The sequence below is a fragment of the Bombilactobacillus sp. ESL1187 genome (genome assembly GCF_058107155.1).
In genome coordinates this window covers 230,687-288,357 of record NZ_JBYLTZ010000001.1, presented here as the reverse complement: position 1 = coordinate 288,357, position 57,671 = coordinate 230,687, and the positions used below count along the sequence as shown (strand labels likewise).

Genomic DNA, 57,671 nt, shown 5'->3' with positions numbered 1-57,671 from the left:
TGGTCCTAAAATTTTAACTTCGCAAGATCCTATTGGTGATCAAAAATATTTGTAAAAGGATAATAATTTGGCTTCTGATAAAGAAAAACAGTCCTTATTTGCTTCTGATTTAACGTGGTTTCAAAAATTGATTTATTTTTGTCAATTAGTGATGCAACGGATTAAAAGTGGCAATATTGGGCTTTCTTCCAAAGCAGTAGTTTATTACGGCTTACTGTCATTTTTTCCACTAATTTCATTGGTTGGTAGTGCGTTACCATTATTTCATTTGGATCCGCAAATGTTACTAGGATATGCCCAAAATTTAATGCCGACGCGTTTAATTAAATTTATTGATCCAATCTTAACTAAATTATTGACTCAAAAAAGTAACGGGCTACTGTCATTTGGTATTTTGGGAACACTCTGGTCTAGTTCAGGGGTGGTTAATATTTTGAAACGGAGTATTAATCAAGTTTATGGATTAGATAATCAAACTATTTATACAAAAAAATCATTGTTAAATTTTCTTATTCTAAGAAGTGTAGCGATTTTGGTAACCACTTCATTAATTGTGATTTTGTTAATACTGTTTTTGACAGTTTTAGTTGGGCAACAATTATTAAATTGGTTGCAATCCTATGTTTTATGGGGACCGAAGTTACTACAAGAATTTATTCATTGGAAATGGCCGGTAACCGGTTTGGTTTTAGTCGTCATCTTACTAGTCGCCTATATCTTTTTGCCGAATTCTCACGAAAAGATTAGTTATGTTTGGCCAGGAACGGTGTTTACAACAATAGGTTTTAGTTTATTATCACAAGGCTTTTCGTTATATATTAAATATTTTGGTAGTCGCTGGCATTCTTATGGCACGATTGGTACTTTTTTTATTCTAGTATTGTGGCTTAACTTTCTTGCGTATATCTTTTTGATCGGGGCTGCCATTAATGCCGCTGTGCTTCAAGCATTTCAAGGTCAGTTAGAACAATCTGGTGGTTTAAAACAGTTTTACCAACAACGAAAAAATCACCATAAATAGTTATTTTGTTGTATGATGAGAACATATTTTACCATGAGAGGAACAATTATCTATGGAAAAAGTTAGAAAAGCGGTTATTCCAGCAGCAGGATTAGGCACCCGATTCTTGCCCATTACTAAGGCAATGGCAAAAGAGATGTTGCCCATCGTGGATAAACCTACGATTCAATTTATTGTGGAAGAAGCCAAAGCTTCCGGAATTGAAGATATTTTAATTATTACTGGCAAGGGTAAACGCCCCATTGAAGATCATTTTGATTCAGCACCAGAATTAGAACAAAATTTGAAATCTAAGCATAAAGATGAACTATTGAAAGTGGTACAAGATACAACCAACATTGGTGTAAATTTGTATTTTACGCGTCAGTCATATCCTAATGGTTTAGGGGATGCGGTGAGCTTAGCCAAGTCTTTTGTAGGTGACGAACCGTTTGTTGTAATGCTTGGTGATGACTTAATGAAAGATCAAGTACCGTTGACCAAGCAATTGATTAATGATTATAATGAAACGCATGCTTCGACCTTAGCTGTCATGCAGGTTCCTCAAAAAGATGTTTCTAAGTACGGAGTGATTGATCCAGATGGCGAAGTTAAGCCAGGATTATATCGGGTTAATAATTTTGTAGAAAAGCCCGCTGTGGAAAATGCACCAAGCAATTTAGCAATTATTGGGCGTTATTTGTTGACGCCGGATATTTTTGCTATGCTGGATACGCAGGCTCCCGGTGCGGGCAACGAAATTCAACTAACAGATGCGATTGATCGCTTAAATAAAACCCAACGGGTGTTTGCACATGAATTTACAGGCGAACGATTTGATGTTGGTAATAAATTTGGTTATATGAAAACTAGTATTGAATATGGGTTGAATCATCCCGAAGTGAAAGATGAACTTCGCAAATATATTATTAATTTAGGCCAACAATTAGCAGCAGATAAAAAATAAAATATTATGATTTTTGGTCATGATATTTGGCTGTGCGTGCTTATTAGTAGCTGGTTTCTAGTGACAGCTGACTTGGTCAGTTTAAAGGGCAAGTTTATTACTCAATTGCTAAGCGGCTTTTGAGTGTAGTATTACTTGAGATAAATATGTTTATCACCAAATCTTAAACCAAAGATTTGGTGATATTTTTTTGAAAATTTCACGTAAACTAAGGCTTGAGCAGATTTGGTTTTAAGCAGAGTGATTAATTCCCAAACTTGATAAGAATGATTGTGAGATTGCAAATTTAATATTAAATAATGATTTTCATTAGTAAATTCTGATGATATACTAGAGATTCCCCAAGTTTTATGCTGATTATCTTCATAAAAAACTAGTAAATTAGTTTTCACATCCAGCAAAAGTTTTATTAAAGTTTGAGTGTCCATTGTGGCCTCCTTAATGATTATTCAATAAATTAACAGGAGTAAAAAGTTTGAATTTGAATGAGATTGTAATTACTGCTGCCTATCGGACGCCAACCGGTAAATTTCAAGGTAGTTTCAAAGATTTTACAGCAGTTCAATTGGCAACCCAATTATGTCAACAGATTTTAGTGAAAGAAAAGATCGCTCCCCAACTGATTCAGCAGGTGATTTTAGGTAGTGTTTTAACGGCGGGGAGCGGACAAAACATTGCGCGCCAAGTTCAGTTAAATGCTGGGTTAGATTTGACAGGGACGGCAATGACTGTTAATCAAGTCTGTGGTTCAGGGCTGAAAGCAGTTCGACTAGCGCAAAGCGCATTAATGTTAGATGATGCTCAAGTTGTTTTGGCTGGCGGTGTGGAAAGTATGTCGCAGGCACCAGCAGTGGCAGCGCGCTTGACTAAACAAGATTTTGCAACCGATGATTGGCAGGATACGTTGTTTAATGATGGTTTGACGGATGCTTTTAGTCAGCAACCGATGGGAATCACAGCAGAAAATTTAAATCGAAAATATCATTTAACGCGGCAGCAGTTAGATCAATTTGCACTACAGTCACAACAAAAAGCGGTGCAAGCGCAAGCTGCTGGTTGGTTTGATGAAGAAATTTTGCCGATTACGGGGTTGTCGGCCGATGAAACCGTGCGCCCGCAAACTACGTTATCGGCTTTACAACAATTATCCCCCGCATTTCAGGCTGAGGGGTTAGTGACAGCGGGGAATGCATCACCGCTAAGTGATGGTGCTAGCTTACTTGTCTTAACGACTACTAATGTGGCCTGTAGGAATCAATGGCAACTACTGGCTAAAATTACCGCTTATCAAGAAGTGGGGTACCAACCGCAATTAATGGGTTATGCCCCAGTAATTGCTATTCAAAAATTACTGGCGCAAAAACAGCAAACAGTTGCCGACATTGATTTGTTTGAAGTTAATGAAGCATTTAGTAGTCAAGCTTTGTTAGTGCAACAAGAATTACAAATTGCTGATAGTCAATATAATATTACTGGCGGTGCTTTGGCTTTGGGACATCCGTTAGGTTCTTCTGGCGCTCGTATTTTAACTACTTTAATTCACAATTTACAGCGAACTCACCAACATCGCGGGATCGCAGCCCTGTGTATTGGTGGTGGTCAAGCAATAGCATTAGAGGTGGAAAATTTGCAATGGTCAAATTCTATGAATTAACAACTAATCAGCGTTTACAGCAATTATATCAGACGGGAATTTTAACGACAGCAGATTTAGAATTATTACATTCTTATCCTAATTTGCCAACGGCTATCGCGACTAATTTAATTGAAAATCAAGTTGGAGTTTTTGGAGTGCCGCTAGGTTTGGCAGAAAATTTTGTGATTGATGGACAATCGTTACTGATTCCCATGGCCACGGAAGAACCATCAGTGATTGCGGCTGCCAGTAATGCCGCCAAGCGTTGTTTGGCAAAGGGTGGTTTTCAAACAACAGTCCAACGCGCGGGCTTAATTGGTCAGATTGTGTTTGAAGGACAATTAAAAACCCCACAGATTTTTTTGGATCAGCATTTAGCAATGATCCGCCAGGTTGCCCTGAGCGCACATCCAAGCCTAGAACAACATGGTGGAGGATTAAAACAAGTTAGCGTTCATGTGTCAGCCGACTTTGTGGAATTTCGGTTATTAATTGATCCCGGTGAAGCTATGGGCGCTAATATAGTCAATACTCTGGCTGAGGCAGTGGCCCAATATTTAGCCACACAACTGCCACAGTTAAGTTTGTTAATGGCCATCTTGTCTAATCAGGCCCCCCAACAATCAGTTACGGCAACAGCCGCTTTTGCCTTACCTGATTTGGCGACGAAACACGATACCGGTAAAGTCGTAGCTCAAAAAATTGTCGCTGCCACCCAGTTTGCCCAAGAATCTACTTTACGGGCTGCAACGCATAATAAGGGCATTATGAACGGTATTAACGCTGTAGTGTTAGCCACCGGTAATGATCCGCGCAGTATTAATGCGGCGAGTTATGCTGGATTATCCAAGCAGCAACCAACGTGGACTTCTTGGCAAATCCAAGATGAATTGTTAGTTGGTCGAATTACAATTTCGTTGCCCTTAGGTAGTTTAGGCGGTGCAATTTCGACCTTACCCATGGCCCAATTAAGTATGAAAATTTTGCAACAACCTTCTGCACGACAGTTAATGAGTATTGTTGCTAGTGTGGGGTTGGCTTCAAATTTAGCGGCACTCAGAGCTTTAGTCACACAAGGCATTCAAGCCGGACATATGAATTTACAATTTAAAAGTTTAGCGTTGATGGCCGGGGCTACAGCAACAGAGGTTGAACCAGTAGTTAAACAATTACGGTTAGCACCCACCAAGGCTAACTTACAAACAGCTCGCCAGATTTTACAACAATTACGTTTAGGAGAAAATTATGAAAGTCGGCATTGATAAGATTGATTTTTATACACCCAACCAATATTTAGATTTAAAAGATTTGGCTAGTGCCCGCAAAGTGGACCCCAATAAATACTTGATTGGGATTGGCCAACAAAAAATGGCTGTAGCACCATTAGATCAAGATATTGTCTCTATGGCGGCTAATGCGGCTGAGCCGTTATTGACGCTTCAAGACCAACAGCAATTGGGCTTAGTGATAGTAGGTACGGAAAGTGGCGTTGATCAATCGAAAGCTTCAGCCCTCTTTGTTCAAGAGGTGTTAGCTTTACCAACTAATTTACGTGCCTTAGAAATTAAAGAGGCTTGTTTTGGAGCTACTGCTGGTCTGCAATTAGCAGCCGATTTTGTGCGCTTACATCCGCATAAAAAAGCCTTAGTAATTGCTAGCGATATTGCTCGGTATGGTTTAAAAAGTGCCGGCGAAGTCACCCAGGGTGCTGGTGCGGTGGCCATGTTAGTGGGGTCTGATCCACAAATTTTAGCTTTAGAAGAGCAGTCATTTTATATGAGTCAAAGTACAGGGGATTTTTGGCGCCCGAATTATTCGACGGAAGCTTTTGCTCGGGGGAAATACTCCGAAGAAGTTTACATCGCGATGTTTACAGAGTTATGGCAACAATTTGTGACTAGTGATGTATTGGCAGTGTCTGATTTGGCAGCCTTGTTATTTCATATTCCCTTTTCCAAAATGGGACGCAAAGCTTTAAAAAGTTTGGCCTCTAAAATTTCAGAACCGGATTATCAGCGCTTAACCCGCCGTTTTGAGGCAAGCATTATGTATGGCCAACAAGTGGGCAATATTTATACGGGTTCTTTGTATCTGAGTTTACTGTCTTTATTAGAAAATGATACCAGCTTACATCCGGGAGAATCGATTGGTCTATATAGTTACGGTTCGGGCTCAGAAGCAGAACTCTTTTTTGGTATTTTACAGCCACATTTTCGCGCTGGTTTAAACATAGAGAAGCATCAACAATTGTTGCGCCAGCGGCAACAATTAACGATAGAACAATATGAACAACAATTTCAACACAGTTTAGTGACTGATGGCTCGACCCAAGTTTTAGCCAATTCGGATCCGCAGGCGGCCCATCGTTTAGCTAAAATTGTTAATCATGAACGAAAATATCAATAAAATAGTAGAAATCGGTTACAAAACAGACTATAATAAAGACGTGGTGAGATGAAACCTTACTGCAACTGCTATCAGGATGCAATGTGCATCTTTCGATAAGGTGATAGTTTTAAAATGGATCAGGTAAGAGTTTCGGCAATTAGTCGAAAACTTTACAAATTCATTCTAAAGATAAAATTGGTCAATGCGGATGTTCCTGTTTATCAGACATCAAACTTTCTTATTTATTACAAGTAGTCTTTTGGATGAATTAATAGGCAAGTTAAAAGTTTTTGTGTCAAAATGGATTGGGAGCAGTTGCTTGTCTCATCTAAAAAAAGCCGGGGAAATCTTTCCTTGGCTTTTTAATTATCTAGTTTTTAGTAGAAAGAGAAGATGTAAAAATGTTGACAGATATTGCCAAAGCACACACATTATACGAGACAGATGTTTATAATCAAGATGGAATTCAAGGCTATGCTTATGTACCGCATGAGATTAGTGTAGCGGTTAGTGATCCACAAAAAGGTGATGTTCCGGGAACTAATCCTGAACAGTTATTGGGCTTAGCACTAAGTACTTGTTTAAATGCAACCTTACAGGCTATTGAGTCTGAACAAGGATTAGAGCATCGTGCCAGTGTGAATGTGCACGTGAAAATGATTAAAGCAAATACCGGCTTAGAATTTTTGGTGCAAGCGCGTGTCAATATTCCGGGCGTTAGTCAAGTTCATGCCCAAGCAATGGTCGACCAAGCCGAAAAACGCTGTCCAGTTTCTAAGCTATTAAGTGGCAGTCCTAATTATTCTGTCAAATTACTGAATTAGCTTTAGCTTCAGTTGCTACTTTGAGAAATGTAAATTTGATGGCTACGCGGAAATTCGCGCTTAAAAGCCGTTTGCAGTTGGTGTTTTAATTGCCGGTCCGTTAAAGAATAAGTCACCGTCTGGTTGAGATAACCGTGCTCAGTGAGGGTAAGCTGTTGATTAGCAATTAAGATAGTTAAGAAGCGGTCTTTTTTGCGTGTTAAAAGTGTTAAATTTTGCGCTTGTTTAGTTTTGGTAATTTTTTTAATTAGGGTTGCAGCTTGTTTAATGGGAATACTTTTCATAAACTAACTCCCTTTAAGACTTGCTTCAAGTCGTGAGTAAAGGTGGCTTTTTGGAGTTGGCTCGTAATGAAAATCACCTGTACTTGTTTATCGTAGACTGTAAAAGCGATGCGGGCTGAACCAATGGTTCCTAAATTGAGGCGCAATTCGTAACAAGGATGACCAGCAATTTTTTGCTCTGTAGCTAATTTAATCTTAGTCATGCCTGTACTTAGTTCGCGACTCAGGACGTTGGCGATTTTTTGTGACACGATTTGTTTTTGACCAGCATGTTTTTTAAAGAATGGTTTACAGCCGTGCCGATCAAAAGTAATCTGAAGAGAAGTTACTGAATTTTGTGGCATCGAAACAGTCCTTTCTACAAAACTTAATGGCGTTGAAGAATGGTTAAACTTTCGACATGTGGGGTTTGCGGAAACATATCCAAAGGTTGAATCTTTTTAACATGGTAACTTTTAGTTAACAGACGTAAGTCACGCGCTAAGGTAGAAGGATTACAAGAAACATACAGCAGTTTTTGAGGTCCTTGTTTCACCAGCAATTGTACTAAACTATGTTCTAAACCAGTTCTGGGAGGATCAACAACCAGTCCAGTGGGCTGAATGCCTTGCTGTAACCATTGGGGGTATAATTCTGCTGTGGTTCCTAATTGATAATGCGCATTGGTTAAGTGGTTGACTTGGGCATTTAAATTGGCGTCGTGGACAGCTTCAGGGATTATTTCACTACCTACAACTTGTTGAACATAAGGTGCGATGCTCAGGCCAATTGTACCAACACCGGCGTAAGCGTCGACAATAATGTCATGGGCTTGAGGGTTAAGGGCTTTTAGAACCAGTTGGTACAACTTTTGTGTTTGTTCGTAATTTAATTGTAGAAAAGCACGGGGAGACAGCAAAAATTGTTGTTGATTAATCACTTCAGGCAGATATTCTTGACCCCAAAGTAGTTTGGTTTCTTCACCCCAAATTTCACTCGTAGTTTTCGGATTATAATTTTGAAAAATTCCTTGGACTTCGGGAATGTCTTGCTGAACTAATTGTAAAAATTGTTTTAATTTTGGAAACTTACGGGAGTGTGTAATTAAAGTTAATTGGACTTCTTGTTGAGCGTGTGATTGCCGCACGACCACCGTTTTAAAAATTCCAGCTTGTTTTTGTTCATCATAAATCGGTAAGTTCAATTGTTCAATAATAGGAACCAAGCGTTGCAACACACTGAGTGTTAATTTACTTTGCGTCGGCATTTGAAGTGAATCAACTACTTGATGTGTGTGGTTTTGATAGAGTCCACAAGTGACGTGTCCGTTCTGGACTTGTAATTGAAATTGGGCTTTGTTACGATAATGCCACGGGTTAGCCATGCCAATAGTTGACGCTAAGAAATAATGTTGGTAGCCGGCTGGTTTGAAGTGCTGTAAGGCTTGCTTTAAGATGGAACGTTTGAATTTTAATTGTGCTGAGTATTTCAGGTGGGCCAATTCTAAACCGCCAACCTGATTGTACAAAGCAGGTGGCTGTAAATTGCGCCAAGAGCTGGGCTTTTGATAAGATAGCAATTTACCGCGTAAAAAATGAGGCTGGATTTGGGTAATTTCACATTGGATTAGTTCATTGGGTAAAGCTTGAGGTACAAAAACTAACTTTTGTTGGTAATAGCCGATACCTTCGCCGTTAATGCCCATTTTTTTGATAATAATTGAAATGATTTGTCCTATTTGAACAGTTGCTTTTTGATCTTTCAAAATTAGTTTCCTTTAAATTAAATTGTGACCATGATGAAGTTATTAAAGCTAGTATAGCATAGGTGCAGAGGAGATAATAAGTCGTGAAAATTACCAAAATTACCGCACAAAAACGTCCGGGACGCTATAATATTTTTTTAGATGATCAGTTTGCCTTTGCTGTAGGTGAAAATGTCTTGATTAAGTTTCATTTAATCAAGGATCAAATGCTAACACCAGAACAGGTTGAGCAAATACAACAATCGGAACAAAAAGATTATGCGTATAATCAAGCTTTAAATTATTTAAGTTATCAATTACGCAGTACTGCCGAAGTTAAAACTTACTTAAAACGGCAAGATGTTGACACTCCAACGATTACCGCGATTATTACTAAACTAGAAAAAAATCAATACTTAGATGATTTACAATATGCGGAAAGTTTTGTCCGAACGGAATTTAAAACAACATTAGATGGTCCAAAGAAAATACAACATAAATTGCAACAAAAACACATTGATCCGACTTTAATTCAGCAAGCGTTAGAACTTTATACCACTGAACAACAAGTAATTAATGCTACGAAATTAGCACAAAAATGTTGGCATCAAAATCAACAACATCCGCATAAAAGGCGCTTACAAAAGGTCTTACAGCGTTTAATGGCTGCCGGATTTAGTAGTGAGATTAATCAATTAGTTCTGCAAGATTTACCCCAAATAAAAGATGAAGATCAAGAACAAGAATTACTCCAAAAGACGCTGCAAAAATTGTGGCCTCGTTATCAAGCAAAAGATCAAGGGCGCAATAAACTATATGCAGCTTTATTACGGCGGGGCTTTACAAGTGATCAAATTCGTCCCCAACTCGAAAACTTAAAATAGTTGTGGCATAAACGGCCTAGTTTGATATAATTTAATTGCGTGAGAAAGTGGAAAGCTGGTTCAACTATGCAAGTTCCAAGAGAAGGAGATTACATAGCAATCCAGAGCTATAAGCATAATGGTCATTTGCATCGTACTTGGCGTGATACAATGGTTTTGAAAACTAGTGAAAATGAATTGATTGGTTGTAATGACCGAACTTTAGTAACTGAAAGTGACCATCGGCGGTGGTTTACCCGTGAGCCAGCTTTAGTTTATTTTCACAAACATTATTGGTTTAATATTGTCACAATGTTACGAGAAAATGGTCCATCTTACTATTGTAATTTGGCAACGCCTTTTGTGTTAGACCGTGAGGCTTTGAAGTATGTGGATTATGATTTAGATGTTAAAGTATTTCCGGATGGTGAAAAACGCCTATTGGATGTGGATGAATATGCGGCTCATAAACGAATGTGGCGTTATTCTTCAGAAATTGATCAGATCTTAAAGGAAAGTACGGAAACTTTAATTGATTGGGTTGAAACTAAAAAAGGACCATTTTCGCCCGGGTATGTTGCCTTATGGTATCAAAGATATCAAGAATTATTGCATCGTGCTTGAGGAATTGACTATGTAAATTAAAAAAGCAGGTTTTCCTGCTTTTTTAATACGTTATTTTTGGGAAGAATCAATACTTAAGGTACTGTATTCTAGGTTGGAAGCTAGAATTAAAGAGAGAACTAAGAGGGCAATCAACCATCCCATCAAAGTACCCTGAATGCGATAAGGTTGAAAGAATACATGGATTAACTTAGCTGCGGTAATGGTTAAAATAAAATCAATAATAAAGTTGAGATAAAAATTGGTTAAACTGTAATCAATATTGAAAAAATTAATAATGGTGCGTAGTGAACGATTAGTTGTTTGATGGGTAATAATTTTGATGGGCCGATGAGCAATTGATTTAACCGCGACCATTAAAATTGCACCAATAATTGCACATATAATTAACCGCCACCAACTGTTATAATGATTAACAAGTGCATCATAACCAGTGCCGATTAAAGCGAGACATAAAAGATAAGGTATAATGAATAAGAAAGTGTAAATTACAAAAACTTTTTTATTAGACATAATGAGGTCCTTTCATTTCTTGATTCAAAGTTAATTTTAGCATTTGTTGTAAAAAAATGGTACGTCAACTACTCCAAAGTCAGAATTGGCGAGCAGAAAAAATGATGGTTAAAATTTAGATGAATATCGTGCTAGAAGGTAGACACTTTGATTTAATAATGACTAAATTTTTTAGTTAAGAACTAATTTTAGGCGTTAGTAACTGAGCTGTTCAGCATTTTTTGCCAGAACTTATTTTTAAAGGAGAACATGATATGTAAACTACAGCAATTAGTAGTCAAAATCATTAATAATAGTGTGAAAGTGCAATTTAAATATCCAATAAGGAGACGCTTGATCTTTGAAAGTAGTTTCTTTTAATGAGTATATTTTTCTTTGCTGTGAAATATAAATATTAATTAATGGAGAGTAATCAAATGAAGCAATCGGATTTAAAACAGGCGGTTAACCAAAGACGGACGTTTGCGATTATTTCGCATCCGGATGCTGGTAAGACCACAATTACGGAACAAATGTTATTATTTGGTGGAGTAATTCGGTCTGCCGGCACGGTTAAGGGTAAAAAAACTGGTAATTATGCAACATCAGATTGGATGGAAATTGAAAAGAAGCGGGGCATTTCAGTCACTAGTTCGGTGATGGAATTTGATTATCAGGGCAAGCATGTTAACATTTTGGACACGCCTGGTCATGAGGATTTTTCCGAAGATACTTATCGGACTTTGATGGCCGTTGATGCTGCGGTGATGGTGATTGATTCGGCTAAGGGGATCGAAGCACAGACCAAGAAATTATTTAAAGTGGTTAAACAACGGGGAATTCCCATTTTTACTTTTATGAATAAATTAGATCGGGATGGTCGTGAACCCTTGGATTTAATTGGCGAATTGGAAGACCTTTTAGATATTGAAGGTTGTGCGATGAATTGGCCGATGGGTAGCGGTAAAACCTTACAAGGATTATATGATTTGAGTAATAATCGGATTGAATTGTATCATCCCAAAAACGCTGATGAGCGCTTTTTACCGTTAGATGATCAAGGACATTTAAGTCCAGAGCAGCCGCTGACGACGGATAGTATTTATCAACAGACTTTAGAGGAAATTGGACTGATTAAGGAAGCTGGTAATGCTTTTGACCCCGGCAAGATTGCTCAAGGTCAACAAACCCCCGTTTTCTTTGGTTCTGCCTTGACCAACTTTGGGGTACAAACCTTTTTAGATCAATTCTTACAATTAGCACCAGCTCCTAGTGAACATCAATTAATTGATGATTCGACAATTGCCGCCGATGATCCGGAATTTTCCGGTTTTGTCTTTAAGATTCAAGCCAATATGAATCCTAAGCATCGTGATCGAATTGCGTTTGTCCGGATTGGTTCCGGAGAATTTGAAAAGGGAATGGATGTCACTTTAAATAGAACCCAGAAACAACTCCGTTTAAATAATGCGACTGAATTTATGTCAGATCAGCGTGAACAAGTAAAGAATGCAGTTGCGGGTGACATTGTTGGTTTATATGATACGGGCAATTTTCAAATTGGCGATACCATTTATGCTGGTAAACGAGCAGTGCAATACCCAGACTTACCACAATTTACGCCAGAGTTATTTATGGACGTCATTCCCAAAAATGTGATGAAACAAAAGTCCTTTCATAAAGGAATGCAACAGTTGGTACAAGAAGGGGCGGTGCAACTTTATCGCAATTACCAAACGGGCGATTATATTTTAGGTGCCGTCGGGCAATTACAATTCGAAGTCTTTAAATTTCGAATGCAAAATGAATATAACACAGAAGTGATTATGAAACCGATTGGTTCCCGGATTGCCCGCTGGATTAATCCCGACCAACTTGATCCGGCTATGTCTTCTAGTCGAAACATTTTAGTCAAAGATTTAGATGATCAACCTTTATTCTTATTTGAAAACCGTTTTGCTGAACAATGGTTTGAAAATAAGTATCCAGATGTGCAATTAACTGCGAAACTCTAATTGAGTCATTTTCGGGTGAAATTTGTAAAAGCATCATTGGCACATTTGTCAATGATGCTTTTTTATCATATAATACTATATGAAATATAACATTAAAGGAGATAGCGTGATGGCAATTCAAGTTCCCACGCGATTATTAGATGGTACGGTTTTATCATTTTTGCGTACCCAAGATTTGTATGGCTACGCTTTGACACAACAAGTACAGGGTATTTTAGATATTTCTGAATCGACGATTTATCCCGTCTTACGACGTTTAAAAAAGAATGGTTATTTGGAAACATATGATCAGCCCTATCAGGGACGTAACCGCCGCTACTATCATTTAACGGCGGCGGGGCAAGAGCTATTTGGTCAGATTCAAGCTGATTGGCAACAGTTTAGTCAACAAATTAATCAGGTGATGGGGGAAGCTCATGAATTCAATCGTGAAAAGTTATCTTGAGGAACTGAAGAACAACTTAACTGCTTTGCCAGTTGATGAAGCTCAAGATGTGATCTTGTTTTACCAAGAATTTATTTTAGATGCTGGTTTTAAAGAACGCTGGCAATTAGATGATGAATTGGGAACGCCCAAACAATTAGCCCATAAAATTTTAGCTGATTATTACTTAGCAGCGGATCCTTTGTTGCCAACAGTTACTGAGCCAGCGGCGCCAATTGCAGCTAAAAAGTCTTCGCGCCATAATTTGCATGTGATTTGGTGGATTGTCTTAGGAATGTTGGCTGCCCCCATTGGAATTCCTGCCATTTTACTTGTGGTGGGCGCCTTTTTAGCGATATTAGTGTTAATCGTTGCATTAGTGGTAATCTTTATTGCAGTTATGTTGGCTTGTTTATTCAGTAGTGTTTTCCTTCTGGTCAAAATTACACCGCTTCTAATGACCGCTCATTGGGCAGTGGGGTGCTTTTATCTCGGAATTGCGTTGATGATGTTAGCAATTTTAGTTGGCTTAGGACCGCTGTTAATCAAGTTGATGCGTTATTTGACTAATCGGGGCGTAGTTTTGATTCGTCATTTGGGACAAAAATTTTTGAAAACTAATTATTTTCAAAAAAAATCATTACACCGAGGAGATCAATCATGAAAAAATGGTATCAGACTAGTCTGGCAATCTTTTTATTAGGATTGGTTTTGTTAATTATTGGGGCCTCTAATAATGGTTTTCAGTCCTTAATTAGCCACTCACTAACTGCGAAAGTAACAGTTCTTAGTAATAACAAGAAAGTGCAAATTAAGCGAAAATTACCAGCATTTCAAGAGCTTGCGCTCAATAGTTCCGATACTGATGTACAAATTAAATTAGGTAAAGCTTACCAATTGCAGTTAATTGGTGCTTATAAACAGCCCGTTAAAATCAAACAAAGTGGTCAACAGCTGCAAGTCATTACGAAGCAACCGAACTTTAACTTTGTTAATATAGCCGGAACCAAGGCCCCAAAATTAGTGCTGACAGTGCCCGAGAAACATGATCTTCGGCAGTTGCGCTTGCAAACAACCGATTCCAACGTTCAAGTGCAGCAGTTAAAACTGCAACAGTTATTAGTGAAGCAACATGATAGTCACTTAACACTAAAAAACGTTCAAGCTCAGCAAGAAGCACAAACAAAATTGTGGGACTCCAATTTGCGAGTCCAAAATTGTGAACTACCAAGTTGGCGTTGCCAGCTAGCTAATAGTAGCGTGCAGGCCCAACATGTGCAAGCTAATTTACAAGGTCGATTACAGGACTCGCGAGTTAAAATGCAGGATTTACTTTTACAGGATAGTTCGCACTTACAGTTGGCTGATAGTCATCTAAATGTTCAATTGCGCCAACCAGCTATTAATTATCGCATCAAAGGACACGCCACGGTCTTAAAAATTGCTGGTCGGCAAATCCAAAATGACTGGGTTCACCATAGTACAGTTAATTTAGAACAACTAAATTTAAAAGCACAAGATAGTCACATAACATTAAATTAATATTGACTTAAAGTTAACTTTAAGTAATATGATGAAGCTAGGATTAAAAATAATCCTAGCTTTTTTGTTAAGTAAGTTAATTTTAGTTTTAGAGGTGATGGTATGAAGGATTTGTCGATAACTGCGGTTAGTCAAAAGTACAATATTACGCCGGCAACGTTGCGTTATTATGAACAAATTGGTTTGTTGCCGCCGATTCCTCGCAAGCCCAATGGTAATCGCTATTATCCGGAAATAATTCAAGATTTAATTGAAATGATCATTTGCTTGCGTAATTCAGGAGTGGCGGTAGAGCCATTAATTGAATATGTTCGTTTGATGCAACAGGGACCCAAGACTTTAAAACAACGTCAAACTTTGTTGGAACAACAGCGTGCCATACTGCAGCAAAAACAAGTCAGTCTTCACAAGTCCATTCAACGTTTGGATCATAAAATTAATTTATACGAAACAGGACAAGTGAAAGAGTATCCCATCTTTAGTCAGGAGGAATCATGAAAACAATAGTTTTATTATTTCATCCGCATTTAACAACTTCACGAGTGAACCGACAATTAAGTCAGGCTTTAACTGCGGATATTGTAGTACGTGATCTGTATCAATTATATCCTGATTTTCACATTGATATTAAAACTGAGCAACAATTGTTGACCGCCAATCAGCGTATTATTTTACAATTTCCGATGTATTGGTATAGTGCGCCTGCATTGTTGTAACAATGGGAATGTGACGTATTGCAAGGTGACTTTGGTGGTCAAGGCACCGCTTTGGCTGGCAAAGAATTGGTGATTGCGGTTTCTCCGGGAGCTAATAATTATGGCCGTGAGCAATTTGTGCAATATACCGTTAATGAATTATTGCGTCCGTTTCAAGCAACTTGTCATTTGTTCAAAATGCAATTCATGCAACCATTTGTGACGTTAGGAGCTTCTAGTTTGAGCGATGCACAGTTACAACAGCAAGCACAAAAATATAATCAGTATCTGCATACCAAACGGTTAGCGCCACTGGCCACTTTTGGTTAAATAAGAATAGGAGATTAATTATAATGCAATATCAAACAATTGGAAAGACCGATATTCAAGTTTCACCCTTGTGTGTAGGAGCCATGAGTTTTGGCAAAGCAGGAACCATGCATGATTGGACATTGGATGCTGCGGCGACGGAACAAGTGGTTAAACATGCTTTAGATTTAGGAGTCAATTTTTTTGACACAGCCAATGGCTACTCAAAAGGAACTAGTGAGGAGTATTTAGGTCAAGCACTCAAAAAGAATGTTGCGCGGGATCAAGTTGTTATTGCCTCGAAGGTTTATTTTAATCCCGGGCGGTTATCCAAAACAGCCATTCAACATGAAATTGATGGGACGTTAAAACGTCTAGGCACAGATTATGTCGATTTATATTTGGTACACCGGTTTGATTATCAGACTCCGATTGAAGAAACTATGGAAGCTTTAAATGAGTTAGTGACTGCGGGTAAGGTTCGAGCAATTGGTGCTTCTGCCATGTATGGTTATCAATTTCATAATATGCAGTTAGTGGCGCAACAACATGGTTGGGCACAATTTCAAGCTATGGAAAACCACTATAATCTGTTATATCGTGAAGACGAACACGAATTGATTCCAATTTGTCAACAATATGATGTATCCTTAATGCCATATAGTCCTTTGGCCGCCGGCCATTTGGCACGTTCCACATGGCAAGGTGATACTTTACGAGCCAAGACAGACCGGGTAGCAGTGGGGAAGTATGATCGGATGGAAGCCGAAGATGTCAAAATCGTGCAACGGGTGCATGAGTTAGCTGATAAATATCAGGTTACTATGGCACAAATTGCAATTGCTTGGCAATGGGCTAAAGGTGTGACGGCACCAATTATTGGAGCTACCAAAGCAAGGCATTTTGATAGCGCAGTCCAAGCTTTAGATGTTCAATTGACCCCAGAAGATGTGCAATATTTAGAAGAACCGTATGTTCCGCACCCAATTGTGGGCGCGATTGATCAAAATCCCCCTGAGGGCGTTGTGTTATTAGATGAAAAGAAATAATTGCATCTAAATAAGAAAGCTGTGATCAGATGAAAACAGTTGAGCTAGCTAATGGTGTGCAAATGCCGCAGGAAGGTTTTGGTGTATTTCAAGTTGCTAATAAGGACTGTGAGCAAGTTGTTTTAAAAGCTTTGAATACCGGTTACCGGTTATTAGACACCGCTAGTAGTTATCAAAATGAAATCGCAGTGGGGCGAGCATTGCAAAAAAGTTCCGTTCCGCGCCACGAGATCTTTTTGACCACTAAAGCCTATATTCCGGAGATGGGTTATCAGGCCACGCTAACGGCATTTGAAAAGTCTTGTCAAAAATTAGGCACAGATTATTTGGATTTATATTTAATTCATATGCCGCTAGCTGATTATTATGGTTCTTGGCGAGCAATGGAGCAGTTGTACCAACAAGGCCGTATCCGAGCAATTGGCGTATGCAATTTTTCAACAACTAATTTATTGGACTTAAGTTTTAATTTTGACATTCAACCAATGATTAATCAGATTGAAACGCATCCACTATTTCAGAGAACTGCAGAGCTTGATTTTATGAAGCAACAACGAATTCAACCCGAAGCGTGGGCACCTTTTGCGGAAGGTCGACAAGACATTTTTCACGAGCAATGTTTGCAAACAATTGCTTCACGGCATCACAAGTCAACAGCGCAAGTGATCTTGAGATGGAATATTCAACGAGGCGTAGTTATTATTCCTAAGTCGGTTCATGAAAAACGAATGCAAGAAAATTTAGATATTTGGGACTTTACATTAACTGATTCAGAAATGAAAGAGGTTACCAATATGGACTTGAAACATCCACAAATGTTAGATTTAAACCAAATTAGTGAAGTACGTCGAGTTTATGATTATTTAAATCATCCAGTTTTGACCAGTCTCTAAAAACTTTAATGTTTGAAATATAGAAATATGTAAAAAAAGCGAACCAATCTTTCAACTGATTCGCTTTTTTAGTAACTATAATTAAAGCTGCTTATTTTTTCGACTGCTCTTGATTGTCATCATCGGAAGAAGTCTTTGTCTTATTTTCAGCAGTTTTTTTAGTTTCACCGTTATTAGTTTCAATTTTAATGTTATCATTGTCTAACACTGCTTTAAGATGCTTTTCCTTAGGATGATCAAGATAATGGTCGGCCACACGATCTTCAATTTGTTCTTGAATGACCCGCCGTAAAGGACGAGCACCCAAGGCTGGATCGTAACCTAAATCCACAATCTTTTCTTTGGCAGGTTGGGTAACTTCAATATCTAAACCTTGATCAGCAATCATTTTGTTAGTGTCTTGAATCATTAAGTTGACAATCTTTAATAAGCTGTCCTTAGATAACGGATCAAACTCAATAATGCCGTCGAACCGATTTAAAAATTCAGGTTTAAAGTAATTGCCTAATTTGTCTAATACGGAATTAGTGGTGCCATTGGCCTCAGCACCAAAGCCAACGCTGGCTTCACTTTCACCTTGCCCAGCATTCGACGTCATAATAATGATGGTGTCTTTGAAGCTGACAGTACGTCCTTGAGAATCGGTCAAACGGCCGTCATCTAAGATCTGTAAAAACATATGCATAACATCCGGATGAGCTTTTTCAATTTCATCTAATAAAATTAAACTGTACGGATGCCGCCGGACTTGTTCAGTTAATTGGCCCGCTTCTTCATAACCGACATACCCTGGAGGGGAACCAATTAATTTAGAAACGCTGTGCTTTTCCATGTATTCCGACATGTCAAAGCGAATCATGGAATCTTCACTACCAAAGAGTTGGCGTGCTAATTGTTTAGCCAATTCGGTTTTACCAACGCCAGTCGGTCCTACAAAGAGGAAGGATCCAATTGGCCGTCCCGTTTTGTTAAAACCAACTCGATTACGGCGAATTGCCCGACTAACTTGTTCTACGGCTTTATCCTGACCAATGACATGAGCTTCAAGTTCAGGTGTTAAGTTGCGCAATTGTTCTTGTTCTTGCGCCTTTAATTCACCAACGGGGATATTAGTTTTTTCTTCCACGATACTTTCAATATCTTTTTCAGTTACCTTGGGTTCTTTTTCAGTATCGGTTTTATTATCACGAACATTTTCGAGCTTTTTGGTTTGATCGCGGTAAAAAGCAGCTTTTTCATAATCTTCTTGTTTTAAGGCTGTTTGCTTATTAGCCTCCGCCGCTTTGATTTTTTTCTCAATTTCTTTAGGATCAACAGGATTTAAAGTAAGATTTTTTCGTGAACCAGATTCATCTAATAAATCGATAGCTTTATCAGGTAGAAAACGATCTTGAATATAACGATCTGATAACACCGCTGCCGCTTTAATCGCTTCTGGGGTATATTTGACATGATGATAAGCTTCGTACTTTGGTTCAATACCTTTTAAAATTTTCAGAGTCTGTTCAACACTAGGTTCATTGACTTCGACTGGTTGTAAACGTCTGGCTAAAGCAGAGTCTTTTTCAATTTGCCGATATTCATTAAAAGTTGTCGCACCAACTAATTGCAATTCGCCACGTGCTAAGGCGGGCTTTAAGACATTACCAGCGTCCATACCACCTTCAGCATTACCAGCACCGACAATTTCGTGAATTTCATCAATAAAGAGAATAATGTTTTTGTTACTTTGCAATTCTTTAATCAATTCTTGCATGCGTTGTTCAAATTGCCCCCGCACGCCAGTTCCTTGAACTAAAGAAACGACATCCAAGCGAATGACACGTTTATCTTGTAATTTTTCCGGAACTTCGCCATCGACAATTTTTTGGGCTAATCCTTCTACAACGGCGGTTTTACCAACCCCAGCTTCACCGATTAAAACGGGATTATTTTTAGTACGCCGATTGAGAATTTCAATGACACGTTCAATTTCTTTATCACGACCAATCACCGGATCAATTTTCCCGTCCTTCGCTTGAGCAGTAAGATCGACCCCAAATTGGGCTAAAATACTATTTCCATTATTATTGTTACCGCCACTACGTTGGCTTTGTGCGGACATTTGTTGCTGACGACGCATTTCTTGTTGTGGATCTATGGCGCCAAATAGAGAACTAAGATCTCCAAAGCCAAATGGATCGTTATTCATATTTGAATTACCTCCCATCGCTTGTTGCTCACGCAACTTTTGATAACAACTTTGGCATAAATTTACTTCTGCGCGTTGTCCATTAACACTAGTGTAGAGATGGATAGTTGCTTCATTCTTATGACAGTTTTGGCAAAGCATTAACTACATTCCACCTTTCTGAAGAAGAATTTAGATCAATTTTCAAACCGTTGAATTGAATCGTGAAGTTCAAACCACAACTGTCTTCAAAAGAAAACACTTGTTAAGTGAAGTTGAGACATAAAGAAAATATTCATATTTAATATAAATATTTTTTCTTTATGGTGCTCTGAAAATCAGAATTTGGGGCTGAACTACATCGAACAATCAAGTAAAAGTTCATACTTCATGTTGGATGCAGTTGGTACTCAATTTCTGAATAACTTTGTCCCAACCGTACTTATTGAGTTTTACTTCAGGAGTGTTTGACGATTGAGTACTAATTATTAGTACAATGTGAATTATACAATTAGCACTCTCAACATGCAAGTGCTAAAAACAAAAAAATGAATTTTTTGTTTAAAAATACTTGACTTTACATGTTGAACACAGTATATAAGGAATGATTTAGTTATTAAAGTATTTTGCATTGTGAGGTAGAAAATGGATTACGAACAAGAAATTTTAGATTTAATTGCTGGCAAAATTGATCAAATAGAAGTTGATAGTGAACATTTTTTTGAATTTAATCAAGCGTGGCTAAATTGTCCTCAGCATAAACAAATTATTGGTTCTGCACATCGAAATGGGCGTGTCACATATAAATTTTCTGAAAACGGAAGCAATTAGTTATTAAGGCTGATGGCTTCGGAATTTTATTGGAAAAAACTTGCCTTGTATTTTGAATAATGGTAATGTAGTTTTGATGTTAAGTTAACCCTTTTCACTCAAAATGAAAATTAGGCTTAAAGAGAGGTTATTAAATATGGAAAAGAAAGATTTTCACGTAATTGCAGAAACCGGAATTCATGCACGTCCTGCAACAATGTTAGTACAAGCAGCTAGCAAGTTTAGCTCTGACATTAACTTAGAATATGATGGTAAGACAGTTAATTTGAAATCTATTATGGGTGTGATGTCTCTTGGTGTTGGTCAAGGCGCTGATGTAACGATTACCGCTGATGGTGATGATGCTGCTGAAGCAATCACTGCTATTTCCGAAACCATGACTAAAGAAGGACTTTCAGACTAATGACGAAGACTTTAAAGGGAATTGCTGCCAGTGATGGTTTTGCGAATGCACCGGCTTATTTATTGGTGCAACCTGATTTATCCTTTAAAAAGCAGACAGTGACTGATACAACAGCTGAAGCAGAACGCTTGCAAGCTGCGATCAAGCAATCTGATGCTGAATTGACAACAATTAGAGATGCTGCTAAAGAGGCTTTGGGTGAAGAAGAAGCTCAAGTTTTTGATGCTCACAAAATGATTTTAGCTGATCCCGAATTTACGGGTGCAGTTGCTCAACAAATTAAAGACGATAAAGTTAATGCTGAACAAGCTTTGAGTGATGTTTCTAACAAATTTATCGCCATGTTTGAAGCGATGACTGATAATAAGTACATGCAAGAACGGGCGGCTGATGTACGCGATGTTTCGAAGCGCGTTATGAGTCATTTATTAGGGGTTGAATTACCTAATCCGGCCTTGATTGATCACGAAGTTATTATCGTTGCACACGATTTAACGCCAAGTGATACAGCACAGTTAAATAAAAAGTATGTTAAAGCTTTTATTACTGATATCGGCGGACGGACTGCGCACTCAGCTATTATGGCACGTTCGTTGGAAATTCCGGCCATTGTGGGTACAGATACGATTACTGCGGATGTTAAGTTAGGCGATGAATTAATTGTTGATGGTGTTCACGGTGATGCTGTCATCAACCCTAGCGCTGACGACGTTAAACACTACCAAGATTTAGCTGATCAGTATGCTGAAGAAAAAGCAGAATGGGCTAAGCTCAAGAGTGCTCAGACCGTGACTGCTGATGGGAAGCATTTTGAAATTGCAGCTAATATTGGAACACCAAAAGATTTAGCTGGTGTCAAGGCCAATGGTGCGGAAGCAATTGGCTTGTATCGGACTGAATTCTTGTATATGGATTCTGCCGAATTACCATCTGAAGACGATCAGTTTGAAGCTTATAAAGAAGTTTTAGAAGGTATGGATGGTAAACCAGTTGTTGTACGGACAATGGATATTGGTGGTGATAAACATTTACCATATCTACCATTGCCTGAAGAAATGAATCCGTTCTTGGGTTATCGGGCTATTCGAATTAGTTTGGATCGTCAAGATATTTTCCGGACACAATTACGGGCTTTGCTACGCGCTTCGTCTTATGGCAAGTTGCGGATTATGTTCCCAATGATTGCTACTCTTCAAGAGTTCCGTCAAGCTAAAGGTATTTTACAAGAAGAAATGGATAAATTAACTGCTGAGCAGATTCCATTTGATGCCAATTTAGAAGTTGGAATCATGATTGAAATTCCAGCAGCGGCCGTTTTAGCAGATCAATTTGCTAAAGAAGTTGATTTCTTTAGTATTGGAACGAATGATTTGATTCAATATACTATGGCTGCTGACCGTGGTAATGAACATGTTTCTTATCTTTATCAACCATACAACCCGTCTATTTTACGCTTAATTAATCATGTGATTAAAGCGGCTCATCAAGAAGGCAAATGGGTTGGTATGTGTGGTGAAGCAGCTGGCGATTCTGTCATGGTACCATTATTGTTAGGTATGGGCTTAGATGAATATTCAATGAGTGCTACTTCCATTTTACGAGTACGTTCATTGATGAAGCATCTGGATACGACAGAGTTATCAGACTTAGTTGATCAAGCTTTGAATGTTTCCTTAAGTAATGCGGATAATGAAAAGTTAGTTAACGATTTTGTTGCGACACATCGTAAGTAATTATTTAATTAATAGCAAATAAAAAACTAGGATCAAGTTGAGACTACGTAATTGTAGAGAACAACTTTTGGCCTAGTTTTTTTATTTGATCGAATTAGCAAGTGGGAAACAATTAGACGTGAAACCTTACAATGTTTTGATGATTTTAGCCGGAACGCCAGCAACCATTTGATTGGCAGGTACATCATGATTAACTACTGCACCAGCAGCAACAATAGAATTTTCGCCAATGGTCACACCCGGTAAAATGGTAGCATTGGCACCAATCCAAACGTTTTTTTGTAGATGAATAGGTTTTAAATCTAAAATATTTCTTTGACTAGGATCGGTTAAATGGTTTACAGTAATTAATGATGCTCGGGGGCCAATCATGACATGATCTTCTAAAAAAATACCACCCAAATCAGTAAACATTACGCCGGTATTAATAATAATATTTTTACCAAAATGGATATTGCCTCCAAAGTCCGTATAAAAGGGCAATTTCAAGGAGACACTGTGATCAACTGTGTGGCCGGTAATTTTACATAAATATTTATGAATCTCTTGTTGAGATCTTGAACCGGTATTTAATTCTTGTACTAGTTGCATGTTACGGTCAATTGCAGGCCGGTAAGTTGCTTGATATTCAGGAGTGGTAAAATCTAATAGTGACATCGCAATATCCTTTTTTACAGGCTATTATAATTGTTTAAGGAACTATTGCAAGTTAATTATGAGACTACGAGAGCGCCAGCTTGTTAATTGACAATGATAATTTGAAGGAGAAAAGTTAATGGAGAGTATTTCCAATTCAGAATGGGAAGTCATGCGAGTGTTATGGACTTTAAAATCGGCATCAGCTAATGAAATCGTACTTAACTTGGAGCAAACTAAGTGGCAACCTAATACCATTAAAACCTTGATTACGCGCTTAACTAAAAAGCAGGTAGTGGGGGTTGATAAGTCGCATCGTCCGCAAATTTATTATCCGTTAGTTCAAGAAGAACAAATGATGAATCAAGCAGTTGTTGATTTGTTTCAGCATCTTTGCGCAATGAAGCAGGGAGCGGCATTAATTAATTTGGTGAAGCAAATTAATTTGAACCAAGCAGATCTTCAAACACTAAAACAATTATTGTCACAAAAAGAAAAGACCGCGCCACAGACAATTGCTTGTAATTGTTTAAAGGCTGCACATTGTAAATAGTAATTAACACAGAATTTAATTAGCAGAACGGCTGGTATATTTGACAATTAATTGTTTTTACGTTGATGTCATTGCCCAACTTGGAGATAGCCGGTTAAAGAAGCATTGAGTTGCTTGACGGAAATGTTTAGTAATTGACTGACCGTTTGTAAAATTTGAGGATGTGAGGTAATAATTAACAGTTCTGGTTGTTCAAGTTGTTGGTACAAGATACTATGACTAGGTAATTTGACCGCTTGATTAATTAAAAGTGCCCGATTGTCTGTATTTAACTGCATAAAAGCCAAGTAAAAGTGTGTTGCAATGGTGAGCTTAGCTTGTGGAAATACGGTTTGCCAGACATTTTTTTGTGTCGGCGCGACATTTTTTTGAATTAATAAATAATCATGTGGGTGTTGCACATTATGTGCAAATAGACTATTCTGATTCAAATATGTGGTTAAAAAGGATTGCGTACCAAAAATTAATTTAATGTTGGACATATTAATTCTCCTTATGAGGTGTAAATAATGAAGATCACAGTTTTAGGGTATTATGGCGGTTATCCATACCGTCAACAAGCAACGACTGGTTACTTATTACAAGACCAGGGCTATAACTTGCTGTTGGATTGCGGTAGTGGTGTTTTAAATTCATTACAAAATATTTTGGATCCGTTGCAGTTAGATGCGGTAGTTTTGACTCATTATCATCATGATCATATTGCTGATATTGGTGTTTTACAATATTATTGGCAATTACATGAAGGAACCAAAAAACAAGCTGTTTTGCCCATCTATGGTCATACTCAAGACCCATTGAATTTTGCTAGTTTAACGTTTGGTAATTTTACACAAGCGAAGGCTTATTCACCGTTACAATCGTTAAACTTGGGTCCCTTTACGCTTGATTTTAAACAAACTATTCATCCAGTGCCAACTTTTGCAACTCGTATTACTGATTCGCAAAATAAAGTGCTGACTTTTACTGCTGATACGGCCTATTTTGCTGATCTAGCTACTTTTGCTCAAAAATCTAATTTGTTGATTACCGATACTAATTTTGGAACAGCTAAGACAGGACAATTGTGGCACATGACTTCTACTCAATCAGGACAGCTGGCCCATGATGCTCAAGTAGATGCCTTATTAATTTCTCATTTACCACAAAATTATCCGTTAGATAAATTAGTTGCTGAGACGCAACAAGCCGCTGGTGAGATTCCGGTTGCTCGGGCCAATACTGGCTGGCGCAAGGTAATTGATTAGGGCTATTCCGACAAAGATTGCTGATTCGTTGTAGTTAAGCCCTCAGCTAAGCAGAAAGCTAGACATTAAATTTTGACTTACCTATAATTGAATTGTGATTAAAAATAATCGCTAAATTATTTAAAAAAGGAGAAATTCTATATGGTAACCTTATACACATCTCCAAGTTGCACTTCTTGTCGGAAAGCCAAAAAATGGTTTGAGGACAATAATATTCCTTATAAAGAGCGAAATATTTTTGCACAACCACTTTCAAAAGATGAAATTAAAAAAATTCTTCAATTAACTGAAGATGGTACCGAAGAAATCATCTCCAAGCGTTCTAAAGCTTATCAGGCTTTAAATGTTAACTTAAATGATTTAACGGTTGATCAATTAATCAGTTTAATTGAAAAAAATCCAGGCTTATTAAGACGTCCAATTATGATGGATGAGAAAAGTTTGCAAGTGGGCTACAATGAAGACGAAATTCGCCGCTTTTTGCCAAGAGCAATTCGGGTAATGGAATTACGAGAACTACAACGTGCGCAAGCATTTAATTAGTAAATTTTTCAGATTAACCTTTTACTTTCTGGTGATGCCTGTTAGAATAAATTAATAAGTGAGGTGGGTCAGCCATGGAAGTGGAACACGTTAATGAAAACATGATTCGAGTAACATTGGAAAGTCATGACTTAAAGGAACGTGGAGTAACGGTTCTAGATTTATTAGGTAATCGCAAGCAAATTGAGAGTTTCTTTTATAATATTTTAGAAGAAGTAGATACAACTCATACATTTGTTAAAGATCAGACCGTTACCTTTCAGGTTATTCCAAGTCATAAGGGCTTAGAGTTATTAATAACTAAAGTTCCTGATCAAAAACAAGAAGATACTGAAGAAGACCATGATCTTTTGCAAGCATTAGACGTTGTGGCTAATCCCACAGAAACAGATTCTTCCAATGATGATTTAGTTAATCTTGATGACCCAATAAAAACAATTATTTTTAGTTTTTCTGAGTTCGAAGATTTCGTGGAATTAAGTAAAGCTTTACGAGTTAATTCGGTTGTTAGTAACTTGTACCAACTTCAAGGTCAATATTATTTAGAATTAATTATCTATACTGATCAATTACGTAGCGTTAGTGTTGCTGATATTATTGCCTTGGCTAAAGAATATGGTCAATTGGCTAATGTGTCTGAGCCAATGTTGTCAGAGTATGGTCATTTAGTGATGGAACAATCTGCATTGGAATTAACACGTTATTATTTTGCATAAATAATTCTCTTAAAGATACTAGTTTTAATTTGATTAATTCAAATTAAAACTAGTATCTTTTTTGTAATTAAAATAAGGTGTTAATTATATGTTAGTAGCAAAGAATCAATCCGGAGAATTAATATATGCGTCCGAATATCAAGCACCACAAGCGGTATTTTGTCCGCAATGTCATCAACCAGTACAATTAGTTGTGCGCCAGCAGCAGCGACCTTATTTTCGACATGTGGTTTCACATGCGGGAAATAATGAAACGCCAATCCATCTGCAAGGTAAACAATGGTTAGCGCAATGGTTGCGTGAACAATTTACCGTTCAATTAGAATATGTTATAGATCCCAAGCAGCGCATTGATGTTTATGCTTATAACCATCAATTTCGGTTAGCAGTGGAATATCAATGTTCGCCCATTAGTTCGCAAGAATTAGCAACACGCCAACAGCAGTATTTACAAAAAGGTTTACATCCGTTGTGGATTTTTGGACCGCAACATTATCGGTTGAAAAATCAACTAACACACAGTCAAGGTTTATTGAGTTTTAATCAACAGTGGGGATATTACATTTTATATAAATTACCACGAGAAGATTTTTTGCGGTTGTGTTATCATTTTGCTTTGAATCCGAGTAGCAGACAATTATTTTGGCAAATGAAAAAGATTTATACCTGGACGCAACTGTTACAATTTCAAAGGCCATCTAGTCATTATCAAATTGCCACGATTGACTGGTCACAATGGTATCTAACACACTGTCGTTATCCTGACCAGCAGTTTATTCAATTTCAAAATTGGTGTTATCAACAACAGCAAAACTTGCTTGATTGGATCAAAAAAACACCGTCGCAGACGGTGTTTCCCATTTATAAATACTTAGGTTGTTATTTACCATTAGTTTATCATTTTAACATTCAAGCTCTTTCTGATTTTCCCCTAATTAATTCAGAAATTACTTTACTAAATGCAAAACAGGATTGGCAGCAATTTGTTGATCATTAAGCTCAGTATCAGAGATTAATGATTTTAAGACTGTCGTCAATTCAATCGGTGAACAATTCTTCAAACAAAAGGCTTGGGCTTCTTGATTTTGAGAATAATCATAAATTACCGTTGTCGGTGTTTCATTGATTCCTAATTCAGAAGCAATTTTTTGATCTTCAATGCATTGGCTCAAGGTTAATTCATTTTTAGTATCTTTAACCATCGTACGCCAATCTAAATTAACGCTTTGAGCAATTTCTTGCATTAACTGAATCGTAAACTTTTGCGATTGAAAGTTGATGGCATGTTGAAGATTAATTAAGAATTGGCGGCCTTTTTTGTTGCCTTGAAAAGTAGCTGCTTTATAATAAAGTGTTGCTTGATAAACATCATCGGTTAACTTATTGCGCAGATTAATGTCGTGTAAGTTATAGTTATTGTTTTTTAAATAATGATCCATTGATAAAAAATTGTTTAAAGCGACAAACTTAAAATGTGCATTGATGTGATGCTTTTTAGCAAAATCAATAATTAATTGTTCCGTTTTTAAACAACGTTGACCAATCGGATTAACAAAAACAAATACTTCCCACATATTGCTAATACCTCCTAAAACCCCATAATTAGAACATATATAAGTTAAGATACCAGATCTGAAATATTTTTCAAATAATAAGCCTTCAAAAGTTCAGTGAAGCGCGATTTTGAACAGCTTTGGATGTTTAAAAAGCGAACTTTAACATAAAAGCTGGAGTTTTAGGATGATAGAACCAGGGGACTTATTTAGTAGGAATTAAAATAATGTTCGGATTGCAGTCTTTCCAAATAAAAAATAAATTTAAACTAGAAATGACAAGCATTATGTTATAGTTAAACGGGCGAGGTGATTAAAATGAATGATCAAAATTGGGATACTTTTTTATTGCCATATGAACAAGCAGTTGACGAATTAAAAATCAAATTACGTAGTATGCGCAAAGAATTTATCAATTTAGGAGAACATTCGCCAATTGAATACGTAACGGGCCGGGTAAAAACTGTAGCCAGTATTAAAGAAAAAATGCAACGGCGGTTTATCACACCGGAATTATTGGAACAGGATATGCAGGACATTGCTGGTTTAAGAATTCAATGCCAATTTGTGGAAGATATTTATCAAGTAGTTGATATTTTGCATAATCGTACGGATTTGTCGGTGGTTGAGGAACGTGATTATGTAACTAACAGTAAGCCTAGTGGTTATCGTTCTTATCACGTGGTTTTACGGTATCCAGTCCAATTAGCCACCGGTGTGAAGGAAATTTTAGCAGAAATTCAAATTCGCACGTTGGCTATGAACTTTTGGTCAACGATTGAACATTCCTTAAATTACAAATATCAAGGAGATTTTCCAGAAGATATTAATTCGCGTTTAAAAAGGGCTGCGGAAGCATCTTTCATGTTGGATGAGGAAATGTCTAAAATCCGTGAAGAAATTCAGGATGCCCCTAAATATTTTGCTAATCAAAAGTTTAATAATTCGAAGCAATCAAAGGAGAAACAACCACATGAAGGTGTGGATTCAAAATAATTTTAAAGATTTATCGCGAAAATTGGCCCAGCAATTAAATGCTAAGTTATTAGCAGCTGGAGTAGTAATTACTCAAAAAGACCCAAACCTAGTCATTACAATTGGTGGCGATGGTACTTTTTTGAGTACTTTTCATAAATTCGCCCAGCAATTAGATCAAGTGCAATTTGTTGGCATTCATACGGGACACTTAGGTTTTTATACTGATTGGAAAGATTCTGAAGTAGATGAACTAGTGGAACAAATTTTACAAGGGCCCCAACAAGTGGTTACTTATCCATTGCTAAAAGTTAAGATACAGTATACGAATGGTTGCCGTCGACAATTTTTGGCGTTAAATGAATCGCAGTTGAAACGGGTTTCCCAAACAATGCGCGCTGACATTTTAATTGACGGTCAATTATTTGAACGTTTTCGCGGAGATGGCATCACGGTCTCTACTCCTACAGGCTCGACAGCTTATGCAAAGTCTATTGGTGGCGCCATTATTAATCCTAATTTAGAAGTGATGCAGTTTAATGAAGTAGCACCGATTAATAATCGTGTTTATCGTACCGTTAATTCACCCTTAATTTTGCCTAAAGGTCAAGTGATTACCGTGGTACCGCAGATGGCAACTGATTATGTTTTGACCGTAGATAATTTGGCTTATGATAAAAATTTAGTTGAAAAAACTCAATACCAAATTGCAGATGAAAAAATTCAAATTGCATCTTATCGTACCAAGAATTTTTGGCAACGAGTACGGAATGCATTTTTAACGGATGGTAGTTAATGAATTATCGGTGGCTCAAGACCAGTTCTAATGAACAAAATTTACGACAATTTTTACAGCAACAAGGCTTTTCTAAAACGCAACTCAAACAAATTCAATATCATCAAGGACATGTTTACGTTAACCACAAACGACGTTATTGGAGCTTTAAAGTCAAAGTGGGTGATGAAATTATTGTCACTTTACCAACTGAACAAGGCTCCGAGCAAATTCAACCCATTTCAGGGGCACTGGCAGTTTTATATGAAGATGATAACTATTTATTAGTTAATAAACCAGCCGGGATTGCTTCGTTACCTGCAAAAGGGTTAACGACTGTAACAATGGCTAATTTGGTGAAGGCTTATTTACAAAGAACGCACCAAGTCAATGATGTGATTCACTTGGTATCCCGATTAGATCGTGATACTTCAGGCGTTTTGACATTTGCTAAGAATGCTTATGCACATCACTTAATTGATCAACAATTTCGCACACAAAGTATTACCAAAGAGTATATAGCCCTAATAAAAGGACACTTATCTGCTAATCAAGGCAAAATTGATCTACCAATTGGTGTAGATCCTAAAAATCATAATTTACGTTGTGTCGACCAACAGGGAAAATGGGCTTTAACCAAATATCAAGTATTGCACCGTATGTCGGATTTCACGGAGGTTAAAGTGCAACTGATTACGGGGCGAACACATCAAATCCGCATTCATTTTGCGGCAATTGGGCATCCGCTACTAGGTGATCAAGCTTACGGGGGTGCTAGTCCTTTAATTAAAAGACAGGCACTACATTGCTCAAAGTTAAGTTTCTTTGATGCAATTGGGCAAAAACAGCTTGTTATTCAGGCTCCATTACCTTCAGATTTAACTCGTTTAGTCAGCAAATGTTAATTTTTATGTATGAAAAAAGGTTGCAGGTTAAAAACTGCAACCTTTTTAATATCAACAATATTATTTCAAAAAGCCAAAGTAACCAATAACGATGATTGCTAAGATGATTCGGTACCAGCCAAAGGCTTTAAAGTCGTTTCTTTGAATGTAGTTGAGTAAGAATTTAATTGATAGATAAGCTACAATAAATGAAACCAATGTGCCGACTAATAAGACACTAGTTTGCATGACAGTAAAAGTATTACCATGCAAAAAATATTTAACCAGTTTTAAACCACTAGCACCAACCATTGTCGGAATAGCTAAGAAAAATGAAAATTCTGTAGCTACAAAGCGGGAAGTGCCGATTAAAATGGCGCCTAAGATAGTTGCTCCGGAGCGTGAGGTTCCTGGAATTAATGATAAAACTTGAAAGACACCAATGGCTAAAGCAATCGAATAAGGTAACTTATCCAAGTTCGTTAACCGAGGCTGACGTTTTTTGTTCCAATTTTCAATGATAATAAATAAAATTCCATAGATTAATAAAGTGGCAGAAATAACTTGCCAGTTATTAAAATGTTCGTCCATATAATCATTTAATGGTAAGCCAATGATGACAGACGGCAAACAAGCTAGTAATACTTTCAACCATAAAACCCAAGTTGATTTTTTTTGCTGATTATCTTTGGTGGGTGAAAAAGGATTTAATTTATGGAAGTAAATTACGACCACGGCCAAGATGGCGCCTAATTGAATCACCACCATAAACATATTAATGAAGGCGGTAGATTCCTTTAATTTAACAAATTCATTAGCTAAATATAAATGCCCCGTGGAGCTAATAGGGAGGAATTCTGTAATTCCTTCAATAATGCCTAAAATAATGGCTTTAAAAATGTTTAACATCAGTTTCCTCGTTTCAGATTAGTGATTAGTAAAATTTGATGCAAGTACCTTCGGGAACTTGACAATCGTGATTGTTAAAAGTTAATTGACCGGAATCTAAATCACGATTAAAAATCGTAACGTCATTGGATTTTTGGTGCGGCACTAAAACAAACTGGCCCGTAGGATCTAAGCAAAAATCACGCGGAAAATCACCCTGTGTTTTGATGGTTTGTAAATGTTCCAGTTTCTTACCATCAGCACTAATCCGAAATGAAACTAGGGAATTGTGACCTCGATTGGAAGTATATAGGTATTGACCGTCAGCGCTGATGCGAATAGCAGCGGCAGTATTTTCACCTAAATATTCTTGCGGTAGTAAGTGATAGGAATCTAATAAATTAAATTGGCCGTGATCATAGTGTAAAACTAAAACCACAGAACTTAATTCACAAATACAATAAGCTAAATCAGGATGTTGCGGGTTAAAGACCAAATGTCTCGGCGCACTACCAGCAGGAGCAGTAAAGGTACTATTTAATGTAGCGTGTGCTTGATCATCAATTTGGTAAGTAGTAATTTGATCTGTACCATAATCGCAGACAACTAGTTGTTCATCAGGTGTGAGATGAGCCATGTGCGGATGAGCTGCTTCTTGTTCTGGTTTAACACTACTGCCTTCTAATTGAATGGTATCAGTAATGGTGAGAGTTTTGTCGGGATTAATTTTATGGATTGTCACAATTCCAGTATGAAAATTAGCGGAAAAAACTAATTGTTTTTGTTCAGCTACTTCCACATAAGCCGGTGAACTTCCATTTTGTAGGGCACTGCCCAGATAGTTAAAGTTATTATTGAGATCATACGCGGCAATCCCGCCCTGGTCGCCATCTTGAACAATGGAATATAAAATATTATTATTAGAAATTGTAAAGTAGGTTGGTCCTTGTAGTTTGACAGCTAAATGAGCTGCAGACAGGCTAGCTTTTTGTGTATCAAATTCTAATTGATAAATTCCTTGACTGGTTTGTTTTGTGTAACCACCGATTAATAATTTTTCTTGCATGAAGAAAACCTCCTTGAACAACATTTTATAACAACTTCCATTAAAATGCTGGTAGTATTATAGTAATTTATCATAAAAGTGAGTGTAAAAGATATGGAAATCAAAGCAAAAATAACTGAAATTGGTCCACAAGCACTTGATTCGAGTGATGATTTTTTGATATTATTCAATTCCAGTGCAACCTTGGATTTGCGCAAAGTTGCTCTGATTCAAGAGTTTGCCGCGGGACAGCAGCAATTGTTAAATTTACAAGTAGGACAAAAGATAATGATTGATCACCACAGTTTTACAATTCAAGCGGTTGGTCAACAGGTCAACGATCAATTGCGAGCCATTGGTCATACGATCTTGTATTTCCAAAAAGCTCCCAGTAATCCCCAGATTAACGGTGTTTATGTAACAGGTACAATGCCAAAGCTACAGGTTGGCTCTATCATTTGTTATGAACAGTAATGAGGTAAGTATGAAAAAAAAAACTTGGTTTACAAAATGGTTTTTAAATAATAAGTTTACAGTGGTTTTACTGAATGTACTCTTATTATTTTTGATCATTGCGGTTTTTGCTAAAATTAGTTATGTTTTTCGCCCATTGTGGCAAATTTTAGGAATTATTTGTCCACCTTTAATTGTGGCCATGATCTTGTATTATTTAATTAAGCCGTTGACCAATTTTTTGCAACGGCGGTTGCATTTGAATCGAATTGTAGCTATTGCAGTCGTTTTTTTAGTGATTTTATGTATCTTAGTCTGGGCAATTTTGACATTGATCCCAATTTTACAGAGTCAGGCAACATCTTTAATCAAAAACTTGCCGGCCTACTGGCATTTAATTCAACATACGATTAATGCAATTAGCCATGAGCCGCATTTACAAAATTTGCATCTGCAAGATAATTTATCTTGGAGTAAATTTTCGGATACTTTTATGAACAGTTTGGGCGGGACTTTTGATACGGCTTGGAATAATTTTACTTCGGCTTTAGGAGTTATTTCCAATGTGATCATGATCTTTTTAACGGCACCGTTTGTCCTCTTCTTTTTACTGAAGGATGATCAAAAAATTAAACCAGCAATTTTAAAGTTTATCCCTAATCGCTTAAAAGCAGCGACAGCACAGACTTTAAGCGAAATCAATGCGGCACTTAGTTCTTATATTCGTGGACAATTAACGGTCGCTTTCTGGGTCGCAGTGATGTTTAGTGTTGGCTATTTAATAGTGGGCATGCCTTATGGTATTCTGTTAGGGATTTTTGCGGGAATTTGCAATCTGATTCCTTATGTCGGCTCGGCAATTGGCTTATTGCCCGCGGTGATTCTGGCTTTATTATCCGGACACCGAATGATTTTTAGTGTAATTATTATTTTTGCTATTGAACAAACTATTGAAACGCGCGTGGTTTCACCGCTAGTTGTGGGCAATAAAATGAATATGCATCCAGTAACGACGATCTTTGTATTATTGGTTTCAGGCGGAATGTTTGGTTTATTAGGAGTTATTGGAGGCATTCCAATGTATGCTATTTTAAAAATTCTATTCACTAAAACATTTAATTGGTTTGAAACTAATTCTAATTGGTACCAAGATGAAAATTTATTAGAAACACAACAGCCAAAAGATTCCCATTAATGCAAGAACAAATAATGCAAGAACAAACTTGTGCTTATAACTAAGCACAGCTATGTAAAAAAGGTTCATGAATTTAACTAATTTGGATAAAATTTTCCAAATTAGTTTTTTTATTGAGGCTAATTCGAAAATTTAGCCTTAAAAAAGCTAAATTTTAATTAAAATTTTAAACTAAACTAAAAAAACTGATTGGTTAGTATGAGTTAAATGTTTTTTACAGATTTGTTAGGAATTTATTATTTATAATAAGAAATTGATAAAATATTAGCTGAAAGTTATACTTAGCGTGATGTTTTTGTAGATGAATCATTGGGAGGTTTCTTTATCACAAAATGCGCTGATCGACGTCATATCAAGTTTTTGATTTTAATGATAGTTATGGTTGAAAGTGTCTTTTACACAACCACGTTACGAGCGGAGACGCTTAAAGGTATTGCATTAGAGCAGTTAATTCAAAATCAGGGTTTACCAGTTGGCTTAAGTCGTAGTAATCAAGTCACAGGTGATTGGAGTCAGAATTTACTGCGTAGTGATTACAGTGATTTATTGCAAATGCAAACGAACTTCACAACTGACTTAACTAATAAATTAAGTTATAAAACACAACATCAAACACCAATTTCAGATGCCACGACTGTGAGTGTTAGTACTTGGGCAGAATTTTGTGAACAGGTTCAAAACCCACAAGTAGCTACCATTATTTTAACTAACAATTTAACAGCTACTTCTTCGCCGAGCATTACGACTGATAAAACCATTAATTTTAACAATTATCAAATCAATACTGCCAAGCAAACCATCTCATTAACTCAGGGGACGACCACGGTGCAAGATGCTAATGTGGTTTCTGATCATACTAGTGCTGCTACTTATTATTGTTTTACTGCCACTCAAGGAAACCTGGTGGTCCAAGATACTAATCTGACAACTAATGCTGCACCGGCGGATATGGATAATACTAATACGAACAGTACCATTATTAATGGCGGCTTTTACACAGCTGAAAAAGCCCAAGCGCCAGTTCAACTAACTTTTGATCATGCTAATGTGTCACAACAAGTGAGTGCCGATCTGGTTCAAACTAGTATTGGTAATACTAACGATTATGCGATTGTGATGAATAGTTCTAGTGGTAGTCAATTAACTATCAATGATAGTAAGTTACAAATTCAAGCTAATAATTATATCATGTTCCCGAATATGAATAGTAATTTAAGTGTTGATAAAACAGTTAATATCAAGAACTCGACCATTGCCGCTGTTCAAGCAAGTGATTTATATACTAAAAATTATAATTTATTCTTAAATAGTGCCAATGATAATACCACGCAACGCAATTATTTTGGTCTAAATCTGAATATTAATGATCATTCTAAAATTAATGTTCTTTATAACAATGCAGGAAATTTGGATCAATCTGGAGTCATTCGAATCTATGGAGCTAATTCACTCTTTACATTAGCCAGTGGTTCCAATTTAACGATTAAAAATATTAATGGTTCTGCGATCAGTATCTCAGGCAATAATAGTCAGTTTAAAGTTACTGGTGCTGCCAATGATCAAACGACGACATTGAATGCTACCCGCGGCGAAGGCGGTGGTGGTGATTCGACCAATCCGGCGGTGCGTTTTATTTGGACTGGCGGCATGTTCTTTGATATTCAGGGCAATGCGAAAGTCAATGTTAATCAAAATTATCAAAATGTGAATAGTAAAGGGGACAATCCGCCCGGTATTCGGATGTACGGAATGGGCAATAAAATTTCTGTTTCCCAAGGAGCCGAGTTTAATCTGCATAATAATAATGCGGTAGGAACGCCTAGTGCAGGTGAATCTGGTGGACAAGGTATTTTGTATCGCGATGCTCGAGCTGATGGCACCGTTGATCCGTATAATTCTTTTGTTTTAAAAGATCCTAATTCGCAAGTTTTGGTTGCTGCTCAAAGTGGTGCTGCCATTATGACGAATTCGACACCGTTAAAAATTGATGCAGGGGATACTGCTAACGATAAGATTTCCTTCGTAGCGCGCGGTAATTATCCGAAGGGAGGAATTTTTTCTGCTCCTAGTGGGCAAAAATTAACATTTAATATGCCGTATCCGCGCTACTTTGATTTTCAAAATCAAGCTCCAAGTGGTAGTAATAGTTACTTGTTTGATGGTTCTAAGAACAGTACTTTTCAACATAATGCTTTACCTTTACAAGTTTGGGACAGTAATAGTGACATCAATGGCAATCCTTCGGGAAATTGGCAACACGTTGGTGCTAGTTATCAATCGACATCTGGTTTGTTTGCCAAATTATTTGAAGTTGTAGTTCCGACTTCTGACAGCGATGCGACAGAAGCCGCTGATTTTAAACAATATTTAGAAACTCCATTGGCTAAAAGTGGTGCTAAGGGATTAAATAAAATTACGCGGATGACAGCTAACGTCACGCCCGCTAAAGTGAGTTGGTTACAAGATGCGAATAATCAGTTTATTGATCCAGCCAATACTGATAAATATATTTGGCTCAAAGCGCAAGTTCCCGCCGAGAACGATGCCTTAAGACCGGGCTTAGATAATGAAGTGCAAGCAGAATTACAGGTTACTTTACCTGATGGTACCGTCAAAATTTTACGGGGAACTTCTGCGCTACAAGACACTTATTATGATCAAACAACAATTAAGGGCGTGATGAAAATTGCTGCGCCTGATTTACAACTGCTGCCGACGGGAACGAAAATTAAGATTTTACGAGTTTGGCGAAATGGTACTTATGACAACGGACATTATAGTTCAAGTGCCATTGTGTCCGAACCACAAAAAGATTTTGATGATAGTGAAAAAACTGTCGTTGATAAAACACCACCACTACCAGCCAAAGTTTTATCCGCCAAGTCGACCTTAACGAACAATCAAACCGCCACTAATCTGACGAAAATTGTGCCATCAACGACTGAATTGACGGGAACAGCGGCTGCTAATGCAATCGTGTCGTGGCGAATTTTAAACGCTGATGGTAGTCTTAAATATTCGTCGACGCCTTCAGAGAATACGCAAGTTGATAGCGCGGGTCAGTGGCGTTTAGAGCGATTGCACGGTTTGAATTCAGGTGATCAACTGCAAGTTCTGTTAACTGATGCAGCCAATAATACTAATCCGCAGACGACACTGACTTATCACGATACCGTCTTGCCCGGAGCAACGACCTTAGCGGTGAAGGGAGAATTGACGCTGCAAGTGCCTACCAAATTAGATTTTGGTCAGCAGCGTGCTAATGATCATCATAATATTCCTATTACTGCATTAGATGGTAATTTAGCGGTAACCGATACGGATCATCAAGCAGCAAATTGGGCAGTTAACGTTAAGCTGGACAATCAAGTTGGGGATGATTTGGGGACGGCTAATTTGCCCCTATACTATGGTGAAGGCCTAGCTAGTGCACAAATTACAACGACGCCATTAGCAATTTTCCAAAATGATCAGCCACCAATTGTCGATAATATTTTAGATATTTCTCATTCATGGACGATTGATCCGCAAACGATGGAAAATATTCCTCAAGGGCCATATTTAAAAAATGTTAGTGCTGCCACAACGATGCCCACCAAAAATCATACAGGATGTTTAGCTTGGTCTTTGACCAACAGCGTTAATTAAGGTTACTGCTCTGTTCAGGCTAATTATTCATTCATAATACTGGAAAGTTATGGCCACGTTAAAGTATATTTTTTGAAAACAAGTTGAATTCTATCGGAATTTAGTTAGTTAAGTACTCATTTTGACTTGTCAGTCTATTAAATAAGTTGTATATTATTAAGCGTGGACTTAACTTAAACTCTTTTATCAGACCTGGTTTGATAAAAGAGCTTAATCAGAAGTAATTTAACGTATCTTCTTGCTGCATTTGCCGAGGGGATGCGTTTTTTTGTAGAAAACTGATATAAAGGAAGCTTTGATACATGACTAATCATATTGCACTTTTTGAACCGTTAATGCCAGCTAATACTGGTAACATTGCCCGAACTTGTGCGGGGACTGATACTGTCTTGCATTTGATTCGACCATTAGGATTTAGTTTAGATGATAAGCATATGAAGCGTGCCGGTTTGGATTATTGGGATAAGGTTAAATTGGTGATGCATGATGATTTAACCGACTTTTTAGCTAGTATACCTGATCAACGTTATTTGTATTTGATTAGCAAGTTTTCCGATCGAGTTTACAGTGATGTTGATTATTCCAATACGGATGTGGATCATTATTTTTTGTTTGGTAAAGAAACTACTGGTTTGCCGGAAAAATTTATGCGCGATAATCCTGAAAAGTGCCTGCGAATACCAATGACTCAAAACATTCGGGCTTTAAATTTGTCAAATAGTTGTGCTTTGGTAATTTATGAAGCAGTTCGACAACAGCATTTTGCTGGGTTAGAATTAACACATCGTTATGAACATGATAAGTTACATTAGGAGATGTGAGTATGAAAGTTAACACAGGACCCGTTGTTGTGCAATCGTTTCATTATGATTTAGTTGATCCCCAATCTGAGCCACAAACGGACATTCAAGTTCAAGTTCAAGATTATCCGGTAGCCGATGGTGAAGAATTATCAGGGAAAATGGTGCAAATTTTAACACCGTTTAATGTTCATCCAGCTCAAGCGGAATTTGCCGTTTCTGGATTAATTGGACAAGTTTTTCAATTGCCTGATTTTACAGGTGAGCTATCAGAAATAACACCGGAAATGGTTGCACAATTATCACAACCGATGATTGAACAAATTCAAACCATTACTTATCAAGTGACGGCTTTGACTTTAGAACATGGTTATCATTTGGACTTTCAGGCGGATTTTGGTTCAGGAGAAATTCAGGATAATTAATTAAGTTGATAATAAGTTGATAAGACTGAGGCATGTTTAACTTTAAAAGTGGTAAAACTTTTAAAGTTAAGCGTGATAATCGGTCTTTTTTTGTGGTTTTTGAGAGTTATTTTAACAATATTGATTTGAAAAAAGTAAAAAAGATTTTAAATAAAATAATTAACAGAAATAAGCAGTTTTAGTGATTGTTAATATAAAAATTATAGTATAATTTAGGTATTAATTTAGTGTTAACTCTACAATAGTTAGAGGTAAAAATCGCTCAGCAGTCGACAATACCGGTATCGACACAAAATTATTAACTGTAATTAAATGCTTGAATTTAGCAAGACAGCGACTTTAGACTTTTAGAAATTATTACTTGGATCAATCATTAAAAATTTCTTTTGGTCTCATTCTTAATAAGGGAGGTAGGAATTTGAATCCAACAATTAATCTACTTCGTTTAGACTTAATTATTAAAAAACATTGGCAAATGTTGATTAATTGTGTCATTGTCGGATTGGGCGTGGCGGCTATTTTAACGTTTGTAATTTTAAAACCGCAGTACCAAGCGCAAACACAAGTGGTGGCAACTTTACCTCATCAGTCACAGCAAACAGATAATGATGTCAATAATAATTTGCAATTAGTTAATACGTACAAGGAGTTTGTGACGGGGGATGTGGTACTTGAACAAACGGTAACTCACCTTGATCAATTAGGCGTACATCGCAGTAGTGCGCAGGTGAAAAAAGAAGTTAAGATTAAACAAGCACCTAATTCACTGATGTTCAGCATTGTAGTAACAGATAAAGATCGTTTTGCAGCAACGGAAACAGCTAATTTATTAGCACAGATGTTTCAAAAAAATGTTCAACGATACTTAAATGTAGATAAGATTGCAATTATTTCACAAGCTAAATTACCCCAGAAGCCGACTTTTCCTCCTAAAATGTTATTTCTAGGCTTAGGCAGCTTCCTGGGATTATTGTTAGGGCTCTTTTTAAGTATTCTTTTGGAATTAACCGATCAAACGGTGAAAGACGAACAATTTATCAAACAAGAATTAGCATTACCAATTATGGGGCGGGTTGCGAAAATTTCCAAAAAGCAATTACGATTGTCTGAAAATCAAGAATCTTTACTCAAAAATAGTTAAGTTATTTCACAATAGGAGAGTGAATTGATGTTTAAGAAGTACAGATCACATACTCATGATCGAGAGCAATTAAATGGAGTGAGTTTGATTAGCTTTTTTAAACCGCAATCGCCAATCACGGAACAATTTCGTACGATTCGAACTAATTTACAATTTGTTGCGACTAAAGATCACCCTTTATATTCCATGATGTTAACTTCTCCAAGTTTAGGTGAAGGTAAGTCCACAGTGGCTGCTAATTTAGCAGTGGTCTTTGCGCAAGCAGCACAACGCGTTTTATTAGTGGACGCGGATATGCGCCGTTCAACGGTACATCGGACTTTTAACATCAATAATCAAAGCGGACTCAGCAATTTGTTAGTTGATCAAGTTAGCCTAACTGACTGTATTCAAGAAACTAAAATTCCCAACTTATCATTAATTACTAGTGGTTTTCGGCCACCTAATCCAGCAGAATTGCTTAATTCCAATAATTTGCAGCATCTCGTGCAGCAAATGGAAACTAAGTTTGATTTGGTAATTTTTGATGCTCCACCTGTTTTGGCGGTAACAGATGCACAAATCTTGTCGCGGCAAGTTACAGGCTCGTTGTTAGTGGTTCGTCCGGGAATGACTACTAAAAAATCATTGATGCAAGCGCAAGAAACCTTGAATTTAGTACACTCCACAATCTTTGGCGTAATTTGTAATGACTATGCTATGCAAGCACAATCTGGGTATTACTACGGTTAAAATCTACAATAGCTTCACAATTGTTAAATTGATTGGAAGGTAAAATAATGGGTAAACAAGTCAAACATTGGTTGAAAAGTTTTATTGTCATAGTGATTAGTTTAGTGGTTGTTGGTAGTGTCACTTACGCCGCACAATTATATTATGATGTTTATTCTGCTAGTAAAAATATTTATCATCCTAAAGCTGCGCACAATTTACGACATACGACTCAGTCAACCATCAAACAACAGCGACCAATTTCTATTTTGCTATTGGGAATTAATAATTCGCGCAAGGTGAGCCACAGTTCTCTGCCTTCGCTAACTGTAGCAACTTTGAATCCGCAAACTAAAACCGTGACCTTGACTAGTTTAAGTGAAAAAATTGCTGTTTCTTCGCAAAAGCAAAAAGTTTTGTTAGGACAAGCCTACAATCAAAAAGATATTAACTTGGTCATTAATTTAGTTCAAAATTACCTAAAAATTCCAGTAGATTATTACTTTGCTTTAAATTTACCGGGCTTAGGTCGCTTGGTAGATAACGTTGGGGGCATTCAAATGAATTACTTATCCTTAACGGGGCAATCGGCTCCACAAAAAACGCCTTTTGATGGTCAAAAAGTAATCCGTTATGTGGCCGTTGGTGCCACTGTACGTCAACAACGTCAAGATCAAGTTGTTCAAGCTTTGATTCGGAAAATTTATCAGCCCCAAACTTTAACTAGTTATTCAGACCTGCTCAATAGTTTGGAAGATAATGTCCAAACTAATTTGACATTTGCCGACTTTCAACATTTGACACTGCATTATCGTGGTGTTACGCAACACGTCAAAAAGTATCAATTACTGCCTACTAGTTCTAAGACGGTCAAATTACAGGTGCAACAAGCATTAAAACAACAATTAAAATAGTATAACCTGATGAAAGGGGAATAAGAAAATAGTGGAGGAACGTAAAGTTAAGCCACAATTTAAACTGACGACAAAAACATGGAATACTTCTGACAAAGGATTAAATATTAAATTTTATCTAATTAGTAAACGATTATGCGATATTATATTTGCAATTATTGGTCTACTAGTCCTGGTAATAGCGGCGCTAATTATCAAATTAATTTATGTAATGCATGGTGACTACCAGTCCATTTTTTATCGGCAACAGCGTGTGGGTAAAAATGGCCAATTATTTACGATTTATAAATTAAGAACAATGGTTGTTGGTGCCGATGTATTATTGAAAAATGATCCGCAATTAAATCAATTGTATGTTGCTAATGACTATAAAATTCCGATTGAGCAAGATCCACGCGTGACTAAAGTGGGAATTTTCTTGCGTAAGTGGTCGTTAGATGAACTACCACAATTTTGGAATATTTTAAAAGGTGAAATGAGTTTGATTGGTCCGCGACCGTTAGTTCCATCAGAATTGCGGAATTATCGGACGCCCCAAAGAATTAAACAATTACTGTCGATGCGCCCTGGGGTTGTAGGATATTGGCAGGCTTGTGGCCGCAGTAATATTCCTTATCCCAGACGCTGTTCCTTGGAGTTATATTACGTTAAAAATGCCTCTTTTAGCTTTGATTTTTGGATTTTTTGGAAAAGTATTATCAGTGTCATTAAACACGTAGGAGCTTATTAAGTTGAAACGACGATTAGTTTATATTGTGGAATCTTTTGGTGGCGGGGTGTTAACTTTTTTACGGGAGTTAACGCAAGGGTTAATTGGAGATTTTGAAATTATCATTTTGTATGGTCGCCGCGCGCAAACACCCGAGAATGTGGCTGATCTGTTTTCAAGTCAGATCAAATTAATTGAAATTAAAGACTTTCAACGCAGTTTAAATTTGATAGCCGATAGTCGCGCATATTGTCACTTGTATCAACTACTTAAAACTTTACAGCCCGATATTGTACATTTGAATTCTTCTAAGGCGGGCTTTTTAGGTCGCTTGTTACCATTTAATGCACAAACCAAAATTTTTTACACACCACATGGTTATAGTTTTTTAAACGCACCGCAGTCAAAGCCCCAATTAAATTTATATTTTTGGGCTGAAAAATTATTAGGATACCGCAAACGTGTGCAAACAGTCACGGTGAGTTTCAGTGAGTACCAGCAAGCTCAAAAAGTTACTAAAAATGTACAATGTATCAATAATGGTATTGACGTCCAAGCAATTGATCCAATTCAGCCAACTGATTTGCCATATCAGCATGCGATTGTAACGGTAGGGCGCATTAGTGAACAAAAAAATCCGAAGTTTTTTAATCAGTTGGCGCAAAAGTTTCCGCAACAACAGTTTTTGTGGTTGGGTGATGGACCCTTGAAGTCACAATTAACGGCGCCAAATATTCAAGTTTTAGGTTGGTTAGCGCACGAGCAAGTATTGGCTATTCTCAAACAAACGTCAATTTTCATTTTATTGTCTAAATGGGAAGGATTATCATTGGCATTATTAGAAGCGATGTATTGCCAGAATAGCTGCATAGTCAGTAACATTGCTAGTAATCAAGCAGTGATTCAGGATCAGCAAACAGGCTTGGTGGTTGCCGATTTACCGCAAGCTGTGGCGGCATTAAACGAGTTATTAAAGCAACCTGATTTATATAGTAGAGCTGCCCAAAAAAGCGTGCTGCAGAATTATGATGTACGACGGATGGTTAAAAAATATTACCAATTATATAATTCATGAGGAAACTATTGTGAAAAAGATTCTACATTTTGTGCGTACAAATATTTTTAGTGGCTTGGAAAGTACGGTTTTAAATATTTGCACCTTAGTTCCTGGCTATCAGCAAGCTTATGTTTCACCATCAGGAGTAATTGATGACTATTTAAGTGCAGCTCATGTTCAACATATTATTGTTCAGCAATTAACTCCTAGGATTGTCCGGCAAGTGATTGAACAATATCAGCCAGATATTGTCCAAGGTCATGATGTGGTCGCCAGTTTGTGTTTAGCAGCCAATGCTCATTATTGTCATCAAAGCCAAATTCAAATTATTTCCCAATTGCATAGTAATGATCCCCAAATGACACATTTGACGTGGCGGTCATTATTATATGCAGTGAGTAGTTTGAGTTACGACCGAGTGATTGGAGTGTCAAAAGCTGTTTTAGATGAATTTTTATTCAAGAAACTGATTACTGATAAATTTACAGCTATTGAAAATGTGATTAATCCACAAAGCATTAAGCAACAATTACAGTCTGCTCAAACACTGAAGAAGCAGTGGGATTGCTTATTTATTGGACGATTAGTGGCGGCTAAGCAACCTTTGAAATTTGTCGCTATTATGGCAGAACTAGTTAAAAGAAAGCCTGATTTGCAAGCAGCAATGTTAGGCTCAGGGCCTTTAATGACGCAATTACAAAAAATGATTAGGCAAGAAGGATTGCAAAATAATATTACTTTATTGGGCTTTCAAAAAGATCAGTATGTATATCTTAATGCTACTAAGTTATTAGTCATCACTTCTGATTATGAAGGTTTTGGTTTAGTGGCGTTGGAAAGTTTGTTACTGGCCAAACCAGTGATTGCTCCACCGGTTGGGGGGCTTGTTGAAATTGTTGATTCCACTTGCGGAGCTTTAGTGCAGACGAAGGCAGAATTTGTAACGGCTATTATGCAGCTCTTACAATCACCGACTTTGTACCATTCTAAAGCTGTAGCAGCCCAGCAAAAAGCTCAGCAAATTAACCGTTTGGATCGGTTTCAACAGCAGTTTAGTCAGATTTATCAATAAAATTTTGCTGCAGTCAGCAGCTAGGTAATGTGAGTGTAATGGAAACTGTAAGTAACTCAAAGGAGATTATAATTAGTGCAATGGGAATTGAGGTCTAAAATTTGGCTGAATATGTACGGTATTTACTTATTTGGTTATATTGTATTAATGACGAGTAATTTAGGGCTAACCACGACACTGCAATTTCCTTTTTTGATTGTTTCCATGCTGGGGTTTGGTCCCTTTTTACTTTGGCGCACTTATTCTTTAACTGAATTTTTAGTTTTGGTGGGGAGCATGATCATGGCGATCATGGTTTCCGTGACGTCACATACAACCGTCTTTATTGTGTTAATTGTCTTTATTTTTAGTGCACAAAATGTGCCCGTTAGAGCTTTTGTTAAAAAAGATTGGTTAATGCGGCTTGTGGCGGTCAGTTTAGTTATACTTTTGTCAATTATGCACCTCATTCCCAATCTCTTATTGAATCGTAATGGTAGTGGCTTACGTTCTTCGTTAGGATTTGATCATCCGAATACGACGGGACAAATGTTGCTGGCTTTGATGGGTGATTTAGCGTTTCTTTACGGGCGCAAGCATCCTTACCTGGTTAATTTCACCATTCTTGCAGTTTTTATATGGAATATGGTTATGGTTGATTCACGCTCCACCGAATTAGGATTAGTGGTGTTATTGCTGTTTAATTTGTATTTTAATTGGCAGCAATCGGCCGGTCTATCTAAAACATGGATCTTAATGTGGATGGTGTTACCTTGGGTTTTTACTGGGATTTCAGTTGGTTTGATTACTAACTTTTCGGGCAGTAATTTTTATTGGCGTTTGAATGAATTATTATCCAATCGTTTAGCTTACATGAATAACGTTTGGAATTATTATCCGGTGACTATTTGGGGACAATTTATCCCCACTGGAAGTGGTTTTTATCAAGATTTAAACCGCAACGTCATCGATAATTCTTATTTTTCCATTTTAATGCGGACGGGTCTGATTTCCATTATTATTTTTCTAGGCTATCTCAGCGCTGTCATCAAACGCTTAATTCAACGACATAATTTTCAACTATTTGCCTTAGTCGTCGTTGTTTGTCTCGTTAGTTTAATGGAATCGCGTTTAAATTATTTTCAGTACAATATTGGTTTATTAATTTGGTTTATGAACGATTCGGCCCAAAAGGAGAGTAAATGATGTCCGAGGCAAATATTGATGCTGTAATTACTTGGGTTAATGACAATGATCCTAAGTGGTTAGCTAAAAAAAATCATTATCAACCCCAAGCAGATCAGTTTTTAAATGGAGCAGCACGGTACCGAGATTTTGATACCTTAAAGTATGTCTTGCGTTCTTTAGCTGATTTTGCGCCATGGATTCACAAAATTTTTTTAATAACGGATCAACAAGTGCCACAGTGGCTAGTTGAGCATCATGCAAAGTTACAAGTCGTTGATCATCGCGACTTTATTCCAACGGAATTTCTTCCGACTTTTAATTCCAATGTGATTGAAATGAATCTATACCAAATAGCTGAATTGTCTGAAAATTTTATTTTATTTAATGACGATACGTTGTTAACCCGACCAGTGCAACCTACAGATTTTTTTGTGCATGATTTACCTAAAGATACCGCCGCTTTATCCCCCATTTGCCCAGAGATTGATGGAATTGAAAGCTCGATGGCTAATGATGTCAAGTTGATTAACTCGCAATTTACCCAAAAAGCAGTGGTAAAAAACTATTGGTCAAAATTTTTTAATTGGCGTAACGGCCCCTATAATTTACGGACTTTGTTTTTGTTGCCTTATACCAAGTTTAGTGGTTTTATGGACTTTCATATTCCACTATCACTCAAAAAAAGTGTGTTACAAGCTTTGGCAGAACAATTTCCTCAACAATTTTTACAGACTAACAAACACCGCTTGCGCTCAAATGGTGATCTGACCATTTGGTTGGTTCGTTACTGGCAGCTGTGCACGGGACAATTTCAACCGCGCAGCTATCGTTTTGGTAAATATTTACCATTAACTGACTTGCCTGCTATTCAAACAGCTTTAACTGATCGGCATTGTAAAACTATTTGTGTGAATGATGTTCCAATGACAACGACACAATTACTGGATGTGCAGAATAATTTGGCGGGAATTTTGGAGCAAAGATTACCCCATAAATCATCGTTTGAAAAAAATTAAAACAATGGGAGATTTTAGTAGTGCAGTTAATTAAGAACTATTTATATAACGCAGTTTACCAAATTTTTGTATTACTAATTCCGTTAGTCACGATGCCATATATTGCCCGCGTTTTGGGAGCAAAAAATTCTGGTATTGTGGCCTTTACGGCTTCCAATACGCAATATTTTGTATTACTGGCTTCGTTAGGAATATCAGTTTACGGCAACCGAGAGGTGGCTTATCATCGCCAAGATCGACGCACATTATCACAAATTTTTTGGGAATTATTTAGTTTACGACTTATTATGATGTTTGTAACCCTGGGGTTATTTGCGCTCTTATTAATAGGACAGAAGCAATATGTCATGGCTTACATGGCACAATCTGTTTTAATTATTGCCACGGCATTTGATATTTCGTGGTTTTTTATGGGCTTAGAAAATTTTAAAGTGACGGTGATGCGTAACTTTGTGGTCAAACTCATTTCCTTGGTTTTAATTTTTATTTTGGTTAAGTCGAAAGCAGATACAGTCATCTATATTCTTATTACTTCTGTAGCCCAATTGTTAGGTAATTTATCTATGTTTACTTATCTCAAAAACTATGTGATTTGGCCGCAATGGCCATTGCATTTTTCTAAGCATTTCCGTCAAGCCTTACTGTTTTTTATACCCCAAATTTCAGTATCCTTATATACTTCGTTTAACAAAACTATTCTGGGTTGGTTAGTTTCAGTTACTGCTGCAGGGATGTTTGACTACGCTGATCGAATTGTCCGCTTAGCATTAGCGGTGGTCACGGCGGTAGGAACCGTCATGTTACCACGAATGGCGCAAATGTTTGCTCAAGGCAATTTGACTAAAGTCAAACGTTATCTATGTTTGTTATTTAACGGAATTAGTTATTTGGCTGTACCAATTATGTTTGGTTTGGCTGCCATTGCACCCAAATTTATTCCGTTTTTTCTAGGTCACCATTATCAAGTTGTGAGTGTATTAACGATGCTAGAAGCAGTGGTGATTGTCATTATTGCCTGGGAAAATGTGTTGGGTAATCAATATTTAATTCCCACTAATCAAACAGCAACTTATACGAAAGCAATTTTAGTAGGAGCGCTGGTGAGTTTATTGTTGAATCCACCATTAGCCAAATTTTTTGGACAAATAGGTGCCACCTTTGCCATGGTAATAGTGGAAAGTAGTATCTTACTTTATGAATTATTTGCGCTCAGAAAAGTAGTTTCTTGGAAAGAATTGTTTGGAGATTGCTGGAAAGCCTTTTTAGCTGGTAGTATCATGTTCTTAGTGGTTTATCAACTGAACTTGTGGTTAAGCTTTAACATTGTTACGCTATTATTAGAAGTGGTTTTAGGCGTAGTAATCTATTTTAGTTTGTTGTGGATTCTACATCCGCAAGTTAAAACAGTTGTGTTAAATTTACTCAAGCAACATTAATTTTGATAAAGATTGGTAAAAAAAGGTAAGCGGGCTGGTACTTGGTCGGCTTTTTTAATACTATATTATAAGACACTAAAAATAGTGGTGAAGACAAACCGGTAGTAAGTAACGATAGATCATTTAAATTCTAGAGACTGGTTAAAAAACATTATTTTAATGGCTGTGCTTGTTCAACGATTAGTCAAGTAATGTTAATGGGAGAAGAAAATGGTTCGTAAAAAAGCGGTACAAACTAGTAAGAAGAAGCGTAAAAAACATGCACAAGTAAAAGAAGCGGATTATGTTATCAATTTGGTGGGCTTAGCACTAGTATTGCTTTCAATTTTGGCGGATTTTAAATTAGGTCTAGTTGGGCGCTTTTGTGCTAATTTATACCGCATTTTAGTTGGTAACGGATTTCAAGTGTTAGCGGTTGTAGTAACTATTGTTGGACTTAGTATGTTTGTTTTGGGGCGGATACCGCGCTTAGCTGGTAAACAATTATGGGGAATCATCTTTGTTACTAGCAGTTTGTTAATGTTAATGCATGCGGCTTTGTTTAAGCAATTACAATTAAGTCATGATTTAGTTCATATCACGTGGCGCATGTTAGCGGGAGATATAGCTATTAATCAAGTGGCTTCAAATGTTGGTGGTGGAATGCTGGGTGCTTGGTTACTGACACTGTTCCAAGAATTATTTTCGATGCCCGGAACTTACTTATTATGTGGTTTATTAATAATCTGTGGGATACTAATGATTTTGAATGTGCAGATTAAACAAGTAGTAATGGTGTTTCAAAAAATGATTAGTGGTTGTCAATGGTTAGGTAATTATTTAAAAACAGCTTATCAAGAACAGCCAGTTCATGAGCCACATTTAACGAATCGAAAATTAAAACCGCAACGTTCTGCAACTGAAAGTTCAGATCACAATCAGCCAGCTGTTCCTAAAACTGAGCCAGCAACTCAAGGGGATGATGATTTTAAAATTGAAACGCCCCCAACTTTAAAACCGGTAACCCCTAATTTACAACCAGTCACTAGTAGCGTATCCAATGAAGATTATCAATTGCCAGATCTTTCGTTGCTCAAACAAGTTCCGCCAGCAGATCAATCGCAGGAGTATGCATTAATTGATCAAAATCGGAAAAAATTAAAAGAAACCTTAGCTAGTTTTGGAGTTGAAGTGGAAGTTAAAAAAGCTACGCTGGGGCCCACAGTTACGAAGTACGAAATTCAGCCGGCAGTTGGTGTTAAAGTCAGTCGTATTGTTAATTTAGCGGACGATTTAGCTCTGGCCTTGGCCGCCAAAGACTTGCGTATTGAAGCCCCTATTCCTGGCAAGCCTTATATTGGCATTGAGGTCCCGAACCAAACGCCTTCTATGGTTTCCTTTCGCGAAATTATTGAAAATCAACCAGAGCATGCGCAACAGGTTTTGGCTGTTCCCTTGGGCAAAGATGTCTATGGACAAATTGCAATGTGTGATTTGGCGCAATTACCGCATTTACTAATTGCGGGTTCCACCGGTAGTGGTAAATCAGTGGCGATTAATACGATTATTACGGGTCTATTAATGCAAGCTAGTCCGCAGGTAGTGAAAATGATTCTAATTGATCCCAAAATGGTTGAGTTAAGTATGTATAATGGCATTCCGCATTTATTAATCCCGGTAGTGACCGATGCTAAAAAAGCTAATAGTGCTCTTCAAAAAGCGGTCCAAGAAATGGAACGCCGGTACCAATTATTTGAACAAACCGGTTATCGCAAGATTGAGGAGTATAATCAAGCTGTTGAACAAAATAATCAAGATAAAACTAAACCCGTCAAGGAAAAATTACCTTATATTATTATTGTAGTTGATGAATTGTCCGATTTGATGATGGTTGCTGGCCGTGATGTAGAAAATTCAATTGTGCGGCTAGCCCAAAAAGCGCGCGCAGCTGGAATGCACCTGATTTTAGCAACACAAAGACCATCAGTTGATGTGATTACCGGTTTAATTAAGGCCAACATTCCTTCCCGAATGGCGTTTGCTGTTTCTAGCAATATTGATTCACGCACAATTTTAGATTCACCTGGCGCGGAAAAATTGCTAGGACGGGGAGATATGTTATTTGAACCCATTGGGCAAAATAAGCCTAGCCGAATTCAAGGAGCATACATTTCGACAGAAGAAGTGGAACGCGTCGTTGATTTTGTTAAGCAGCAGCAGGCCGCAGCATATGATGAACAGCTATTACCAAGTGACCAAGCAGAAGCGACTAATAGTCAGCAAGTTGATGATGAGTATTGGCAAGAAGCGGTCGAATTAGTTGCTCGGGAACAAAAAGCGAGTGTATCAATGTTACAACGGCGGTTTCAAATTGGTTATAATCGCGCCGCCCGCTTAGTTGATGCGATGGAAGAACGTGGAATTGTGGGACCCGCCCAAGGATCTAAGTCACGTAAAGTATTGATTGATCGCCCAGAAATTGAGGATATTAGAAAAGATGAATGAACCTAAAATTATACAATTACGCCCGGGGGTGGAGTTGTGGTGGTTACCGACTGATAAATTTCAAGTGTTTCGTTGGGAATTTAATTTTGTTACGCCGCAAAAAAAAGCACAAACTACTCAACGTAAATTGTTGGTCAACTTATTACAACGCTCTAGTAAACGATATACGACACAAGCACAGTTGGCCCGGCAGTTATCTTTATTATATGGGGCAGAGATTACAGGAAAAACGAGTATTTTACGAAATTTAAATATATTATCGTTAGCTGTGACAGCCCCAGCAGCTTTTCAAACAACTAGTTTAATACAACCAGGATTGAAATTATTGTCAGAATTAATTGCGGCTCCTAATTTGCAAGCGAACCACCAACTTTTTATGGAATCCGCGTTTCAGCTTGAGCAAACTAATTTAGCTAATTTTTATCAATCACTGCAAGATGATTATGCGTTGAAAGCTAGCTTAGGGTTAAAGCAAATATTAGCCAGTGCCGATTATCAAGTGCCAGCATTTGGGTCTTCGACACAGTTACACCAATTGACCAATGAGCAAGTTAGTCAACAATATCATGACTTAATGAAACAAGATCGATTAATTATGACGTTGGTGGGTGATCCGCACGATCAGGCAACTACTACCTTTTTACAGCAACTGGATTTTTTAACGGCCCGCGCACAATCAATTAACTTGAAGGCGCAGCAGTTATTAACTTTACCAAAACATCCTGTCTGTATCCAACAACATGAACCCATTCAGCAGAGTCAATTAGTGATGGCTTACCATAGTTCTACAAAGCACGCAGCGGCTGTTTGGCAAGTCTTCAATATGATGTTGGGTGGTGATGACCAATCGTTATTGTTCATTAATGTCCGGGAGCAAAAGGGCTTAGCTTACTCAATTTATAGTACAGTGAATGCTTTTGAAGGATTGGTAACAATTCAAGCGGGCGTTTCAGCCGCGCAAATTGCAACTGCTCAAGAGCTAATTCAACAACAAATCACGCAATTGGCCGAACAAGATCATGAGCAGTTGTTACAGCATGCAAAATTAGCGTTAGTTAATCAACGACTGATTGATTCTGATAATATTGCTCACCAAAGTGAGCGGTTACTGTTAAAGGCGCTTAACTCCCACTTTATTTGGCCTGATAGTGACTATGCTCACCAAATTCAAGCGGTGCAATTAGCTGAGGTTCAAGCTTTAGCGGCACAATTACAGTTAAGTGCCCAATATCAATTAATAGGTGATAATAAATGAGTTCTTTAGAAATTACTACAATTCATAATTCCGCCAATTTACCAATTAAAGCAATCATTAAACCTGATTTTCATCAAACTTATGCTTTAGCCATGGTTGATTTTGGTTCCTTAGATTCGACGATAACTAATCAATCAAATATTATCCCGGGTTCGGCTCATTTTCTTGAACATAAGTTATTTGCCAAACCTAATTTTGATAGTGCCGAAGCTTTTGCTAAATTTGGTGCTAATTCCAATGCTTTTACGAGTTATACCAAAACAGCTTATTTATTTCAAACTGTAGGACAAGTAGCCAATAATCTGGGAGTATTGCTAGATTTGATCAGTCGACCGTATTTTACGGCAGCGAATGTTTTAAAAGAACAAAAGATTATTGCCCAGGAAATTCAGATGTATGCCGATAACCCGGATTGGGTCTTGGAACAAGCTACTTTAAATAACTTGTTTCCCCATGATCCCATTACACAAGATATTGCGGGTACTTTAAGCTCAATTCAAGAAATCACCGCCGCTAATTTATTAGCGATTTACCAACAATATTATGTGCCTAGTAATTTTCAGATTTATTTAGCTGGTGCTATTGATCAACAAAAGTTAGAATTTCAGTTGGACGAAATTATTGCTCATAATCAGGCTATCCAACAGTTTGCGCACCGAACTAAGCAACCTATTTTGCGGTATCGGCCAGTGGACTATCCTGTCAAAAGTGCACAAGAGATTGTCTTTAAAGCGCAGCGGCCGCATATGATGATTGGTTTACGAATTATGATCCAAGCTAGTTTATCCGAGATGATTGTTTTACAAAATCAATTGGAATTGTTATTCGAATTGATTTTAGGCGAAACCTCCTCATTCAGACAATCTTTATTAGAACAGCACTTGATTGATGATAGCTTTGGTTATAGTGTCATTGTAGAACGGCAATATGCCTTTATTTTGATTAGTGCAGAAACTGACCAGCCCCATCATTTAGGAGAAGTTTTACGCACGTATTTACTCAAGCAGAAGTTTATGGCAGAATTAACAGCGGCAGCTTTAGAGATGGTTAAAGCTGATAGTATTGGGAGCTATTTGTTTGCGAGTGACTATATGGAAAATTTGGCTACAGAATCAGCAGAGTTGGCTTTTTATGATTTGAGTTATGAACAAATGCCATCATTAATTAATCAGGTTTCTTTGGAAAAGTTGCAAACTTTAGCGACCACAATTTTTCAAGCAGATAATATGACCATTACTTATTTACAGCCGGAGATGAATTAAATGAAGTGGGCGTTAATTTTAGGAGCAAGTGGAGGAATGGGCCAAGCTATTGCTGCTGATTTAGCACAAGCAGGCTGGTCATTGTATCTTCAAGGTAACGAACATATTGCGCAATTACAACAGGATCAACAACAATTACAGCAGCAATATCCCCAACAAGATTTTTTGGTTTTAAAATCCGATTTCAAGAAGCTTGAAAATACTGCCCAAATAGTTGATAATATCTTTAGTTTAGATGCCCTGATTGCGGCACAAGGAATTACTAATTATCAGTTATTTGATCAGTTGAGTTTGACACAAATGCAGGAAATTTTGCGTGTTAATGTGGTTTTTCCATTGCACTTGATCCAACAATTGCAAGATAAGTTGGCGGTCAGTCATTGTGGCAGAATTGTTTTATTAGGTTCAGTATATGGCGCTCAAGGTAGTGCAATGGAAGTGATGTATAGTACCACTAAAGGTGCTTTGACCGCTTTTGCGAAAGCTTATGCAAAAGAAGTGGCTAGTTTAGGCATCACAGTCAATGTTTTGGCTCCTGGGGCAGTGGATACTACTATGAATCAAATGCTAACTCCACCGGCTAAACAGCAACTAGTGGAACAGATTCCGCTAGGAAGAATGGCGACTCCACAAGATTTAAGTTATTGGATTAGAACGATTTTGGATCCTAAAGCCCAATACTTGACAGGTCAAACTTTGTACGTAACTGGTGGTTGGTTAAATTAATTAGTTATTTAAATTTCAATATAATGGTGGTTGAGCAATGAGTGAATTAGGCGATAAATTACGTGATGCACGGCTGGAAAAGGGTTATACAATTGATGATCTACAAAAAATAACTAAAATTCAAAAACGTTATTTAACGGCAATTGAAGAAGGACGATTAGATCAATTACCCGGTGATTTTTATGTGCGTGCTTTTGTCAAACAGTATGCGGATAGTGTTGGGTTAGATAGCCAAGCTTTAATTGAGGACTATCAGTCGGAAATTCCTAAAGTACAACCAGAAGAGACACCCGTCCAGTCACCAACGGTTAAAAAAGAAGCTTTGGCTCCTAATTTAAAACGGCATTGGCCACAGATTGTAATTTTAGCAGTAGTGCTAATTATTGTGATTTTAATTTGTTTAGTGGCAGCGAAAGTTCACAAGCAAAATGCTAATCCAATTCCAACTTCGCATCAAAAAGTGGAACAAACAACGACTAAAAAGCCGAAGAAGCATATTAAAAAGCCAGTAGCTAAGCAGTCAACTAAAAAAACAACTGCCAACAATAAAAATCTAGTTTTAAAGGCAGATGCTGATGTGGCTGATCATTTTACCATTCAAAATTGGTCACAACAACCGCAGCACGAAGTTAAATTACAAGCTACTTCTGCCCAGGCGTGGATTGCGGTACGGGCTAATGGACAAACTGTTTGGCAAGGAGCTTTACAGCCTAATTCTGAGCAAACGGTTCAATTGAGTAGTAATTTAAAACAATTTCAAGTACAAACTGGTAATGCTGCGGTAACTAAAGTTTTGATTAATAATCAAAACTTGCCAGTTCCAGATAATCAAACTGGTACGGTTCATACCTATACAATGCAAATTAAGGAGTAATCTGAATGAATTTACCCAATAAATTAACTTTATTACGGATTATTTTAATTCCCATCTTTATGATTTTTATGTCGATTGATTTTCATTTAGGACAGGTGAGTTTTTTAGCAACGACCATTACGTGGCAATCATTAATCGCTACAATTATCTTTATAGTAGCTTCTATTACAGATTTTATTGATGGTAAAATTGCGCGTGGACGTCATTTGGTGACCAATTTTGGTAAATATATGGATCCATTAGCTGATAAAATGTTGGTTTTAACAGCGTTCGTGTATTTGGCAGCTCGGCACCAAGCCCCGGCTTGGATTGTGGCAATTATTGCTTGTCGCGAGTTACTGATTACGACATTAAGATTATTGATTGTGGAACAGGGTGGTTCCGTCATGGCAGCACAGATGCCCGGTAAAATTAAAACTGCAACCCAAATGTTGGCAATTGTTTTCTTAATGTTAAAAGATCCGATTTTTGCTTATTGGAATATTCCGTTTGGTTTAATTATGTTATATATTTGTTTAATCTTTACCGTTTATTCGGCATATGATTATTTATGGCAGAATCGTCAGTTTTATTCTGATTTTAAATAATTGAAACGTCCTGTTAGTTAATAGGACGTTTTTTGCTTTTTTAAGTTATTTAGTAAGATAATTTTGTAATTAATAAAAGGGTGATTGGATGTCAGAAGAAATAAAACAATTTTGGATGTGTCAAGGGAATCCGCCCCAATTTAATTGGGCTGATTATCAATCCTTAATAGCACAAGTGGTACGTGGATTGCAGCACAATAAGCAAACCATTACGGCAGCAGAAAGTTTAAGCGCGGGTTTATTTCAAGCAACCTTAGCGACCGTACCTGGTGCTTCGCAAGTTTTTGCGGGTGGTTTTGTGACTTACTCGCTAGCCATGAAAGCTCAATTATTAGCTATTGATGCAGATTTATTAGAACATTATGGAGTGGTGAGTGCTTGGACGGCCGAACAAATGGCGCAAAATAGTGCTCGGATTATTGGTAGTGATTGGGGGGTCGGCTTAACAGGTGTGGCTGGACCAGGTTTATTGGAGCAACAACAACCAGGGACCGTTTATCTAGGAGTTAAGTCACCCAAAGATGTGCAAGTTCGGCGGTTTGCGTTTCAAGGAACCAGACAAGTCATTCGCCAAAAAAGTGTAATTGCTGCTTTTATTATGATTTTAAATCAGTTATAATCTTGATTGAGAGAACAAACGTTTGGTATGGAGGTATTAAAGTGGCTAAAGATAATAAAGAAGATGAAGCTGGTCGCGAGGAAGCGCTGAATAAAGCTCTAAAGAAAATTGAAAAAGATTTTGGTAAAGGAGCTATTATGCGTTTGGGAGAAAGTCCTAAAACTAAAGTTTCTTCTATTTCAAGTGGTTCTTTGGCTTTGGATAATGCGTTGGGCATTGGTGGTTATCCGCGCGGCAGAATTGTGGAAATATATGGTCCAGAAAGTTCTGGTAAAACAACTGTGGCCTTACATGCTGTGGCAGAAGTGCAAAAAAACGGGGGAACCGCAGCTTATATTGATGCTGAAAATGCGATGGATCCAGATTATGCCAAGGCTTTGGGAGTTGATATTGACAATTTGTTATTGTCACAGCCAGATACTGGAGAACAAGGACTGGAAATTGCTGATGCTTTAATTAAAAGTGGTGCGATTGATATCTTGGTCATTGATTCAGTAGCTGCCTTGGTTCCTAAGGCAGAAATTGATGGCGAAATGGGCGACTCACATGTCGGTTTGCAGGCGCGGATGATGTCGCAAGCTTTACGGAAGCTGTCTGGTAATATTAATAAAACCAAAACGATTGCTTTATTCATTAATCAAATTCGTGAAAAAGTGGGCGTTATGTTTGGTAATCCGGAAACTACTCCCGGTGGTCGTGCTTTAAAGTTTTACGCGACAGTGCGCTTAGAGGTTCGCCGTTCTGAACAGATCAAAGAGGGCTCTGACGTTATTGGTAATAAAGTTAAAATTAAAGTGGTTAAAAATAAGGTAGCACCGCCCTTTAAATTAGCACTAGTAGATATTATGTATGGCCACGGAATTTCACAAACAGGTGAGATTTTAGATATGGCTGCTGATCAAGAAATTATTAACAAGAGTGGTTCTTGGTACTCTTATCAAAATGAACGTATCGGTCAAGGCCGCGAAAATGCGAAAGCATATCTAGATGATCATCCAGAGATGAAAGCCGATATTAAACAGCAGGTTCGTGATGCTTATCAAATGGATGATATTAAACAATCTAGTACTGAAGATCAATCAGTAGAAAAAACTGCTGCCGATTCTAAAAACAATAAAACTGATCTTAATTTAACAGATCAATAATTTTGGTTAAAATTTGCTGTTTGGAAAGATTTGCCTATTATTGAAACTTTTTAACGTTAAAGTTCTGATTCAAATAAACATTCGTTGACAGTTTGCCCAATAAACAATAATATTAATATGTACCGAGTTTTAAAGCAGTAATTTAATTAAGTGCTTTATCTAGGTGCCAATAAAATAGAAAAAGAAACTGAAACGAATGTGCTTATTTGAATGTTTTAAGTTTAATAGTCAGGTTTAAATTTTTTAGTTACTTTCTAAAAAATTAACTTGCTTGATGGTAAGCCGTTTTATTTCA

General features: G+C 37.3%; 60 protein-coding genes and 1 pseudogene (1 of these 61 cut by a window edge). 50 read left to right on the top strand and 11 right to left on the bottom strand.

Features of this window, described 5'->3' with window-relative positions:
* The 3 genes in view from map to galU are tightly spaced (at most 52 nt apart) and all read left to right on the top strand, a layout consistent with a single transcriptional unit that may run on beyond the window.
* On the top strand, positions 1 to 55 hold the 3' end of the coding sequence (map, locus tag AC3B5B_RS01495; protein WP_489757292.1) for a type I methionyl aminopeptidase. Its footprint begins 734 nt before the window's first position; the window shows 55 of its 789 coding nt (coding positions 735–789); the start codon falls outside the window, past its left edge; the stop codon is at positions 53 to 55.
* 12 nt (positions 56 to 67) lie between these two features.
* Entirely contained in the window at positions 68 to 1,021 is a 954-nt protein-coding gene (locus AC3B5B_RS01490; RefSeq protein ID WP_489757293.1) for a YihY/virulence factor BrkB family protein, read from the top strand.
* 52 nt (positions 1,022 to 1,073) lie between these two features.
* Complete coding sequence (galU, locus tag AC3B5B_RS01485; RefSeq protein ID WP_489757294.1) at positions 1,074 to 1,967, top strand: UTP--glucose-1-phosphate uridylyltransferase GalU; 894 nt, start codon at positions 1,074 to 1,076, stop codon at positions 1,965 to 1,967.
* 131 nt (positions 1,968 to 2,098) lie between these two features.
* Here the strand turns inward: galU and AC3B5B_RS01480 are convergent, their stop codons facing one another.
* Positions 2,099 to 2,395, bottom strand: coding sequence for a hypothetical protein (locus AC3B5B_RS01480; protein ID WP_489769134.1), 297 nt, complete (start codon positions 2,393 to 2,395; stop codon positions 2,099 to 2,101).
* A 47-nt stretch (positions 2,396 to 2,442) separates the two neighbouring features.
* On the opposite strand from AC3B5B_RS01480, the gene AC3B5B_RS01475 reads away from it, so the two are divergent.
* The 4 genes from AC3B5B_RS01475 to AC3B5B_RS01460 all read left to right on the top strand — a co-directional run bounded on the left by AC3B5B_RS01475 (position 2,443) and on the right by AC3B5B_RS01460 (position 6,815).
* Positions 2,443 to 3,621 carry a thiolase family protein gene (locus AC3B5B_RS01475; protein ID WP_489769133.1) on the top strand — a complete coding sequence of 393 codons (1,179 nt, stop codon included), beginning with the start codon at positions 2,443 to 2,445 and terminating at the stop codon, positions 3,619 to 3,621.
* Positions 3,600 to 4,865 (top strand): hydroxymethylglutaryl-CoA reductase, degradative, encoded by a 1,266-nt coding sequence (locus tag AC3B5B_RS01470; protein WP_489769132.1) that lies wholly within the window; start codon positions 3,600 to 3,602, stop codon positions 4,863 to 4,865. The genes AC3B5B_RS01475 and AC3B5B_RS01470 overlap by 22 nt, the downstream gene beginning before the upstream one ends.
* On the top strand, positions 4,849 to 6,009 hold the full coding sequence (locus AC3B5B_RS01465) for a hydroxymethylglutaryl-CoA synthase (RefSeq protein WP_489769131.1): 1,161 nt from the start codon (positions 4,849 to 4,851) through the stop codon (positions 6,007 to 6,009). Before AC3B5B_RS01470 ends, AC3B5B_RS01465 begins: the two co-directional genes overlap by 17 nt.
* A 383-nt stretch (positions 6,010 to 6,392) precedes the next feature.
* The gene (locus AC3B5B_RS01460) at positions 6,393 to 6,815 is read left to right on the top strand and encodes an OsmC family protein (RefSeq protein WP_489769130.1); all 423 of its coding nucleotides are present in this window, start codon (positions 6,393 to 6,395) and stop codon (positions 6,813 to 6,815) included.
* An 8-nt stretch (positions 6,816 to 6,823) separates the two neighbouring features.
* Here the strand turns inward: AC3B5B_RS01460 and AC3B5B_RS01455 are convergent, their stop codons facing one another.
* The 3 genes from AC3B5B_RS01455 to rlmD are packed head-to-tail and all read right to left on the bottom strand — an operon-like array spanning position 6,824 to position 8,843.
* A complete protein-coding gene (locus AC3B5B_RS01455) occupies positions 6,824 to 7,099 on the bottom strand; it encodes a hypothetical protein (RefSeq protein ID WP_489769129.1) in 276 nt (91 codons plus the stop codon).
* A complete protein-coding gene (locus AC3B5B_RS01450) occupies positions 7,096 to 7,443 on the bottom strand; it encodes a hypothetical protein (RefSeq protein ID WP_489769128.1) in 348 nt (115 codons plus the stop codon). The genes AC3B5B_RS01455 and AC3B5B_RS01450 overlap by 4 nt, the downstream gene beginning before the upstream one ends.
* A 23-nt stretch (positions 7,444 to 7,466) precedes the next feature.
* The gene (gene rlmD / locus AC3B5B_RS01445; protein WP_489769127.1) at positions 7,467 to 8,843 is read right to left on the bottom strand and encodes a 23S rRNA (uracil(1939)-C(5))-methyltransferase RlmD; all 1,377 of its coding nucleotides are present in this window, start codon (positions 8,841 to 8,843) and stop codon (positions 7,467 to 7,469) included.
* Positions 8,844 to 8,926: 83 nt separating this feature from the next.
* On the opposite strand from rlmD, the gene recX reads away from it, so the two are divergent.
* Entirely contained in the window at positions 8,927 to 9,706 is a 780-nt protein-coding gene (recX, locus tag AC3B5B_RS01440) for a recombination regulator RecX (RefSeq protein WP_489769126.1), read from the top strand.
* A gap of 66 nt (positions 9,707 to 9,772) precedes the next feature.
* Positions 9,773 to 10,309 carry a DUF402 domain-containing protein gene (locus AC3B5B_RS01435; RefSeq protein ID WP_489757307.1) on the top strand — a complete coding sequence of 179 codons (537 nt, stop codon included), beginning with the start codon at positions 9,773 to 9,775 and terminating at the stop codon, positions 10,307 to 10,309.
* A gap of 51 nt (positions 10,310 to 10,360) precedes the next feature.
* Here AC3B5B_RS01435 and AC3B5B_RS01430 read toward each other — a convergent pair whose 3' ends face one another.
* Positions 10,361 to 10,822, bottom strand: a complete 462-nt coding sequence (locus tag AC3B5B_RS01430; protein WP_489757308.1) for a hypothetical protein — start codon at positions 10,820 to 10,822, stop codon at positions 10,361 to 10,363.
* 416 nt (positions 10,823 to 11,238) lie between these two features.
* On the opposite strand from AC3B5B_RS01430, the gene AC3B5B_RS01425 reads away from it, so the two are divergent.
* From AC3B5B_RS01425 to AC3B5B_RS01390, 8 genes and pseudogenes are all read left to right on the top strand, one after another.
* Positions 11,239 to 12,816: a peptide chain release factor 3 gene (locus AC3B5B_RS01425; RefSeq protein WP_489757309.1), complete on the top strand. Its 1,578-nt coding sequence runs from the start codon at positions 11,239 to 11,241 to the stop codon at positions 12,814 to 12,816.
* A 109-nt stretch (positions 12,817 to 12,925) separates the two neighbouring features.
* Positions 12,926 to 13,261 (top strand): PadR family transcriptional regulator, encoded by a 336-nt coding sequence (locus AC3B5B_RS01420; RefSeq protein ID WP_489769125.1) that lies wholly within the window; start codon positions 12,926 to 12,928, stop codon positions 13,259 to 13,261.
* Complete coding sequence (locus tag AC3B5B_RS01415; protein WP_489769124.1) at positions 13,233 to 13,904, top strand: DUF1700 domain-containing protein; 672 nt, start codon at positions 13,233 to 13,235, stop codon at positions 13,902 to 13,904. The genes AC3B5B_RS01420 and AC3B5B_RS01415 overlap by 29 nt, the downstream gene beginning before the upstream one ends.
* Positions 13,901 to 14,782, top strand: coding sequence for a DUF4097 family beta strand repeat-containing protein (locus tag AC3B5B_RS01410; RefSeq protein WP_489769123.1), 882 nt, complete (start codon positions 13,901 to 13,903; stop codon positions 14,780 to 14,782). The genes AC3B5B_RS01415 and AC3B5B_RS01410 overlap by 4 nt, the downstream gene beginning before the upstream one ends.
* Before the next feature lie 102 nt (positions 14,783 to 14,884).
* Positions 14,885 to 15,280, top strand: a complete 396-nt coding sequence (locus AC3B5B_RS01405; RefSeq protein WP_489757313.1) for a MerR family transcriptional regulator — start codon at positions 14,885 to 14,887, stop codon at positions 15,278 to 15,280.
* A pseudogene (locus AC3B5B_RS01400) lies at positions 15,277 to 15,807 on the top strand (NAD(P)H-dependent oxidoreductase). The gene AC3B5B_RS01405 and the pseudogene AC3B5B_RS01400 overlap by 4 nt, the downstream one beginning before the upstream one ends.
* 23 nt (positions 15,808 to 15,830) lie before the next feature.
* Positions 15,831 to 16,835 (top strand): aldo/keto reductase, encoded by a 1,005-nt coding sequence (locus tag AC3B5B_RS01395; RefSeq protein ID WP_489757315.1) that lies wholly within the window; start codon positions 15,831 to 15,833, stop codon positions 16,833 to 16,835.
* Positions 16,836 to 16,864: 29 nt separating this feature from the next.
* Positions 16,865 to 17,728: an aldo/keto reductase gene (locus AC3B5B_RS01390; protein ID WP_489769122.1), complete on the top strand. Its 864-nt coding sequence runs from the start codon at positions 16,865 to 16,867 to the stop codon at positions 17,726 to 17,728.
* Positions 17,729 to 17,819: 91 nt separating this feature from the next.
* On the opposite strand, the gene AC3B5B_RS01385 is transcribed toward AC3B5B_RS01390, so the two are convergent.
* Entirely contained in the window at positions 17,820 to 20,060 is a 2,241-nt protein-coding gene (locus AC3B5B_RS01385; RefSeq protein ID WP_489769121.1) for an ATP-dependent Clp protease ATP-binding subunit, read from the bottom strand.
* A gap of 483 nt (positions 20,061 to 20,543) precedes the next feature.
* On the opposite strand from AC3B5B_RS01385, the gene AC3B5B_RS01380 reads away from it, so the two are divergent.
* From AC3B5B_RS01380 to ptsP, 3 genes are all read left to right on the top strand, one after another.
* Positions 20,544 to 20,729 carry a hypothetical protein gene (locus tag AC3B5B_RS01380; RefSeq protein ID WP_489757318.1) on the top strand — a complete coding sequence of 62 codons (186 nt, stop codon included), beginning with the start codon at positions 20,544 to 20,546 and terminating at the stop codon, positions 20,727 to 20,729.
* Positions 20,730 to 20,865: 136 nt separating this feature from the next.
* On the top strand, positions 20,866 to 21,132 hold the full coding sequence (locus tag AC3B5B_RS01375) for a phosphocarrier protein HPr (protein ID WP_489757319.1): 267 nt from the start codon (positions 20,866 to 20,868) through the stop codon (positions 21,130 to 21,132).
* Complete coding sequence (gene ptsP, locus AC3B5B_RS01370; protein ID WP_489757320.1) at positions 21,132 to 22,865, top strand: phosphoenolpyruvate--protein phosphotransferase; 1,734 nt, start codon at positions 21,132 to 21,134, stop codon at positions 22,863 to 22,865. Before AC3B5B_RS01375 ends, ptsP begins: the two co-directional genes overlap by 1 nt.
* A gap of 126 nt (positions 22,866 to 22,991) precedes the next feature.
* On the opposite strand, the gene AC3B5B_RS01365 is transcribed toward ptsP, so the two are convergent.
* Positions 22,992 to 23,522: a DapH/DapD/GlmU-related protein gene (locus AC3B5B_RS01365; protein ID WP_489769120.1), complete on the bottom strand. Its 531-nt coding sequence runs from the start codon at positions 23,520 to 23,522 to the stop codon at positions 22,992 to 22,994.
* 118 nt (positions 23,523 to 23,640) lie between these two features.
* Between AC3B5B_RS01365 and AC3B5B_RS01360 the strand changes: the two genes are divergently transcribed.
* Positions 23,641 to 24,054 carry a CopY/TcrY family copper transport repressor gene (locus AC3B5B_RS01360; RefSeq protein WP_489769119.1) on the top strand — a complete coding sequence of 138 codons (414 nt, stop codon included), beginning with the start codon at positions 23,641 to 23,643 and terminating at the stop codon, positions 24,052 to 24,054.
* 68 nt (positions 24,055 to 24,122) lie between these two features.
* Here AC3B5B_RS01360 and AC3B5B_RS01355 read toward each other — a convergent pair whose 3' ends face one another.
* Complete coding sequence (locus AC3B5B_RS01355) at positions 24,123 to 24,536, bottom strand: hypothetical protein (RefSeq protein WP_489757323.1); 414 nt, start codon at positions 24,534 to 24,536, stop codon at positions 24,123 to 24,125.
* 27 nt (positions 24,537 to 24,563) lie between these two features.
* Between AC3B5B_RS01355 and AC3B5B_RS01350 the strand changes: the two genes are divergently transcribed.
* From AC3B5B_RS01350 to AC3B5B_RS01335, 4 genes are all read left to right on the top strand, one after another.
* Positions 24,564 to 25,301, top strand: a complete 738-nt coding sequence (locus AC3B5B_RS01350) for an MBL fold metallo-hydrolase (RefSeq protein ID WP_489757324.1) — start codon at positions 24,564 to 24,566, stop codon at positions 25,299 to 25,301.
* Positions 25,302 to 25,442: 141 nt separating this feature from the next.
* Positions 25,443 to 25,844, top strand: coding sequence for a transcriptional regulator SpxA (gene spxA / locus AC3B5B_RS01345; protein WP_489757325.1), 402 nt, complete (start codon positions 25,443 to 25,445; stop codon positions 25,842 to 25,844).
* Positions 25,845 to 25,918: 74 nt separating this feature from the next.
* The gene (locus tag AC3B5B_RS01340) at positions 25,919 to 26,560 is read left to right on the top strand and encodes an adaptor protein MecA (protein WP_489769118.1); all 642 of its coding nucleotides are present in this window, start codon (positions 25,919 to 25,921) and stop codon (positions 26,558 to 26,560) included.
* 88 nt (positions 26,561 to 26,648) lie between these two features.
* Positions 26,649 to 27,557 carry a competence protein CoiA gene (locus tag AC3B5B_RS01335; RefSeq protein ID WP_489769117.1) on the top strand — a complete coding sequence of 303 codons (909 nt, stop codon included), beginning with the start codon at positions 26,649 to 26,651 and terminating at the stop codon, positions 27,555 to 27,557.
* On the opposite strand, the gene AC3B5B_RS01330 is transcribed toward AC3B5B_RS01335, so the two are convergent.
* Entirely contained in the window at positions 27,508 to 28,134 is a 627-nt protein-coding gene (locus tag AC3B5B_RS01330) for a DsbA family protein (protein WP_489757328.1), read from the bottom strand. The two genes, AC3B5B_RS01335 and AC3B5B_RS01330, sit on opposite strands and share 50 nt — an antisense overlap.
* Positions 28,135 to 28,431: 297 nt before the next feature.
* Between AC3B5B_RS01330 and yjbM the strand changes: the two genes are divergently transcribed.
* The 3 genes from yjbM to AC3B5B_RS01315 are packed head-to-tail and all read left to right on the top strand — an operon-like array spanning position 28,432 to position 30,768.
* The gene (gene yjbM / locus AC3B5B_RS01325) at positions 28,432 to 29,109 is read left to right on the top strand and encodes a GTP diphosphokinase (protein ID WP_489769116.1); all 678 of its coding nucleotides are present in this window, start codon (positions 28,432 to 28,434) and stop codon (positions 29,107 to 29,109) included.
* A complete protein-coding gene (locus AC3B5B_RS01320; protein ID WP_489769115.1) occupies positions 29,087 to 29,884 on the top strand; it encodes an NAD kinase in 798 nt (265 codons plus the stop codon). The genes yjbM and AC3B5B_RS01320 overlap by 23 nt, the downstream gene beginning before the upstream one ends.
* Positions 29,884 to 30,768 carry an RluA family pseudouridine synthase gene (locus AC3B5B_RS01315; RefSeq protein WP_489769114.1) on the top strand — a complete coding sequence of 295 codons (885 nt, stop codon included), beginning with the start codon at positions 29,884 to 29,886 and terminating at the stop codon, positions 30,766 to 30,768. Before AC3B5B_RS01320 ends, AC3B5B_RS01315 begins: the two co-directional genes overlap by 1 nt.
* Positions 30,769 to 30,828: 60 nt before the next feature.
* On the opposite strand, the gene AC3B5B_RS01310 is transcribed toward AC3B5B_RS01315, so the two are convergent.
* Together AC3B5B_RS01310 and AC3B5B_RS01305 are read right to left on the bottom strand one after the other, a co-directional pair.
* Complete coding sequence (locus AC3B5B_RS01310; protein WP_489769113.1) at positions 30,829 to 31,656, bottom strand: undecaprenyl-diphosphate phosphatase; 828 nt, start codon at positions 31,654 to 31,656, stop codon at positions 30,829 to 30,831.
* Positions 31,657 to 31,681: 25 nt separating this feature from the next.
* Positions 31,682 to 32,701, bottom strand: a complete 1,020-nt coding sequence (locus AC3B5B_RS01305) for a lactonase family protein (RefSeq protein WP_489757333.1) — start codon at positions 32,699 to 32,701, stop codon at positions 31,682 to 31,684.
* Between the two features lie 93 nt (positions 32,702 to 32,794).
* Here AC3B5B_RS01305 and AC3B5B_RS01300 point away from each other — a divergent pair, with 93 nt between their 5' ends.
* From AC3B5B_RS01300 to recA, 22 genes are all read left to right on the top strand, one after another.
* Positions 32,795 to 33,154 carry a PTS glucitol/sorbitol transporter subunit IIA gene (locus tag AC3B5B_RS01300; protein WP_489757334.1) on the top strand — a complete coding sequence of 120 codons (360 nt, stop codon included), beginning with the start codon at positions 32,795 to 32,797 and terminating at the stop codon, positions 33,152 to 33,154.
* 10 nt (positions 33,155 to 33,164) lie between these two features.
* Complete coding sequence (locus AC3B5B_RS01295) at positions 33,165 to 34,328, top strand: AI-2E family transporter (protein ID WP_489757335.1); 1,164 nt, start codon at positions 33,165 to 33,167, stop codon at positions 34,326 to 34,328.
* A gap of 369 nt (positions 34,329 to 34,697) precedes the next feature.
* Positions 34,698 to 37,976: a pectate lyase-like adhesive domain-containing protein gene (locus tag AC3B5B_RS01290; protein ID WP_489769112.1), complete on the top strand. Its 3,279-nt coding sequence runs from the start codon at positions 34,698 to 34,700 to the stop codon at positions 37,974 to 37,976.
* A gap of 302 nt (positions 37,977 to 38,278) precedes the next feature.
* Positions 38,279 to 38,788, top strand: coding sequence for a tRNA (uridine(34)/cytosine(34)/5-carboxymethylaminomethyluridine(34)-2'-O)-methyltransferase TrmL (gene trmL, locus AC3B5B_RS01285; protein ID WP_489757337.1), 510 nt, complete (start codon positions 38,279 to 38,281; stop codon positions 38,786 to 38,788).
* A gap of 11 nt (positions 38,789 to 38,799) precedes the next feature.
* Positions 38,800 to 39,201, top strand: coding sequence for a DUF1149 family protein (locus AC3B5B_RS01280; RefSeq protein WP_489769111.1), 402 nt, complete (start codon positions 38,800 to 38,802; stop codon positions 39,199 to 39,201).
* Between the two features lie 418 nt (positions 39,202 to 39,619).
* Positions 39,620 to 40,342 (top strand): YveK family protein, encoded by a 723-nt coding sequence (locus AC3B5B_RS01275; RefSeq protein ID WP_489757339.1) that lies wholly within the window; start codon positions 39,620 to 39,622, stop codon positions 40,340 to 40,342.
* 27 nt (positions 40,343 to 40,369) lie between these two features.
* Positions 40,370 to 41,074, top strand: coding sequence for a CpsD/CapB family tyrosine-protein kinase (locus AC3B5B_RS01270; protein WP_489769110.1), 705 nt, complete (start codon positions 40,370 to 40,372; stop codon positions 41,072 to 41,074).
* 47 nt (positions 41,075 to 41,121) lie between these two features.
* A complete protein-coding gene (locus AC3B5B_RS01265) occupies positions 41,122 to 41,967 on the top strand; it encodes an LCP family glycopolymer transferase (RefSeq protein WP_489757341.1) in 846 nt (281 codons plus the stop codon).
* Positions 41,968 to 41,998: 31 nt separating this feature from the next.
* Positions 41,999 to 42,697 carry a sugar transferase gene (locus AC3B5B_RS01260; RefSeq protein WP_489769109.1) on the top strand — a complete coding sequence of 233 codons (699 nt, stop codon included), beginning with the start codon at positions 41,999 to 42,001 and terminating at the stop codon, positions 42,695 to 42,697.
* A gap of 1 nt (position 42,698) precedes the next feature.
* Complete coding sequence (locus AC3B5B_RS01255) at positions 42,699 to 43,751, top strand: glycosyltransferase (protein WP_489769108.1); 1,053 nt, start codon at positions 42,699 to 42,701, stop codon at positions 43,749 to 43,751.
* A gap of 10 nt (positions 43,752 to 43,761) precedes the next feature.
* Positions 43,762 to 44,805, top strand: a complete 1,044-nt coding sequence (locus AC3B5B_RS01250; protein ID WP_489769107.1) for a glycosyltransferase — start codon at positions 43,762 to 43,764, stop codon at positions 44,803 to 44,805.
* Between the two features lie 75 nt (positions 44,806 to 44,880).
* Entirely contained in the window at positions 44,881 to 45,990 is a 1,110-nt protein-coding gene (locus AC3B5B_RS01245) for a hypothetical protein (protein WP_489769106.1), read from the top strand.
* Entirely contained in the window at positions 45,990 to 46,988 is a 999-nt protein-coding gene (locus AC3B5B_RS01240; protein WP_489769105.1) for a Stealth CR1 domain-containing protein, read from the top strand. Before AC3B5B_RS01245 ends, AC3B5B_RS01240 begins: the two co-directional genes overlap by 1 nt.
* A 20-nt stretch (positions 46,989 to 47,008) precedes the next feature.
* A complete protein-coding gene (locus tag AC3B5B_RS01235; RefSeq protein ID WP_489757347.1) occupies positions 47,009 to 48,424 on the top strand; it encodes an oligosaccharide flippase family protein in 1,416 nt (471 codons plus the stop codon).
* A 210-nt stretch (positions 48,425 to 48,634) separates the two neighbouring features.
* On the top strand, positions 48,635 to 50,908 hold the full coding sequence (locus AC3B5B_RS01230; protein WP_489757348.1) for a DNA translocase FtsK: 2,274 nt from the start codon (positions 48,635 to 48,637) through the stop codon (positions 50,906 to 50,908).
* A complete protein-coding gene (locus AC3B5B_RS01225; RefSeq protein WP_489757349.1) occupies positions 50,901 to 52,163 on the top strand; it encodes a M16 family metallopeptidase in 1,263 nt (420 codons plus the stop codon). The genes AC3B5B_RS01230 and AC3B5B_RS01225 overlap by 8 nt, the downstream gene beginning before the upstream one ends.
* Positions 52,160 to 53,425, top strand: a complete 1,266-nt coding sequence (gene yfmH / locus AC3B5B_RS01220) for an EF-P 5-aminopentanol modification-associated protein YfmH (RefSeq protein WP_489769104.1) — start codon at positions 52,160 to 52,162, stop codon at positions 53,423 to 53,425. Before AC3B5B_RS01225 ends, yfmH begins: the two co-directional genes overlap by 4 nt.
* Positions 53,426 to 54,151: an elongation factor P 5-aminopentanone reductase gene (ymfI, locus tag AC3B5B_RS01215; protein ID WP_489757351.1), complete on the top strand. Its 726-nt coding sequence runs from the start codon at positions 53,426 to 53,428 to the stop codon at positions 54,149 to 54,151.
* A 37-nt stretch (positions 54,152 to 54,188) separates the two neighbouring features.
* Positions 54,189 to 55,025 (top strand): helix-turn-helix domain-containing protein, encoded by an 837-nt coding sequence (locus tag AC3B5B_RS01210; RefSeq protein ID WP_489757352.1) that lies wholly within the window; start codon positions 54,189 to 54,191, stop codon positions 55,023 to 55,025.
* A 5-nt stretch (positions 55,026 to 55,030) separates the two neighbouring features.
* Positions 55,031 to 55,612, top strand: a complete 582-nt coding sequence (gene pgsA / locus AC3B5B_RS01205; RefSeq protein WP_489757353.1) for a CDP-diacylglycerol--glycerol-3-phosphate 3-phosphatidyltransferase — start codon at positions 55,031 to 55,033, stop codon at positions 55,610 to 55,612.
* Between the two features lie 88 nt (positions 55,613 to 55,700).
* A complete protein-coding gene (locus AC3B5B_RS01200) occupies positions 55,701 to 56,231 on the top strand; it encodes a CinA family protein (RefSeq protein WP_489769103.1) in 531 nt (176 codons plus the stop codon).
* 41 nt (positions 56,232 to 56,272) lie between these two features.
* Entirely contained in the window at positions 56,273 to 57,376 is a 1,104-nt protein-coding gene (recA, locus tag AC3B5B_RS01195) for a recombinase RecA (protein ID WP_489757355.1), read from the top strand.
* Positions 57,377 to 57,671: the final 295 nt, after the last annotated feature.

Bases quoted from the DNA above. Each gene is read 5' to 3' on its own strand.
- galU (WP_489757294.1), top strand. From the start codon at position 1,074: ATGGAAAAAGTTAGAAAAGCGGTTATTCCAGCAGCAGGATTAGGCACC.
- AC3B5B_RS01480 (WP_489769134.1), bottom strand. From the start codon at position 2,395: ATGGACACTCAAACTTTAATAAAACTTTTGCTGGATGTGAAAACTAAT.
- AC3B5B_RS01470 (WP_489769132.1), top strand. From the start codon at position 3,600: ATGGTCAAATTCTATGAATTAACAACTAATCAGCGTTTACAGCAATTA.
- AC3B5B_RS01465 (WP_489769131.1), top strand. From the start codon at position 4,849: ATGAAAGTCGGCATTGATAAGATTGATTTTTATACACCCAACCAATAT.
- AC3B5B_RS01460 (WP_489769130.1), top strand. From the start codon at position 6,393: ATGTTGACAGATATTGCCAAAGCACACACATTATACGAGACAGATGTT.
- AC3B5B_RS01455 (WP_489769129.1), bottom strand. From the start codon at position 7,099: ATGAAAAGTATTCCCATTAAACAAGCTGCAACCCTAATTAAAAAAATT.
- AC3B5B_RS01450 (WP_489769128.1), bottom strand. From the start codon at position 7,443: ATGCCACAAAATTCAGTAACTTCTCTTCAGATTACTTTTGATCGGCAC.
- AC3B5B_RS01435 (WP_489757307.1), top strand. From the start codon at position 9,773: ATGCAAGTTCCAAGAGAAGGAGATTACATAGCAATCCAGAGCTATAAG.
- AC3B5B_RS01430 (WP_489757308.1), bottom strand. From the start codon at position 10,822: ATGTCTAATAAAAAAGTTTTTGTAATTTACACTTTCTTATTCATTATA.
- AC3B5B_RS01425 (WP_489757309.1), top strand. From the start codon at position 11,239: ATGAAGCAATCGGATTTAAAACAGGCGGTTAACCAAAGACGGACGTTT.
- AC3B5B_RS01420 (WP_489769125.1), top strand. From the start codon at position 12,926: ATGGCAATTCAAGTTCCCACGCGATTATTAGATGGTACGGTTTTATCA.
- AC3B5B_RS01415 (WP_489769124.1), top strand. From the start codon at position 13,233: ATGAATTCAATCGTGAAAAGTTATCTTGAGGAACTGAAGAACAACTTA.
- AC3B5B_RS01410 (WP_489769123.1), top strand. From the start codon at position 13,901: ATGAAAAAATGGTATCAGACTAGTCTGGCAATCTTTTTATTAGGATTG.
- AC3B5B_RS01405 (WP_489757313.1), top strand. From the start codon at position 14,885: ATGAAGGATTTGTCGATAACTGCGGTTAGTCAAAAGTACAATATTACG.
- AC3B5B_RS01395 (WP_489757315.1), top strand. From the start codon at position 15,831: ATGCAATATCAAACAATTGGAAAGACCGATATTCAAGTTTCACCCTTG.
- AC3B5B_RS01390 (WP_489769122.1), top strand. From the start codon at position 16,865: ATGAAAACAGTTGAGCTAGCTAATGGTGTGCAAATGCCGCAGGAAGGT.
- AC3B5B_RS01385 (WP_489769121.1), bottom strand. From the start codon at position 20,060: ATGCTTTGCCAAAACTGTCATAAGAATGAAGCAACTATCCATCTCTAC.
- AC3B5B_RS01380 (WP_489757318.1), top strand. From the start codon at position 20,544: ATGGATTACGAACAAGAAATTTTAGATTTAATTGCTGGCAAAATTGAT.
- AC3B5B_RS01375 (WP_489757319.1), top strand. From the start codon at position 20,866: ATGGAAAAGAAAGATTTTCACGTAATTGCAGAAACCGGAATTCATGCA.
- ptsP (WP_489757320.1), top strand. From the start codon at position 21,132: ATGACGAAGACTTTAAAGGGAATTGCTGCCAGTGATGGTTTTGCGAAT.
- AC3B5B_RS01365 (WP_489769120.1), bottom strand. From the start codon at position 23,522: ATGTCACTATTAGATTTTACCACTCCTGAATATCAAGCAACTTACCGG.
- AC3B5B_RS01360 (WP_489769119.1), top strand. From the start codon at position 23,641: ATGGAGAGTATTTCCAATTCAGAATGGGAAGTCATGCGAGTGTTATGG.
- AC3B5B_RS01355 (WP_489757323.1), bottom strand. From the start codon at position 24,536: ATGTCCAACATTAAATTAATTTTTGGTACGCAATCCTTTTTAACCACA.
- AC3B5B_RS01350 (WP_489757324.1), top strand. From the start codon at position 24,564: ATGAAGATCACAGTTTTAGGGTATTATGGCGGTTATCCATACCGTCAA.
- spxA (WP_489757325.1), top strand. From the start codon at position 25,443: ATGGTAACCTTATACACATCTCCAAGTTGCACTTCTTGTCGGAAAGCC.
- AC3B5B_RS01340 (WP_489769118.1), top strand. From the start codon at position 25,919: ATGGAAGTGGAACACGTTAATGAAAACATGATTCGAGTAACATTGGAA.
- AC3B5B_RS01335 (WP_489769117.1), top strand. From the start codon at position 26,649: ATGTTAGTAGCAAAGAATCAATCCGGAGAATTAATATATGCGTCCGAA.
- AC3B5B_RS01330 (WP_489757328.1), bottom strand. From the start codon at position 28,134: ATGTGGGAAGTATTTGTTTTTGTTAATCCGATTGGTCAACGTTGTTTA.
- yjbM (WP_489769116.1), top strand. From the start codon at position 28,432: ATGAATGATCAAAATTGGGATACTTTTTTATTGCCATATGAACAAGCA.
- AC3B5B_RS01320 (WP_489769115.1), top strand. From the start codon at position 29,087: ATGAAGGTGTGGATTCAAAATAATTTTAAAGATTTATCGCGAAAATTG.
- AC3B5B_RS01315 (WP_489769114.1), top strand. From the start codon at position 29,884: ATGAATTATCGGTGGCTCAAGACCAGTTCTAATGAACAAAATTTACGA.
- AC3B5B_RS01310 (WP_489769113.1), bottom strand. From the start codon at position 31,656: ATGTTAAACATTTTTAAAGCCATTATTTTAGGCATTATTGAAGGAATT.
- AC3B5B_RS01305 (WP_489757333.1), bottom strand. From the start codon at position 32,701: ATGCAAGAAAAATTATTAATCGGTGGTTACACAAAACAAACCAGTCAA.
- AC3B5B_RS01300 (WP_489757334.1), top strand. From the start codon at position 32,795: ATGGAAATCAAAGCAAAAATAACTGAAATTGGTCCACAAGCACTTGAT.
- AC3B5B_RS01295 (WP_489757335.1), top strand. From the start codon at position 33,165: ATGAAAAAAAAAACTTGGTTTACAAAATGGTTTTTAAATAATAAGTTT.
- AC3B5B_RS01290 (WP_489769112.1), top strand. From the start codon at position 34,698: ATGATAGTTATGGTTGAAAGTGTCTTTTACACAACCACGTTACGAGCG.
- trmL (WP_489757337.1), top strand. From the start codon at position 38,279: ATGACTAATCATATTGCACTTTTTGAACCGTTAATGCCAGCTAATACT.
- AC3B5B_RS01280 (WP_489769111.1), top strand. From the start codon at position 38,800: ATGAAAGTTAACACAGGACCCGTTGTTGTGCAATCGTTTCATTATGAT.
- AC3B5B_RS01270 (WP_489769110.1), top strand. From the start codon at position 40,370: ATGTTTAAGAAGTACAGATCACATACTCATGATCGAGAGCAATTAAAT.
- AC3B5B_RS01265 (WP_489757341.1), top strand. From the start codon at position 41,122: ATGGGTAAACAAGTCAAACATTGGTTGAAAAGTTTTATTGTCATAGTG.
- AC3B5B_RS01240 (WP_489769105.1), top strand. From the start codon at position 45,990: ATGTCCGAGGCAAATATTGATGCTGTAATTACTTGGGTTAATGACAAT.
- AC3B5B_RS01230 (WP_489757348.1), top strand. From the start codon at position 48,635: ATGGTTCGTAAAAAAGCGGTACAAACTAGTAAGAAGAAGCGTAAAAAA.
- AC3B5B_RS01225 (WP_489757349.1), top strand. From the start codon at position 50,901: ATGAATGAACCTAAAATTATACAATTACGCCCGGGGGTGGAGTTGTGG.
- yfmH (WP_489769104.1), top strand. From the start codon at position 52,160: ATGAGTTCTTTAGAAATTACTACAATTCATAATTCCGCCAATTTACCA.
- ymfI (WP_489757351.1), top strand. From the start codon at position 53,426: ATGAAGTGGGCGTTAATTTTAGGAGCAAGTGGAGGAATGGGCCAAGCT.
- AC3B5B_RS01210 (WP_489757352.1), top strand. From the start codon at position 54,189: ATGAGTGAATTAGGCGATAAATTACGTGATGCACGGCTGGAAAAGGGT.
- pgsA (WP_489757353.1), top strand. From the start codon at position 55,031: ATGAATTTACCCAATAAATTAACTTTATTACGGATTATTTTAATTCCC.
- AC3B5B_RS01200 (WP_489769103.1), top strand. From the start codon at position 55,701: ATGTCAGAAGAAATAAAACAATTTTGGATGTGTCAAGGGAATCCGCCC.